This window comes from Cellulomonas sp. RIT-PI-Y (assembly GCF_025642745.1).
Lineage (GTDB): Bacteria > Actinomycetota > Actinomycetes > Actinomycetales > Cellulomonadaceae > Cellulomonas.
The window spans coordinates 168,979-218,515 of record NZ_JANZKP010000001.1 but is presented as its reverse complement, the minus strand read 5'-3'; the positions used below and the strand labels follow the sequence as shown (position 1 = coordinate 218,515).

The following is a 49,537-nucleotide window of genomic DNA, read 5'->3' as shown; positions in this document are numbered from 1 at the left end:
GTGACGGGAGGTCATCGGGGCGGGGCTCCTTGAGGGTGGGCGCAGGCAATCTGTCGCCCGCCGATGAACCGCCGGGACATGGCGGGCGAACACCCGCCGAACTTCGTCCCCCGGATCGTGACGGCGCGTCGGAGCCGGGTGAGGATCTGGCGCGTGCCCCGTCGACTCGTCCCCGTCGCCCTGACCACCGTGCTGCTGCTCGCGGGCTGCTCCGGCACCGACTGGTCCACCCCGCGGGAGGGGCCGCTGGCGGAGGGCGCGCTGTCCGACGGCTTCATCGCGCCCGGTGAGACACCGACCCCGGAGGCGACGGTGCTGCCCGAGGCCGGCAGCTGGGACGGCATCGCGCCGGCACCTGGCTACCGGGTGGTGCTGCTGACCCGCGGCGACGATGCCGCGACCACCACGGTGGCCGACGCGGTCGAGGACTGGGCGGAGGCCGAACAGGTCGACCTGAGGGTCCTGGAACCGGAGACCCCGGCGGACCTGATCCCGGAGCTCGCCGAGGCGGTGGGGATGGGAGCGGACCTGATCGTGTCGGTCGGCGACGACCTGGTGGACCCGCTCGCGGTGGTCAGCCCCAACCACCTGGACCAGGCGTTCCTGGTGGTCGGTGCGGAGATCGCCGAGCCCACCGCGAACGTCACGGCGGTCGACTGGACCGGCGCGGCGTTCCGCGGCGAGGGGCTCGGCACGGCCTCGGAGTACGACCTGGCGACCTTCACCCCGGAGCGTGCGGCCCGCGCGATCCGGGCCGGGGTGGGCGCGGTGCTGGGCGGCGTGACCGGGATCGTGGTCTGGATCGACTGAGCCCGCTCAGCGCCCCCGCGCCGTGAGGCTGAAGCTCGCGGGCAGCCGTTCCGGCCGGTCGCGCAGGCGGTGCTCGCCGGTCTGCGGGTCCAGCACCATCAGCCCGGGCAGGGCGTCCCACGGGACGCTGTCGTGCTCGGCCAGCGACGTCAGTTCCATCCCGGCGTCCAGCACCGCGGTGACGATCTCGCCGAGACCGTGGTTCCACTCCATCGACCGCGGCTGGGCGATCGTGCCCTCGCCCGCGTAGCTGTCCTCGTCCTCCCAGACCATCGGCGCCGACTGCTCGAAGTACGGCAGCTCCAGCGCCGGCGTCGAGCCGCCGGGCGCGGTGATCCCCGGCTGCTGCACCCGGTCCGGGTGCTCGCCGCCCACCGGCATCGCGAGGCAGGCCAGCAGCACCGGGTGCGCGTCGCGGATCACCAGCCGCCCGCCGGGCCGCAGCAGCCGGGCGACCGTCTCGGCCCAGCGCCGGATGCTGGGCAGCCAGCAGATCGCGCCGATGCCGGTGTAGACCAGGTCGAACCGGTGGTCCCCGAGCATGTCCGGCGCCGCGTAGACGTCCGACTCGACGTAGTCCACCTCGGCCCCGGCCCGGGACGCGATCGACCGGGCCTCGGCGAGCGAGGCGCCGGACAGGTCGACGCCGGTGACCCGTCCGCCCAGCCGGGCCAGGCTCAGGGTGTCGGTGCCCAGGTGGCACTGCAGGTGCACCACGTCGAGCCCGGTCAGGTCGCCGAGCAGCGGGCGGTCGAAGGCGACCACGTCGGACAGCCGGTCCGGGTCCGCCAGCAGCGGTTCGATGGCGTAGCCCCGGAGGTGGACCGGGACCCGGCTGTCCCAGTTGGTGCGGTTGACCTGCAGGTAGTCGTCGGAGGACATGGTCGCGACGGTACGGGGGCGGGTCGAGGAAAGCGGAGCGCTCTTCAGCGTGTCCGCGCCACCTCGCGCAGGAATCGCGCCGACCGCTCCCGCAGCCCCTCGATCCGCAACTCCGTCATCAGCGCCCGCTCCTCCTCGGAGGCGTTCCCCGCCTCGGTCCGGGTGGGCGTGCGCCGCACGTTCTGCGAGCAGAGGAAGTCGCTGCACAGCAGGGTGCCGATCGTGTCGCCCCGACGGCCGGGGGCACCGGCACGACGGGCGACGTAGAGGCCGACGTCCTCGGTGGCGACCACGTCCTCGCACCAGCCGCAGACGGCCTTGCGGCGCTTGCCGGTGCGCTCGGCGGCGCGGAGCAGGACGCCGACCAGCTCGCCGTCGACCTCCCCGACCACGTAGGAGGACAGCGGAGCCCGGCGGTCGCGCCAACCGAGGTAGTCCAGGCGGTCCCAGTCCAGGGAGCCGAGATCGGGCAGGGTGGCGTGGGCGGCCTCACGCCGGGAGGCGTTCACGAAGGAGGTGCGGATCTGCTGGTCGGACAGGGCATGCATGAGGAGTCCTAGCGATGGCGGTGTGCGGGGTCGACGGAGTCCCGCGTCGCCGTGGACCGGAGGGTTCAGGCGACGCCGGGGCGGTCGGGCGTGCAGCAGGCCATACGGGCCACCCCCACCATCGGTGCTCCTCGGTCTCTCGTGCTCGGACCGGACGACGGTACGCCGGCGATCGGCGGCTGGCGAGCGCTTTACGGCGTGGCGGTCGGCTCGGGGCTGGTCGGGGCGATCGAGATGGTGATCGTGACCTCGTCGTGGCTGACGAAGGTCGCGCTGGCCAGGCCGATGGCGGGCAGACCCAGAGCCAGGGCGAGCAGGACGGTGCCGAGGACCAGGCGCTCCCACCGGTCGACGGTCTCAGGTGAGGAGGAGGGCATCGTCGGCCGCCTCCCGTCGGGTCGGCTTGTCCGCACGCCGTGCGGAGCGCTCACGCAGCAGGGCCACGCCCTCCAGGGTGGCCAGGGCGGCGAGCGGCGGGCCGAGCAGGACCAGGCGGCCGATCGGCGACCCGGCCCAGTCCAGCACCCAGCCCCACATGGGGTGCACGTCCAGCACGATGCCGCGGACCTGGGACAGCGGCGTCGCATCCGGGTCCGGGTCCACGTTGGCGTCGCCCTTGGTGAAGATGTAGGGCCGCATGATCGGCTCGCCGGTGTCCGGGTCGACGGTCGGCACCATCCGGCCGGTGTCGGTGTCCTGCCGCATCACCGGCAGCGACTGCAGGGCGACGATCCGGTGCGTGACCAGCTGGTCCGAGCCGACCGGCCAGAAGGACGCCACCTGCCCCACCCGGAGCTCGGACGGGTCGCTGATCTGGCGCAGCACCACGGCGTCCCCGGCGTCGAACGCGCCCTCCGCGGAGCCGGACATCGATCCGGAGGTGACGATCATCAGCCGCTGGTCGTTCAGGGTGAACCACAGCGGCACGGCCACCGACACCGCGTAGGCCAGCCCGAAGACCACCACGACCGTCCACAGCACGGCGGTGACCGCACGGCGGGCGGGGCTGGGCGGCGCGGACCGGTGCCGCGGGGTGCTGGGTGCACGCCGGTCGTACGCGGGCTGCGTGGCGTGCACGCTGGCCCGGCGTCCGAAGGGGGCGGCTGCGGTCATCGGCTCACTGGTGCGGGTCGACCGGGTCCTGCTGGGCGAGGAAGGTCAGGGTGAGGTCGGCGCTGGAGTCCTGGTACTCGTTGCCGATGTCCGGCACGTTGACCCGGACGCACAGGTCCTCGTTGGCCCCGGCGATCAGGCCGCGGTCCTCGGTGGTCAGGTTCGTGGCGCTGCCGGACAGGCCGCTGTCGGCGGTGCCGATCGGGGTCAGACCGCTGACCCCGGCCTCGGTGCAGGACGCGGCCGGGGCGGCGAACAGTTCCAGGGTCAGCACCTGGGCCAGACCCTTGCCGTCCGCGCTGGTGGCCGAGTACTGCACGCCGTAGGTGAGGGCGAGCGACCCGGCGTTGGTGACCGTGACCGGGCTGTAGATCGAGTCGCCGGGGGCCAGGTTGCCGGGCGGCAGCACGAAGGCCACGTCCTCACCCGCCTCGATGTCCACCGTGCCGGTGACGATGCCGGTGCGGCCGGTGTCGTCGTTGTCGGTGAAGATCGCGGAGGTGACCAGGGTGGTCAGACCCAGCCCCGCCAGTCCGAGGATCGCGACGGTCCCCACCAGACGACGGCGTCGGGCGGGGTCCCGCCGGGGAACCGGCGGGGTGATCATGTCGCGGAGCAGGTCGTCGTCCATCGTTGGTCCTCACGGGTGAGCGGATGAGGGCTGTTCGGGTGTTATCGGGCGTCGTTCCGGGTGACTTGAGGGGAAGTGTCGGATTTATCTTCACCCAGTCGGGGCAGGTGGACCGGGCCGAGTCGATCCGCTGGTACGGCGGGGGAGTAGAGGTAGCCCTGCGCCTGGTCGACGGTCAGCCGGCGCAGCGCGTCCGCGGTGGTCTCGTCCTCGACGCCCTCGGCGACCACCTGCAGCCCGAAGGAGTGCGCCAGGTCGACCATCGCCTTGACCACGACCTCCGAGCCGCGCTTGCCGGTGGTGGCCAGGTCGGCGACGAACAGCCGGTCGATCTTCAGGCCGTGCACCGGCAGATCGCGGAGCTGGGAGATCGAGGTGTTCCCGATGCCGAAGTCGTCGATCGACACCCGGACGCCGATCTCGCCCAGGCGGTGCAGCACCGGGACGACCCGGGACGGATCGGAGACCAGCGCGGTCTCGGTGATCTCGACCTCCAGCAGCTCGACCGGGACCGCGTGCAGGGCGAGCAGGTCCTCGATCACCTCGACCACGTCCTGCGCGGTGACGTCGTGCGCGGACAGGTTCACCGCCACCGGCACGGGCACTCGGTCGCGGGACCAGTCCGCGAGCTGGGCGACGCAGGCCCGCAGCGCGTAGCGGGTGAGGTCGTGGATCAGGCCGGACTGCTCGGCCAGCGGGATGAACAGGTCGGGGGGCAGCATCCCGCGGGTGGGGTGCCGCCAGCGCATCAGCGCCTCCAGCCCGATGGTCCGGCCGGTGCCCAGGTCGATCTTGGGCTGGTAGTGCATCTGGAGCTCGTCGTCGACGCTCAGCGCCCGGTGCAGGTCGCCGAGCAGCACCAGGCGCGCCGGGGACGAGTCGTCCTCCTCCGGCGAGTAGACCGAGACGCCCAGCCGGTGGGTCTTGGCGGTGTACATCGCGACGTCGGCCATCCGCATCAGGGATCCGGCGTCCTCGGCGTGGTCGGGCAGGCAGGCCACGCCGATCGAGGTGTCGACGTGCAGCGCCAGGTCGCCCAGCTGGAACGGCGGCACGAACAGCTGCCGGACCCGGCGGGCCGCGGCGTCGGCGTCGGTCACCGAGCGGACGTCGGGCAGCAGGATGGCGAACTCGTCCCCGCCGAGCCGGGCCACCACGTCGTCCTGCCGCATGGCGTCGCGCAGCCGGAGGGCGACCTGCTGCAACAGCTCGTCGCCGCGGTCGTGGCCCAGAGAGTCGTTGATGTCCTTGAACCGGTCGATGTCCAGCAGGGCCAGGCCGACCGTGGTGCCGGCGCTGGCATGGTCGGCGATCGCGCGTTCCAGCCGGTCGCCGAGCATCCGGCGGTTCGGCAGGCCGGTCAGCGCGTCGATCAGGGCGAGCCGGGCGTTCTCCAGCGCGGAGGTGTGCAGCCGGATCGACGCGTTGCGCACCGTGCGGAACAGCAGCAGCCACAGCAGCACCAACCCGCCCGCCACCACCGCGGACACGGTGCGGATCGCGCTGGTGAGCGCGGCCTGGGTCTCGGAGTAGTCGAGCATCACCTCGGCGGCGCCGACCACGGTGCCGCCGTGGTCGATCGGCACGTAGACGTCCAGCTGGGTGCTTTCGGTGCCGCCGAACTGCTGTCCGCGCACCTCGGTCACCACCTGGGCGTCGGGCTCCTGCTGCCGGGTGGCCGCGTCCAGCCGGTCGCCGTCGGGGAAGCCGGTGGTGTCCTGCAGGGAGTCGAAGAGCAGGACGCCGTCGACGGTCCAGAGCCGCAGGCGGGTGAGGTTGTCGAACCCGGCGACCTGGGTGGAGATCCGGGTCGACGTCTGCGGGTCCAGGACGCCGACCGTGTAGGCGTCCTCGGGCACGTCGGAGGTGGCGTAGGACTCGATGCTCTGCGCCATCACGATGCCGTCCCGGCGGGCCTGCGCGCTCATCACGTTGGAGGTCACCCAGACCAGGGCGACGCCCAGCACGATCATGGCGAGCACGCTCACGACGGCGAAGTACCGGGTCAGTGACCAGCGGCGTCGGGCGGTAGCCAGCAGAACCTCGCGGAGGGGGCGGAGGGTGGTCGGCCGCGGGTGCGATCGACTCGGGGCGAGACTAGGGGTTTGTCCCGCTTCGGGCGAGGAACGAGGCATCCGGCGTTTCGGATGAATCGGGCGTCCGATCCCAGTTTTTCACCCGCGGCCGACGGGTGAAACCCCCGGGTTCGTCGAGCACAGGCTGCGCACAGCTGCGTAGCGTGACGGCGCCCGAGCCCCACTCACCCGAGGACGCACCGATGCACGAGCTCGCCGTCTGCTCCGTCGAGGTCGACGGAGTGCTCCGGCTGGACGGCTACGTCCGGGAGTTCGAGGACGGCGTGATGTGGATCGGGTCGGAGAACCTGGTCCGCGGCTTCACCGAGGGCGAGCGCGTGGTGCTCCGGGTGCTGGACGACCAGCGCGGGGAGTGCCTCTACGGCGGTGTGGTCGGCCGGGTGTCCGCGGACCTGCTGGGCTGCGCCGAGGTCGAGCTGCTGTCGATGCTGCAGAAGCGGGCGGTGGCCCGGGTGCCGGTGCGGGTGGAGTGCGAGGGCTGGGTCACGTTCCCCGAGGACCACGAGGTCACAGACGACGACGGGCCCGCCGACATCGACCCCGCGACGGGTGAACGGCGGCGCCTCTTCGTCGCGCTCGATGTCTCCGCCCATGGCATGCGTATGATGTCCATGGCCGAACTCCCGCTCGGGAGCACGGTCCGGTTCGTCTTCCCGGAGCTCTCCGAGGCGTTCTGGCTGCACGCAGAGGTAGTGCGTGCCCAACCTTCCCGCAGCGGCACCCACTACGGCTGCCAGTTCCGGGATGCCACCCCCAGAGAGCTCGACGAACTGTTCAGCTACGTCCTGCGCACGCAGGGCGCCCTGCGCCGCCAGCAGATGCTCAGCCGAGACTGAGCGAGTCCGGGCCGGCGCAGTCGAGCGCCGGCGCCCGCGGGCCCGACCCGCCGGAAAGGCGACATGACCTTCATCGACCTCGGCGTTCCCGCCGTGCTGGCACGCTCCCTCGCGGACGCCGGCATCACGGAGCCGTTCCCCATCCAGTCCGCCACCCTGCCGGACACCCTCGCGGGCTCCGACGTGCTCGGCCGTGGCCGCACCGGCTCCGGCAAGACCCTGGCCTTCAGTCTGCCGGTGGTGACCCGGCTCTCCGGCTCCGGCAAGCGGCGCACCGCGGGCCGCCCGCGCGCGCTGATCCTGGCGCCGACCCGCGAGCTGGCCACCCAGATCCACGCCACCGTCGCGCCGCTCGCCGACGCCCTCGGCCTGACCAGCACCACCGTGTTCGGCGGCGTCGGTCAGGGTCCCCAGGTCGCCGCGCTCAAGAAGGGCATCGACGTCCTGGTCGCCTGCCCGGGCCGTCTGGAGGACCTGATCAAGCAGGGGCTGTGCTCCCTGGACGCGATCGAGATCACCGTGCTGGACGAGGCCGACCACATGGCCGACCTCGGCTTCCTGCCGGTGGTGCGCCGCCTGCTGGACCGCACGCCGTCCGGTGGTCAGCGACTGCTGTTCTCCGCCACCCTGGACAACGGCATCGACGCGCTGGTGAAGCGTTACCTCCACCACCCGGTCACCCACTCGGTGGACCCGGCCGTCGCTCCGGTGTCGACCATGACCCACCACGTCTTCGCGCTGGCCGACGCCGACGCCAAGAAGCAGGTGCTGCGCGAGCTGGCCTCCGGCACCGGGCGCCGCCTGCTGTTCACCCGGACCAAGCACCAGGCCAAGAAGCTCGCCAAGCAGCTCACCGCCGACGGCATCCCCGCGGTGGACCTGCAGGGCAACCTCGGGCAGGGCGCCCGCGAGCGCAACCTGGCCGCCTTCACCTCCGGCGACGTCCGGGTGCTGGTCGCCACCGACATCGCCGCCCGTGGCATCCACGTCGACGACGTCGAGCTGGTCGTGCACGTCGACCCGCCCGCCGAGCACAAGGCCTACCTGCACCGCTCCGGCCGTACCGCGCGTGCGGGCTCCGGTGGCGTGGTCGTCACCCTCCAGCTGCCCGAGCAGGCCGGGGACGTCCGGGACCTGACCCGCAAGGCGAAGATCACCGTGACCCCGGAGCGGGTCGCCCCGGGCTCCGCCGTGGTGGCCTCCCTGGTCGGCGAGGTCGCGGCCTACGTCGCGCCCGCGCCGGTCGTCGCCCCCGTGCGGGGCACCTCCACCGGTCGGAACGCCACCGCCAAGCGGGCCGCCCGCTCCGGCGGCGGTGAGTCCGCGGCCGGCGGCGCGACCGGCGGTGGACGTCGTCGCCGCGGTCGTGGCGGCTCGGGTGGCGGTGCCGGACAGGGCGCGCAGGTATCGGGTGCCGGTCGGCCGGCGGTCTCCGGGACTGCTCGTCCCGCAGGCGGATCCGGGCGTTCCGCGTCCGGCGCCGGCCGTATCACCTCCGGTGCCGGCACCGGCCGGCCGTCGGGGTCCACCACGCCGCAGGCCGCCGCGGGCTCCGGCCAGCCGCGCCGCAACCGCAGCCGTCGTGCCGGCCGGCCCGCGGGCCCGGCGCAGTCCGGCCGCTGATCCGATCCCCGAACGGGCGTCCCGGGTGTCCCGGGGCGCCCGTTCGTCGTGCGCCCCGACCCGATCCGCAGCAGCATCGGAACACCCGGGCGGTGTCCGCGGTTGCAGGCGGTGCGCCCGGACCGGGTGCGAGAAGGAGGATCAGATGTCGACCTATCAGGTCACCAAGGACGAGTCCGAGTGGCGTGCTGTGCTGAACCCCGCCGAGTTCCAGGTGCTGCGCCTGGCCGGGACCGAGCGGCCGTGGACCGGTGAGCTGCTGGACGAGCACCGCGAGGGCGTCTACCGCTGTCGGGCGTGCGGCAACGAGCTGTTCCGTTCCGACACCAAGTTCGACTCGCACTGCGGCTGGCCGAGCTTCTTCAGCCCGCTGGCCGGGGACGCGGTGGAGCTGATCGAGGACCGCAGCCTGGGCATGGTCCGCACCGAGGTCCGCTGCGCGCACTGCGGCTCCCACCTGGGCCACGTGTTCGACGACGCACCGCAGACGCCGACCGGCGACCGGTTCTGCATGAACTCGGTGAGCCTGACCTTCGAGCCGACGGAGAACTAGCCCGGATCGGCGTTCAGGTGCGCGGCTCGGCTGCCGATATCCCTGGCATGGAACCGGCCCTCATCGTGCACAGGTGGCGCCGTTACGGCGCCGACCGGTTGTACGTGCGGGCCGGGACCGGTGCCCCGCTGGGCAGCATCGACCTGATGACCGGTGCGGTGGACCTGGCTCCCGGCGCCGAGTGGGCCGACGGCGCGGTGCGATCCGCCGCCCAGGCGTTCCTGCGCCGGGACCTGCCGGAGCTGGTGCTCCCGTTGTCCGAGGTGCTGGACGAGGGCGACGCGCCCCGCGGCCGACGAGCCGCCCCCGGTCCCGCGGACCATCGTGCGGGGGACGTCGCGGTCGGCCCGGCCCCGATGCCCGGCTTCGCCACCCTGACCGGTCCGGTGCTGCCGACCCCGCGCGGCCGGCACCGGGCCGACGGGGCGCTAGGCGACGGTCTGCGCGAGCGACTGGACCGGTTGGAGCTGTCCGGCTGGTCCGTGCTGCACGACGTGCCGCTGGGACGCCAGGGCACCGTGCTGGAGGACCTGGTGATCGGACCGGGCGGTGCGTTCGCGATCGCGGACGCCACCGGGATCACCGCCCGTGGCTTCGTGCTGGACGGGCGACGACTGTCCGCGGACGGTGCCGCGGTGGCCGAACTGCGCGAGGTGCGGCTCGCGGCCGCCCGGGCCGGTGCGCTGCTGCGTGCGGCGGTCGGCACCCCGGTCGCCGTGCGCGGGGTCCTGGTGGTCGGGGCGCCGGTGCACGAGCTGGCCTCGGCGGACGCCCTGGCGCTGGACCTGGCGGCCGTGCCGGAGTTCTTCGAGCGGTTGCCGCGGCGCTGGGATGCCGGGCGGGTGTCCGCGCTGACCCAGGTGGCGCGGCGAGCGACCACCTGGTCGCTGACCTGGACGCACTGAGCCCTCGGGGTCCGAGCGGTCGGGGTCAGACCGGCTCGTCGTCCCCCGCGAGGCGGTGGCCGGTGAGGTCGCGGTTCAACCGCGCCAGCTGGTCGGCGAGCACGCCGCGGTCGTCGTCGGACCAGTCGGCGAGCGCCTCGGACAAGTAGCCGCGGCGGGCACGCCGGGCCTGTGCCATCTGCGCCTCACCCGCCTCGGTCAGCCGGATCAGCTGCCCACGGGAGTCCTGCGGATCCGGCTCACGCACGATCAGCCCGAACTGCTCCAGCCGGGCCAGTTGGCGGGACATGGTGCCCCGCCCGATGCCGATCAGACGGGCCAGCTCCCCGGCGCGGATGCCGGGCGCCTGGGCGATCCGGACCAGCAGCGGGTAGGCGGAGGGCTCCAGGTCCGGGTGCACCTGGCGGGACAGGCGTTCGGCCTGGGAACGGGCGCGGCGCAGCAGCAGGCCGAGCTCGGCCTCGATCCGGGCCAGCGGGTCGAGTGCGTCCATGACCGCATTCTTCCGCATCACGGACACTGCCCCGCCCGGATCACCGGACGGGGCAGCGTCGAACCGAGAACCACGGGGTCAGGCGTCGACCGACTCCAGCTCCTCCACCACGGCGGCGCGCTGCTGCAGGCCGGACCGGGTGCCGAGCGGGACCTCCTTGAGGAAGATCACCGCGATCAGGGCCACCACGCCCAGCGGTGCGGCGACCAGGAACAGCTCGGCGATCGCGTCGCCGTAGGACGACTCGACGATCGTCTTGACCGGCTCCTGGAGCGTGGCGACGTCCGGGATCGAGCCGCTGCCACCGCCGAGTGCGCTCGGGTCGATGCCGATCGCGACCAGCCCGTCCATGATCAGCGTGGTGATCCGGGAGGACAGCACCGCGCCGAGTGCGCTGACGCCGATCGCTCCGCCCAGGGTCCGGAAGAAGGCCACGGTCGCGGTGCCGGAGCCGATCTCCTCCACCGCCAGGGTGTTCTGCACCGCCAGCACCAGGTTCTGCATCAGCATGCCGACGCCGGCGCCCAGGATGAACATGTAGGCGCAGACCAGGATCAGGCTGGTGTCGTAGTGGATCGTGCCCATCAGGGCCAGGCCGACGGTCAGGCCGACGGCACCGGCGATCATGAACTTCTTGTAGTGCCCGGTCGCGGTGATCCGGCGGCCGCTCAGGGTCGAGGACACGAACAGGCCGAGGATCATCGGAATGGTCAGCAGCCCGGACAGCGTCGGGGTCTTGCCCCGGGCGACCTGCATGTACTGGCTCAGGAACACCGAGGTGCCGAACATCGCGACACCGACGGCCACCGACGCGACCACCGACAGCACCAGGGTGCGGTTCTTGAACAGGTGCAGCGGGATGATCGGGTCGGCGACCTTGGACTCGACCCACACCGCCAGCGCCAGCAGCACTACCGCGCCGCCGACCATGGCCCCGGTCTGCCAGGAGATCCAGTCGAAGGAGTTGCCGGCGAAGGTGACCCAGAGCAGCAGCGAGGCGATGCCCGCACTGATGAGGATGGCGCCCCAGTAGTCGATCCGGACGACCTTGCGCACCATCGCGGGCAGCTTCAGCGTGATCTGCAGGACGATGATCGCCGCCACCGCGAACGGCAGCCCGACGAAGAAGTTGTACCGCCAGCCCAGGCTGTCGGTGATCACGCCGCCGAGCAGCGGGCCGCCGACCATGCCGATGCCCATGATGCCGCCCATCAGGCCCATGTACTTGCCGCGCTCACGGGGGCTGAGGATGTCGGACATCAGGATCGTCGCCAGGGCGGTCAGGCCACCGGCGCCGATGCCCTGGAACGCACGGGCGCCGATCAGGAAGCCGACGTTGTGCGCGAAGCCCGCGGCGGCGGAGGACACCACGGAGATGATCAGCGCGATCTGGATCAGCAGCTTGCGGTCCATCAGGTCCGCGAGCTTGCCCCAGATCGGGGTGGTGATGGTGGTGGTCAGCAGGGTGGCGGTGACCACCCAGGTGTAGGAGTGCTGCGAGCCGTTCAGGTCGCTGACGATCTTGGGCAGCGAGCTGGACACGACGCTCGTGGCCAGGACGGACACGAACATGCCCAGCAGGATGCCGGAGAGGGACTCCAGCACCTGACGGTGCGACATGGGCGCGGGGGAGGTCGCGGAGGGTTCCGCGACGGTGGACTCGGTCATGCTCTCGGCTTTCGGTTCGTGGTGGTGGACCCGGCGCCGTCGACGGGAATGGTGCGGCCGCCGACCGCGATGGTCGGCGGGAGCTTCAGGGGGCGACCAGGACCGGCTCGGCCCCGGGTCGTGCGCGGGGTGCCGGCTCGACCGGCGTCCGCTCGACCGCCGCCTGCTCGGTGCCGGCCTGCTCGGTGCCGGCGTGGTCGAGGGTGGCGTGCCCGATGGTCTCGGCCACGCGGTTGATGTGCGTGGCGGCGGCCTGGATCTCCGCCGGGGACCAGTCGCCGAACACCTCGGACAGCAGGGCGTCCAGGCGGACCCGGGTCTGCGCGGTGAACGTCAGGCCGGCGTCGCTGAGCCGGACGGTCCGCACCCGGTGGTCGGTGCCCGGTGCGCTCTGCCGGGTCCGCTCGGCATAGCCCGCGTCGACCAGTGCGCTGGTCTGGCGGCTGGCCACGGAGAGGTCGACCCTCAGGTGGGTGGCGATGTCGCCGATCGTCAGCTCGCCGCGCTTCTCCAGCAGCCACAGCAGGCCGAGCGCCGCGCGCGGGCAGTCCAGCTCCCGGGACATCCGCTCACCGATCTCGCGCTGGATGCGGGAGAGGCGGCTGATCGCGTCGATCAGCACACGGGACGGTTCGGAGATCACGGTCGCCTTCTTTCTTGGTTGCAGCAGGCAACTTAGTTCGTGTGGTTGCAGAAGGCAACTGTTCCGGGTGTGAGCTGCGCGACGTCCGTGCGCGGTGGCGGGTAGCGGGTGGCGTGCCGGGCGGTCTCCCGGCGCCGGGGGAGGAGCGAGCGTCAGCGCCCGGAGACGTCATCCTGCATGCCGCGCAGATCGGCCGCCGCCCACCGCCCGAACTCTCCGGCACGCGCGTGCGTCGCGAGTTCGGTACATCGGCGCCGAGTTCGGTACCCGAGCGACCGAGGTCGGTGCGGAGGTACCGAACTCGATCCCGGCGCGGTGGGTGCCCTCCGTCAAGGTCGGCCGAGGTCGGCACTTCCGCCCCGGCTCGGCACTTCCGGCCGAGGTCGGCAGTTCACCGCCGGTGATGTGGCGCGAAGTGCCGACCGCGGCGCGGGTGCGACGGTCTCAGTGCGGGGCGCCGACCTCGACGCGGGTGCCGACGACCTCGGCACTGGTGTGACGACCCGGGGTCAGCTGCGCCGGGGCCGGGTGCGCCGCGGACGGTGGTGGGAGGTGTGGCCGGCGGCGCGCCCGGCTCCGGGGGAGGTGCGGGTGTCAGCGCCCGGCGGCGTAGCCCTGCATGCCGCGCGGGTTGGCCGCCGCGTGCAGCAGGCCGTCGGCCCGGACGCCCGCCGCGCTGACCCGGCCGAGCGACCAGGGGCCGGCGTCCCGCACGACGTGGCCGCGTGCGCGCAGGCCGTCCAGCACCCTCGCACCCAGGCGGCTCTCCGCCTCGACGCCGAGGCGCTCGCTGACCCGGGGGTGGAAGGACGACGGCACATGGGTCGAGTGCCAGCCGGGGGCGTCGATCGCGGCCTGGAGGTCCGCGCCCCAGAGCAGGTGGTGCAGCAGGAACGGGATCGTCCACTGGTCCTGCTGGTCGCCGCCGGGGGTGCCGAACGCGAAACCGGTGCCGTCGGGGCGGAGCGCCAGTGCGGGGCTGAGCGTGGTCCGCGGTCGGCGACCGGGCGCCAGTGAGGCGGGCAGGCCGGACTCCAGCCAGAACATCTGCGCCCGGGTCGGCAGGCCGAAGCCGAGTCCGGGCACCACCGGCGAGGACTGCAACCAGCCACCGGACGGGGTCGCGGACACCCGGTTCCCCCAGCGGTCGACCACGTCGACGTGGCAGGTGTCGCCCCGGGTCTCACCGGTGGACTCGATGCGGAGGGCGTCCGGTCCGGAGGGGCCACGGGTCGGCTCGCCCCCGCCGGCCGCACCGGCCGCGCCCTGGTACCGCCCGGGCCAGAGACCGTCGACCTCCTCGCCGAACACGCTCGCCAGCCGGGGCGTGCGTCCCCCGGGGGCGCCCGGTCGCAGACCGTCCGCCGCGGACTCGCCGACGAGTGTCGCGCGGGCGGCGGCGTAGGCCGGGTCGAGCAGGTCGTCGATCGGCGTGCCGTCGTCGCCGTACCAGGCCTCGCGGTCCGCGAACGCGAGCTTGGCCACCTCGATCGCGGTGTGCACCAGCTCCACCGACCCGGGCTCGGCCTCGGCGACGCCGAGCGCCTCCAGCATCTGGAGCTGTTGCAGCAGCACCGGTCCCTGGCCCCAGGCCGCGGTCTTGTGCACCCGGACCCCGGCGAAGTCGACCGCGACGGTCGGCTCCTCGATGGGCCGCCAGGCGGCGAGGTCGTCGGCGGTCAGCAGGCCGGTGTGGTCGTCGCCGGAGGAGTCCCGGACCGGCGTGCGCAGAAAGTCGTCCATCGCCTCGGCGACGAACCCGGCGTAGAACGTGCGGTGGGCGGCCTCGATCTGGGTCAGGCGGTCGGCACCGGCGGACTCGGCCTCGGACAGTACCCGGCGGAAGGTCGCGGCCAGCTCGGGGTTGCGGAACCGTGCACCGGCCTCGGGCAGCTCGCCGTGCGGGAGGTAGACCGCGGCGGAGGTCGTCCAGTGGTCGGTGAACAGCTCCCGGACGGTGGCGATGGTGCGCACCGCGGCCGGGACCAGGGGATAGCCGTGCTCGGCGTAGCCGATCGCGGGGGAGAGCACGTCGGCCAGCGGCAGCGTGCCGTAGCGGGCCAGCAGGTCGAGCCAGGCGCCGAACGCGCCGGGGACCACGGCCGCCAGATGTCCGGTGCCGGGGATCTCGGCCAGGCCCAGACCCGTATACGCGGCGATGGTCGCCGCGGCGGGGGCGGTGCCCTGCCCGCAGAGCACGAAGGTGTGCGCGTCCGCCGCGCGGTGCCCGATGATCGGGGCGTCGCCGCCGGGGCCGTTCAGGTGAGGCTCGACCACCTGGAGCGTGAAGCCGGCCGCCACGGCCGCGTCGAAGGCATTGCCGCCCTGTTCCAGGATCCGCATGCCGACCGCGCTGGCGAGCCAGTGGGTGGAGCCGACCATGCCGTGGGTGCCGACGAGTTCCGGGCGCGTGGTGAACACCCGGCCACCGTACGTGACCTCACTCGGCGACCGCGGGCCGTTCCTCGGACTCCCGGTTCAGCCGCGAGTTCCGGTACGAGTAGCTCGCGTAGATCACGATCCCGAGCACCAGCCACGCCGCGAACCGCAGCCAGGTGGTGACGGTCAGATTGCTCATCAGCCATAGGCAGGCCACCCCGGCGATGATCGGCAGCACCGGCGACCACGGCACCCGGAACCCGCGCGGCAGGTCCGGCCGGGATCTGCGCAGCAGCGGCACCCCGAAGCTGACCAGCACGAAGGCCGACAGCGTGCCGATGTTGATCATCTCCTCCAGCAGCTCCACCTTGGCCAGGCCGGCGATGAGCGCGACCGCGATGCCGCACAGGATCTGCAACCGGGCCGGGGTGTGGAACCGCGGCGAGGTGCGGGAGACCCCGCGCGGCAGCAGGCCGTCCCGGCTCATCGAGAACACGATCCGGGTCAGGCCCAGCAGCAGCACCATGATCACCGAGGTCAGCCCGACCAGGATGCCGATCGAGATCACCTTGCCGGCCCAGTCCGCGCCGACCAGGACGAAGGCCGTGGTCAACGACGGGTCACCGGACTCGGCGAGCGCGGTGTACGGCACCATGCCGGTGACGACCACCGTGACCAGGACGTAGAGCACGGTGACGATCGCCAGTCCGCCGAGGATGCCGCGCGGCAGCGCCTTCTGCGGGTTCTTGGTCTCCTCCGCGGTGGTCGCCACCACGTCGAACCCGATGAAGGCGAAGAACACCAGCGCCGCGCCGGACAGGATCCCGACGATGCCGTAGGTGGTGGGTTCGAGTCCGGACACGAAGGCGAACAACGACTGGTGCAGCCCCGAGTCCGAGTCGGCGGGCTGGGCCGGGGGGATGAACGGGCTGTAGTTCTCCGCCTTGACGTAGAAGAAGCCCGCGACGATCACGAACAGGGTGATGCCGACCTTCAGGATGGTGAAGATGCTGTTCACCCGGGTGCTGAGCTTCGTGCCCACCGCCAGCAGCGTGGTGAACACGCCGACCACCAGCACCGGTCCCCACTCCAGGTCGACCGGGCCCAGATGCAGGGTGGTCGGGATGTCGACCCCGAACAGCCCGAAGGCGTCCGAGAGGTACACGCCCCAGAACTTCGCGATCACCGCCGCGGCGAGCAGCATCTCCAGGATCAGGTCCCAGCCGATGATCCACGCGACGCCCTCGCCCATGGTCGCGTAGGAGAAGGTGTACGCCGACCCGGCCACCGGCAGCGTGGACGCGAACTCGGCGTAACACATGATCGCCAGCGCGCAGACGACGGAGGCGATGATGAAGGACAGGATCACGCCCGGACCGGCGTAGTTCGCCGCCGCGGTCGCGCCCACCGAGAAGATGCCCGCGCCGACCGCGACCGCGACACCCAGCACGGCCAGGTCCCAGGCGGTGAGGTCCCGGCGGAGCGAGCGCTCCGGGTCCTCCGCGGTGGCGAGCGAGTCCTCGACGGACTTCCGGCGCAGGATGCTGCGGTTGATGGCCACGTCGGGCCCCCTTTGGTCGGCGACGGTGACCGAGCATTCCGCTCACCGGGGCGCACCGCATCCCGGTTCCGGTATCTGGTCTCAGACGCCGCCGGGGAATCCGAGCTGGCGCCACGCCTCGTAGAGCGCGATCGAGGCCGAGTTGGTGAGGTTCAACGACCGGCGGCCGGGCTGCATCGGGATCCGCAGCTGCCCCGACACCCGCGGGTGCGCCAGCACCTCCGGCGGCAGACCGGTCGGCTCCGGCCCGAACAGCAGCGCGTCGCCGTCGCGGTACTCGACGCCGGTGTAGCCCTGGTCGGTGTGGGTGGTGAAGGCGAACACCCGGCCGGGCAGGGCGGCCATCGCGTGCTCCAGGTCGGGGTGCACCACGGTGTTCGCCAGGTCGTGGTAGTCCAGACCCGCCCGCTTCAGCCGGGGCTCGTCCATCACGAAGCCGAGCGGCTCCACCAGGTGCAGGGTGGCGCCGGTGGCGGCGGCCAGCCGGATGGCGTTCCCGGTGTTGCCGGGGATGCGGGGCTCGAAGAAGACGACGTGCAGCACGCAGGGGAGTCTGCCACCGGTGCCGGTTGATGGAATCATCGATCCCCACACCCCGAGTGGAAGGTCGACGATGCCCGTTCTCCCCCCGTACCGCGCCGCAGACGAGCGGTACGAGTCGATGTCCTACCGCCGTGCCGGGCGTTCCGGCCTGGACCTGCCCGCCCTGTCCCTGGGCCTGTGGCACAACTTCGGCGACGTGAACCCGATCGAGACCCAGCGCGCGGTGCTCCGCCGCGCCTTCGACCTGGGCATCACGCACTTCGACCTGGCGAACAACTACGGCCCGCCCTACGGCTCCGCGGAGGCGAATTTCGGTCGTCATCTGGCGCAGGACCTGGCGCCGTACCGCGACGAGCTGGTCATCTCCTCCAAGGCCGGCTACGACATGTGGCCCGGCCCGTACGGCGACGGCGGCTCGCGGAAGTACCTGCTCGCCTCACTGGACCAGTCCCTGGCCCGCACCGGGCTGGACTACGTCGACATCTTCTACTCGCACCGCCCCGACCCCAGCGTGCCGCTGGAGGAGACGATGGGCGCGCTGCACACCGCGGTGACCAGCGGCAAGGCGCTGTACGCGGGCATCTCCAACTACAGCCCGTCCGCCACCCGCGAGGCCGCGCGGATCCTGGCCGAGCTGGGCACCCCGCTGCTGATCCACCAGCCGTCGTACTCGATGTTCAACCGGCACGTGGAGCAGGTCGCCGAGGGTGAGACGGAGCCGCTGCTGGACACGGTGGGCGACCTGGGTGTCGGGATGATCGTGTTCTCCCCGCTGGCGCAGGGTCTGCTGACCGGGCGCTACCTCACCGGTGACGTGCCCTCGGGGTCCCGCGCGGCCCAGGGCAAGTTCCTCCGGGCCGAGGCGATCGACGAGACCTATCTGGAGCGGGCGCGCGGGCTGAACGCCATCGCCGAGTCCCGGGGCCAGACCCTGGCCCAGCTGGCGCTCACCTGGGTGCTGCGCGACCAGCGCGTGACCTCGGCGATCATCGGGGCGTCCTCGGTGGCGCAGCTGGAGGACAACGTCCAGGCGCTGACCACCGCCCCGCTCACCGACGAGGAGATCGCCGCGATCGAGCCGCTGGCCGTCGACGGCACCGGTCGCTGGCGGTGACGCGCTCACCCGGGGGGACGCACCGCGCGCCCCTGGTGCTGCTGCACGGACTCACCGACTCGGCCGCCTGCTGGCCGAGCGTGGTCGCGGAGTTCGGCACCACCCGGCGGGTGATCGCGCTGGACGCCCGCGGCCACGGCGGTGCCCCGCTGCCGGACGAGCCGTTCACGATCTCCGCGCTCGCTGCCGACGCGGCCCGGGCGCTGCGCGAGGTCGGCCCGGCGATCGTGCTCGGCCACTCGATGGGCGGGGCGACCGCCGGTGCGCTCGCGTCGCAGGAGCCGGAGCTGGTCGCCGCGCTGATCCTGGAGGACCCGGCGTGGCAGGGCGGCGGCGTCGACGGTGGCGCCCCGCCGTGGCTCGGCGACACGGTGCGGCGGTTGGCCGGGCGCCCGCGGACCGAGCTGGCCGCGATCGCGGAGGTCGACTGCGCCGGGTGGCCCACGGCCGAGGTGGACGGCTGGATCGACGCCAAACGTGGGCTCGACCCGCGGATCGCCGAGGTGCCGCAGCAGTGGCAGGAGCGGGACTGGGTCGCGGCGACGGCAGAGGTCACCGTGCCGGTCACGCTGATCACCGGCGAGAACGCGCGTGGGTCGATCGTGACGCCCGCACAGGTCGAGGTGGCGCGCGCCGGGCTGGGGGAGCGGCTGACCCACGTCCCGGTGCCGGGCACGGGGCACAACATCCGGCGGGAGGCCCCTGCGGCCTTCCTGGCGGCCGTGCGGGACGCCGTCCGGCGGAACGACGAGGGCTGACCGTGCCGGGACTGCATCATGTGGAACTGTGGGTCGACCAGGTCGGGCCGGAATGGGCGTGGCTGCTCGGGCGGGCCGGGTTCGTCCTGGCGGACGAGTGGCCCGGCGGGCAGTCCTGGGCGGCCGGTGGCGCGTATCTCACCCTCACCCGGTCGCCGAACCTCGCCGATCCGGCGCACGACCGGCGCCGGGCCAGGCTGAACCACGTGGCCCTGACCGGGGGATCGCGTGCGGAGGTGGACGCCCTGATGCGTGACGCGCCGGACCACGGGTGGAGCCCGTTGTACCAGGACCGCTACCCGCACGCCGGTGGTCCGGCGCACTACGCGGGCTGGGTCGAGAACGCGGCCAGGTTCAAGGTCGAGCTGGTCGCCGACTGACGGCTCAGCCCAGGAACCAGCTGTCCTCCACCCGGCGCACCTCGACCGCTCCGCCCTGCACCAGCGCGGGGTTGAGCCGGGCGAGCTCCCGGGCCCGGTCGTCGTCCTCGGCCCGGATCACGGCGATCCCGATCAGCTCGTGCTCGCCCGGCCGGAACGGCCCCGGGGTGTCACCGCCGGCACGCAGGGTGACGGCCGTGCCGGCGGGCAGCAGCGGCAGTGCGGCGACCATCGCGCCGGAGCTGGTCATCTGCTCGGCGTGCCGGTCGTGGGCGGCGCGCATCTCGGTCGCGTCGGCGGAATGGGCCCAGGCCCCGTCGACCGGGGTGTGGATCAGCACGGCGTACAGCGGCACGGTGGCCTCCCTGGCTCCGGTCCTGCGGTGTCCGGTCCGCGCCGCCGCGCGGAGTCAGGCGCCATCCTCCACCGGTTCGCGCCCGGCCACCACGGCCAGCACGTCCTCGCCGTAGCGGTCGAGCTTGCTGGCGCCGACCCCGCTGATCGTGCCGAGGGTGGCGGGGTCCTCCGGCCGGGCCGCGGCGATCGCGCGCAGGGTGGCGTCGTGGAACACCACGTAGGCGGGCAGGCCGTTCGCCTTCGCGGTCCGGGCGCGCCAGGCCCGCAGCCGCTCGAACAGCTCGGTGTCGGCGTCGTCCAGTGGCGCCGCGTCGGCGGTGGACCGGCGTGAGCGGGCGGCACCGGCGGTCGACCGGCTGACCCGGGTGTCCTTGCGCAGCGGGACCTGGCGCTCGCCCTGCAGGACGGCGGCGCTCTCCGGGGTCAGCCGCAGCGTGCCGTAACCGTCGGTGTCGACGCCGATCAGGCCCTGGGCGAGCAGCTGCCGGACCACCCCGCGCCACTCGCCGTCGGCCAGATCGGCGCCCACCCCGAAGGTGCTCAGCGCGGTGTGGCCGAGCTGGTCGATCCGTGGGGTCTGCTTGCCGCGCAGGATGTCGATCAGGTGACCGGCGCCGTAGTGCCGACGGTGCTCGCGCTCCAGCCGGACGATGGTGGACAGCAGCTTCTGCGCGGGGACGGTGCCGTCCCAGGTGGTGGGTGGGGCGAGGCAGGTGTCGCAGTTCCCGCACGGCTCGGACTGCTGCCCGAAGTACGCGAGCAGCTGCTGCCGGCGGCAGGTCACCGTCTCGCACAGCGCGAGCATGGCGTCCAGGTGCTGGCCGAGCCGGCGACGGTGCTGCTCGTCGCCCTCGGAGCCGTCGATCATCTTGCGCTGCTGGACCACGTCCGCCAGGCCGTAGGCCAGCCAGGCGGTGGACGGCAGCCCGTCGCGTCCGGCCCGCCCGGTCTCCTGGTAGTACCCCTCCACCGACTTGGGCAGGTCGAGGTGCGCGACGAACCGGACGTCCGGCTTGTCGATCCCCATGCCGAACGCGATGGTCGCGACCATCACCAGGCCGTCCTCGCGCAGGAACCGGCTCTGGTTGCGGGCGCGGACCTGCCGGTCGAGGCCGGCGTGGTACGGCAGCGCGGGGATGCCCTGACCGGACAGGAAGTCGGCGGTCTGCTCCACCGACGCGCGCGACAGGCAGTAGACGATGCCGGAGTCCCCGGCGTGCTCGGTGCGCAGCAGGTCGAGCAGCTGGGTGCGCGGGTTGTCCTTCGGGACGATCCGGTACTGGATGTTCGGCCGGTCGAAGCTCGCGACGAAGTGCCGGGCCTCGGTCAGCTCCAGCCGCTCGGCGATCTCGGTGCGGGTGGCGGCGGTCGCGGTGGCGGTCAGCGCGATCCGCGGCACGTCCGGCCAGCGCTCGTGCAGCACGGACAGGCCCAGGTAGTCCGGCCGGAAGTCGTGCCCCCACTGGGAGACGCAGTGCGCCTCGTCGATGGCGAAGACGCTGATCGCGGCCCGGCCCAGCAGGTCGAGGGTCTCCGGGACCCGCAGGCGTTCGGGGGCCAGGTAGAGCAGGTCGAGCTCACCGGACAGCAGCGCCTGCTCGACCGCCCGTCGCTGGGCGAAGTCCTGGGTGGAGTTGAGGAACCCGGCGCGGACCCCGAGCGCGGACAGCGCGTCCACCTGGTCCTGCATCAGCGCGATCAGCGGTGAGACCACCACGCCGGTGCCGGGTCTGACCAGCGCGGGGACCTGGTAGCACAGCGACTTGCCGCCGCCCGTCGGCATCAGGACCAGGGCGTCCCCGCCGTCGACCACCGTGTCGACGATCGCCGACTGCTCGCCGCGGAAGTCGTCGTAGCCCCAGACCTCGCGCAGCACCTCGATCGGCGACCGCCCGGTGTGCGACCCCGCGGCGGCGCCGGGCGCGGCCGGTGCGCTCACGGGGGTGCCGCCCGGGTCGTGCCGGACCGTCGGCTCCGGGGCGCCGTCGTACTCCGGGTCATACGGCGGCTCCTCCGGGACCTCGTCCGCGAACGGCCATTCCTCTTCCGCTGCCACCCGTCCACCCTAGGTGCGTCCGCCCACCACGCGGACGGATGGTCCCCAGGCCGGCCGGTCCATTCGGCAGGTGGACGACGGGGTGATCCCCGTCACCGGGGGCCTTCGGGTGGTTGGCCCCGGTCGGGCGGAGGGCTACCCTCGGCGGTGGACCGATCGGTCCCGACCCGGCACGACGCGAGGAGGTGGCGCGATGAGTGACTCCGCAAGTAGTCCGCATCCGTCGACGCCCGTCGTGCCGTCCGCGCTGATCTGACAGCGCGGGACCGTCCGGCGCGGCGTCGCCGGAGAGCTCCGGCACCACCTCGGTGGTGCGTACACCCGTACACCGCCCCGTCGGTCCCCTGATCACCCCTGTACCCGGGCAGCGCCACGTCGTCGACGACCGTGCTGCCCGGGTGTCGGCGTGCGCACGTGGCCGGCGGGCACCCCGGTCAGGAGACGCGTCATGACGCCCACCACCACCCTCACCAGCCTCGACCTGCACGACGTGCTGTCGGTGGCGACCCCCCGCTCGGTCGAGATCTGGCTCGACACCGTCACCGATCGCCGGACCCGCGCTGACCAGCTCGCGGAGCTCTCCGACGCCCAGGTCCGCGCCCTGATCCGGCTGCTGCGCCCGGACACCGCACGGGAGCTGTTCGGCAGCCTCGACCCGCACACGGTCGCCGAGGTGCTGATCGTCCTGCCGCCGACCGTCGCCGCCGGGCTGGTGGACTCCATGGAGCCGGACACCGCCGCCGAGGTGCTGCGCGCGGTGGACGACGACGAGCGGGCGCACGTGCTGTCCGCGATGGCGATCGCCCGGTCCGCGGTGATCCGTGGCCTGCTCGCCTGGCCGGAGGACTCGGCCGCCGCGCAGATGAACCCCGAGGTCGTCACGGTGCTGCCGACCCAGAGCGTCCGGGAGGCGGTCGACGCGATCCAGGGCCAGTCACCGGCCGAGGGCACCACCGAGGTCTACGTGACCACTCCGGACGACGCCGGACTGCCGATCCTGCGCGGCGTGGTCAGCTTCCGGGACCTGGTGCTCGCCCCTGCCGACGGGGTGGTGGCCGACCTGATGCGGGACGACCCGGTCTGCGTCGAGGCCACCGCCGACCAGGAGCGGGCGGCCCGGCTGCTCGGCGAGCACCGGCTGTCCGCGCTGCCGGTGGTGGACGACGGCCGGCTGATCGGGGTGCTCAGCCCGGACGACATCGCCGACATCATGCAGGAGGAGACCACCGAGGACGCGGCCCGCCAGGGCGGCAGCGAGCCGCTGGAGGTGCCGTACCTGCGCGCCAGCCCGTGGCTGCTGTGGCGCAAGCGGGTGGTGTGGATGCTCGCGCTCTTCCTGGCCGAGATGTACACCGGCTCGGTGCTGCGCGCCTTCGAGGACGAGCTGGCGACCGTGGTCGCGCTGACCTTCTTCGTGCCGCTGCTGATCGGCACCGGCGGCAACGCCGGCACGCAGATCACCACCACCCTGATCCGGGCGATGGCCACCGGGGAGGTCCGGCTGCGGGACGTCGGCCGGGTGCTCCGCAAGGAGCTGACCACCGGCACGATGATCGCGGTCACCATGGCGGCGATGGCGCTGATCCGGGCCTGGACGCTCGGGGTCGGCGTCGAGGTCGGAGTCACGGTGGCGGTGTCCGCGGCGGCGATCGTGCTGTGGGCGTCGCTGATCGCGTCCGTCCTGCCCCTGGTGCTGCGCAAGATCGGCATCGACCCGGCAGTGGTCTCGGGGCCGATGATCGCCACCATCGTGGACGGCACCGGGCTGATGATCTACTTCACGGTCGCCCGGCTGTTCATCTCCGCGCTGTCCTGAACCCTGTGGCACCTAGGCTGACCGGGTGCAGGAGAACACGGCCCCGGTGGAGAGCGTCGACCGCGCGCTGCGCACCCTCGACCTGGTCGCCTCGGCCGGACCGGCGGGCGCGGCGCTCGCCGACCTCGCCGCCGCGCTCGGCCTGCACAAGACGACGGTGCACCGCTCGCTGGCCGCGCTCCGGCACCGTGGGTTCGTCGACCAGGACCCGGTGACCGGGCGGTACCAGCTCGGCGGTGCCGCGGTGGCGCTCGCGGACCGGTTCTTCGCGGAGGACGACCTGCCCGCGCGACTGCGCCCCGCTCTGCTCGAGGTCTGCGCGTTCACCGACGAGCTGGTGCACCTGGGGGTGCTCAGCGGTACGCAGGTGGTCTACCTGGACAAGGTCGAGCCCGAGCGGGCGGTCCGGGTCTGGTCCGCGGTGGGCCGGCGCAACTGGGCCGCGACCACCGCCCTCGGCCGGGCCATGCTCGCGTTCCGGGACCTGCCGCGCTCGACCGCCGACGACTACGCGGCCGCCGCGGATCTCTCCCCGGAGCTCCTGCACGCCGAGCTGGCCGCGGCGCGCGAGCGCGGGTGGGCGCAGGAGACCCAGGAGAACGAGCCCGGCATCGCGTGCGTGGCCGTGCCGTTGCTGCGTGGTCCGGGCCGGCCGGTCGCCGCCCTGAGCGTGACCGCGCCCGCGGAGCGGATGCCGACCGCCCGGATGGCCGAGGTGCACGCCCGCCTGACCGAGCTCCTGCCCGCACTCCTCCCCCCGGGCATCTCCCTGCCCCGCTGATCCGCGGAACCCGCCCGGCCACCGCGCTCGCCCGGGCCCTGCGCTTGCCCGGCCCGTGCGCTTGCTCGGCCCGTGCACTTGCCCGGGCCTTGCCTCGCCGAGTGCGGAGAAGTCGTCGCCCGAATCGCCCGAAAAGCCACAAGTTCGTCGCACTCGGCCGTGAGCGGCTGCGCGAAAGGGGTGCCCCGGGGGTCGTGAGCGGTCGGCACTCGGCCGTGGGCGGGTCGCGGAGGGGCGGACTCGGCGATCGCGGGGCCGGAACCCGGCAGACCGCGGGGCCGGAGCCCGGCGGGCCGCGGCCGTGATGTGTCATGCTGTCGTTGCACAGAACAGTACGCGCGTTGCGCACAGTGAAACGGAACTCAGATGGCCGACAATGTCCTGACCCAGTTGTCCTCCTCCCGCCTGGTGCCCGTGGTCGTGCTCGACGACGCCGCGGATGCGCACGGCCTGGCGTCCGCGCTGGTCGACGGCGGGCTGCCGGTGGCGGAGGTGACCTTTCGGACGGATGCCGCCGCGGACTCGATCCGGGTGATGGCCGATCGCGGTGACCTGCTGGTCGGCGCGGGCACCGTGATCACCCCGGCCCAGGTCGACCAGGCGGTGGCCGCCGGTGCGCGCTACCTGGTGTCGCCGGGGACCTCGCGGGCCGTGGTCGAGCGGGCACGGGAGCACGGCATCCCGGTGCTGCCCGGTGCGGTCACCGCCACCGAGGTCCAGGCCGCGCTGGAGCTCGGCCTGGACACGGTGAAGTTCTTCCCGGCCGGCAGCTCCGGTGGGGCGGCCGCGATCGCCGCACTGGCCGCGCCGTTCACCGGCGTCCGGTTCGTGCCCACCGGCGGGGTCGGACCGGCGAACCTGCACGAGTACCTGGCGCTGCCGTCGGTCGCCGCCGTCGGCGGGTCGTGGATGGTGCCGCGCGACCGGGTGCGCGCCGGGGACGTCGACGGGGTGCGGGCGCTGGTCGCCGACGCCGTCGCCCTCGCCGCACGACTGCGGCCCTGACCGCTCGGCCCGACCCGCCCGCTCACCCCACACCCCAGGAGACCTCCGCCATGACCACCCTCCCGCTCCGCCCCGCCGCCGACTGCCGCTACGACGCGGTCGCCCTCGGGGAGGTGATGCTGCGTCTGGACCCCGGTGAGGGCCGGGTGCGCACCGCCCGGGCCTTCCGGGCCTCCGAGGGGGGTGGCGAGTACAACGTCGCCCGCGGACTGCGCCGGGCGTTCGGGCTGCGGACCGCGGTGGTGACCGCCCTGGTCGACAACGAGGTCGGACGTCTGGTCGAGGACCTGATCCTGGGCGGCGGCGTCGACACCGCGCACCTGCACTGGGTGCCCTCGGACGGCGTCGGCCGCAGCGTGCGCAACGGGCTCAACTTCACCGAGCGGGGCTTCGGAGTGCGCGGCGCGGTCGGCGTCTCGGACCGGGGGCACACCGCGGCGTCCCAGCTGGCCCCGGACGACGTGGACTGGGACGACCTGTTCGGTCAGCAGGGCGCGCGCTGGTTGCACACCGGAGGCATCTTCGCGGCGTTGAGCGAGACCTCCGCGGAGACCACGCTGGCCGCGGTCCAGGCCGCCCGCCGGCACGGCACGCTGGTGTCCTACGACCTGAACTACCGCCCGAGCCTGTGGAAGTCGATCGGCGGCCAGGCGAAGGCGCAGGAGGTGAACCGCGCGATCGCGCCCTACGTGGACGTGATGATCGGCAACGAGGAGGACTTCACCGCCTCCCTCGGGTTCGAGGTCGAGGGCGTGGACGCCGACCTCGCCGAGCTGGACGTGGACGGCTTCGCCCGGATGATCGACCAGGTGGCGGCCGAGTACCCGAACTTCCGGGTGATCGCGACGACGCTGCGCACCGTCCGGTCGGCGACGGTGAACGACTGGGGTGCGCTGGCCTGGTCGGCGGACTCCGGTCTGGTGCGGGCGACGCACCGCGAGCGGCTGGAGATCCTGGACCGGGTCGGCGGCGGGGACTCCTTCGCCTCCGGTCTGGTCGCCGCGTTGCTGGACGGCGAGCCGCTGTCGACCGCGGTGGAGTGGGGCGCGGCGCACGGCGCGCTGGCGATGACCACCCCGGGTGACACGTCGATGGCGAACCGTGCCGAGGTGCTCAAGCTGGCCGGTGGCGGCGGCGCCCGCGTCGACCGCTGACCAGAGACGAGAAGAGGGGCCCGGTCGACCGGGCCCCTCTTCTCATGCGTGGATCACTTCACGTCGTCGTCGACCCAGTCGAAGGTCTTGGTGACGGCCTTCTTCCAGAGCCGGTACTGCCGGTCGCGCTCGGAGGAGTCGATCGCCGACTCCCAGCGCTTGTCCTCGGCCCAGTTGTCGATGACGTCCTGCTCGCCGTTCCAGAAGCCGACCGCGATACCGGCGGCGTAGGCGGCACCCAGCGCGGTGGTCTCAGCGACCTTCGGCTTGATCACCGGGACGTCGAGGATGTCCGCCTGGAACTGCATCAGCAGGTTGTTGGCGGTCATGCCGCCGTCCACCTTGAGCTCGGTGAGCGCCACACCGGAGTCGGCGTTCATCGCGTCCATCACCTCGCGGGTCTGGAAGGCGGTGGCCTCCAGCGCGGCGCGGGCGATGTGGTTGCGATTCACGAACCGGGTCAGGCCGACCAGGGCGCCGCGGGCGTCGGAGCGCCAGTACGGGGCGAACAGGCCGGAGAACGCCGGCACGAAGTACGCGCCGCCGTTGTCGTCGACCTTGTTGGCCAGGTACTCGATGTCCGGGGCGTCCATGAACATGCCCAGGTTGTCGCGCAGCCACTGCACCAGCGATCCGGTGACCGCGATCGAGCCCTCCAGCGCGTACACCTGCGGGGCGTCGCCGATCTTGTAGGCGACGGTGGTGAGCAGGCCGTTCTTGGAGGCCACCGGCTCGGTGCCGGTGTTCAGCAGCATGAAGTTGCCGGTGCCGTAGGTGTTCTTGGCGTTGCCGACCTCGAAGCAGGCCTGGCCGAAGGTCGCGGCCTGCTGGTCGCCCAGGATGCCCGCGATCGGCACGCCCGGGACCAGACCGCCCTTGCGGCCCTCGCCGTAGACCTCGGAGGAGGAGCGGATCTCCGGCAGCATGGACAGCGGGATGCCCATCTCCGCCGCGATCTCCTCGTTCCAGGTGAGGTCGTCGACGTTCATCAGCAGGGTGCGCGAGGCGTTGGTGACGTCGGTGACGTGGATGCCGCCCTCGACCCCGCCGGTCATGTTCCACAGCACCCAGGAGTCGGTGTTGCCGAAGGCCAGCTCGCCGCGCTCGGCCTTCTCCCGCGCACCCTCGACGTTGTCCAGGATCCAGCGGATCTTCGGGCCGGAGAAGTAGGTCGCCAGCGGCAGGCCGGTGCGCTCCTTGTAGCGTTCGGCGCCGCCGCCGAGCGCGGCCAGGTCGTCGCAGATCTTCTGGGTGCGGGTGTCCTGCCAGACGATCGCGTTGTAGACCGGCTGACCGGTGGTGCGGTCCCAGACCACCGCGGTCTCGCGCTGGTTGGTGATGCCGATCGCGGCCAGGTCGGTGTAGGTCTTGTTGGCGCGGGTGAGCGCCAGGCCGACGACCTCGCGGACGTTGGTCCAGATCTCGTTCGGGTCGTGCTCGACCCAGCCGGCCCGCGGGAAGATCTGCTGGTGCTCGGTCTGGCCGACCGACACGATCTGGCCGCTGTGGTCGAAGATGATCGCCCGGGACGAGGTGGTGCCCTGGTCGATGGCCATGACGAACGTGGAGGACATGTCACTTCCTTTGTCTGGAGGTGCGGAGCGGGGTCCGCGGCGCTGCAGGGGGATCACGCGGGTCGGGCGACGTCGTCGCGGCCCGACCCGCGTGCGAGGTGCGGAGGGTCAGGCGACCCAGCCCAGGCCGGCGGCCAGCAGACCGCCGAGGATGCCGCCGACTGCCGGGCCGAGCACCGGCACCCAGGCGTACGACCAGTCGGAGGAGCCCTTGCCCTTGATCGGCAGCAGGGCGTGCGCGATACGCGGCCCGAGGTCACGGGCAGGGTTGATGGCGTAGCCGGTCGGGCCACCGAGGCTGGCGCCGATGCCGACCACGACCAGCGCCACGCCGAGCGGGCCGATCTGGGCCGGGGTGTTGCCGCTGACGACCACCCAGAACACCAGCACGAAGGTCGCGATGACCTCGGTGACGAAGTTCCAGCCGTAGGAGCGCAGCTCCGGACCGGTGGAGAACACGCCGAGCTTCACGGCGGGATCGGCGTCCTCGTCGAAGTGCTTCTTGTAGGCGAGGTACGCCAGCGCGGCACCGAGCGCAGCACCGGCCATCTGGGCCGTGATGTAGAGGAAACCGTTGGCGGCGGACACCTCGACGCCCGGGGCGAACTCGTCCTTCCCGGCCGCCCAGATGCCCAGCGTGACCGCGGGGTTCAGGTGCGCGCCGGACTTGAACGCCACGTACACACCGGCGAAGACCGCGAGGCCCCAGCCGAAGTTGATCATCAGGGTGCCGCCGGCGAAGCCCTTGGTCTTGGGCAGGATGACATTCGCCACCACGCCGGCACCGAGCAGCAGCAGCACGGCGGTGCCGAGGAATTCGGACAGGAAGACCTGTCCCATCGAGATGGACTCCACAGTCGACCTCTTTCTGGACGTCGTTGTCTACAGGGGATCCGGTCCGCCGGGAAGGCTCTCCCGACGGACCGGGGTCGAACACTCAGATCATGTACCGGCCGGGCCCGAGGCGGCACGGGTCTCGGGGGAGGAACCCGGCTTGGTCCCGCCCTCGACCCGGTCGCCGCCCTGGAGCGGGACCATCGGGGCGAGGTCATCCGCCTGCAACCGGGCCACCTCGGCCGCGGCGTCGTCCGGCTGCTGGGCAGCGGCGAACTCCGCCTCGGCACGGGACCGGTAGGCGGCGATCTCCTTCTCGCGGGTGGCGGCGTCCCAGCCGAGTCGCGGACCGATCAGGTCGGCGATCTCCTCCAGCGCGCCCACACCCTTGTCCGCCTGCTCGTAGTTCAGGCGGGTGCGGTGCATCAGCACGTCGTCCAGGTGCAGCACGCCCTCGTGGGTGGCGGCGTAGACGACCTCGGCCCCGATGTACGCGGGGGCGTTCTCCAGCGGCTCGGCCAGCTCCGGCTCGGCCTCGATCAGGTCGATCAGCTCGTGGACCAGCGACCCGTAGCGGTGCAGCAGGTGGTCCATCCGGCCGCGGTCCCAGCCGTAGCGCTTGGCGGTGTCGCGGGACTGCCGCTGCACGACCTCCAGGCCCTCGGCGCCGACCAGCGGCACCCGGTCCGTGATCGACGGCAGCGTGGTCGCGCGGGAGCCGATCGCGAAGTCGACCGCGTCCTTGGCCATCACCCGGTAGGTGGTGAGCTTGCCGCCCGCGATCACGGTCAGGCCCGGGGTCGGCGAGGCGACCGTGTGCTCGCGGGAGACCTTGGCGGAGGAGGTGCCCTCCTTGGTGCCCGGCTGCAGCAGCGGCCGCAGGCCGGCCCAGGTGCCGATGACGTCCTCGCGGGTCAGCGGCCGGGCCAGCACCGCGTTGGCGTGGTCGATCACGTAGTCGATGTCCGCGCTGGTGGCGACGGGGTGGGTGAGCTCCTGCTCCCACGGGGTGTCCGTGGTGCCGATCACCCAATAGCGGGACCACGGGATCACGAACAGCACCGACTTCTCGGTCTGCAGGATCAGGCCGGTGTTCCCGGCGATCCGGTCCCGGGGCACGACGATGTGGATGCCCTTGGACGCCAGCACCCGCAGGCCGCCCTCGGTCCCGGCCAGGCCCTCGGTCTTCTCGGTCCAGACGCCGGTGGCGTTGATGACGTGCCGGGCCCGGACGGTGAACTGCTCACCGGTCTCCAGGTCCACCAGCTCGGCACCCGTGACCGCGCCGCCGGGGGTGGTGGTGAGGCGGACGACCTGGGTGCGGGAGGCCGCGTGCGCGCCGTAGCTCACCGCGGTGCGCACCAGGGTGGACACCAGCCGGGCGTCGTCGACGGCGGCGTCCCAGTACCGGACCGCACCGACCGCGGCGTCGTGGCGCAGGTCGGGGAACAGCTTCTCCATGCCCTGGCGGGTCAGGTGCCGGTGGATCGGCATCGCCCGCTCGCGGCCGGACACGCTCGCCAGGGTGTCGTACAGCGCGACACCGGCGCCGACGTAGGCACGCTCCCAGACCCGGTGCTCCAGCGGGTAGAGGAAGGACACCGGCTTCACCAGGTGCGGAGCCAGGGTGTTGATCAGCAGATCGCGCTCGGTCAGCGCCTCGCGGACCAGGTGGAAGTCGAGCATCTGCAGGTAGCGCAGGCCACCGTGCACCAGCTTGCTCGAGCGGCTCGACGTGCCCGACGCCCAGTCCTGCGCGTCGATGACCGCGGTGGACAGGCCACGGGTGACCGCGTCCAGCGCGATGCCGGCACCGGTGACACCGCCGCCGATCACCAGCACGTCGAGTTCGGGACCCCCCTCCGAGGTGGAACGCAGGGTCGCCAGGGCGTCCTCGCGCAGCTGGGGGGTCAGTGCTGCCGTCCTCATGGGTGTCTCTCTCCGATGCGTCGCCGTCGGCCGCTCGTCCCGGTCGTGCGCGGCTGCTCGCACGGCTGGGACTTCGGTCCTGCCTGGGGCTATCGTCAGGGTCCGCGAACAGACGCGCAACTGCTGTGCACGAACGTGCAGTCACCAAGGAGGGTGAATGGCCGACCGGGACCAGGACGTGCTGCGCGCGGCGTCGATGTACTACCTCCAGGACGTGAAGATGGAGGTCATCGCCCGGCACCTGGGCACCTCGCGCTCCACGGTGTCGCGACTGCTCAAGCAGGCGCGGGAGAGCGGCCTGGTCGAGATCACGCTCCGGCCGTCGACCACCCGCGGCCCCGGTCTGGGACGGTCGATCTCCGCCGCCTTCGGCATCGAGACCTACGTGGTGCCGGTCCCGGACACCGCCGAGGAGATCGAACGCCTCGACCAGGTCGCGAGGACCGCGGCCCGGCTGCTGTCCAGCTGGTTCGACTCGGACATGATCCTGGGCGTCGCCTGGGGCACCACGCTGGCCGCGATCAGCCGCCGGCTGCAGCCCAAGGCCACCCGCGGGTCGGTGGTGGTGCAGCTCAACGGGGCGGCGAACACCCGCACCTCCGGCATCGAGTACGCCAGCGACCTGATCGCGTCCTTCGGCGCGGCCTACGGGGCCGCGGTGCACCACTTCCCGGTCCCGGCGTTCTTCGACTACCCGGAGAGCAAGCAGTCGATGTGGCGGGAGCGGTCGGTCCGCCGGGTGCTGGACGAGCAGGCCCGGGCGGACATCGCGCTGTTCTCGGTGGGCTCGGTCACCGGGTCGCTGCCCTCGCACGTGTACTCGGCCGGGTATCTGGACTCCAGTGACGTCGACCTGCTGCACGACCAGGGCGTGGTCGGGGACGTGTGCACCGTCTTCCTGCGTGCGGACGGCTCCTGGCAGGACGTCCCGTTGAACGCCCGGGCCACCGGTCCGACGCCCGAGCAGCTGCGGCGGATCCCGCGCCGGCTGTGCGCGGTCGCGGGGGACACCAAGGCGGTGCCGCTGCTCGCGGCCCTGCGTGCGGGGACGGTCACGGACCTGGTCGTCGACGAGCGCACCGCGGCCCGGCTGCTGGACCTGGTCTGATCCCGGCGCGGCGCCGGAGTCTCGCTGTCCGGGACGCGCGACGTGCGGGAGGCGCGGCCGGTCGTAGGTTGGGTCCGTGACCTCGCGCGATGACACCCCGATCCGGATCCGCCCCGCCCTGCCCGCGGACGTGCGACGGATCGGCGCGCTGGTCCAGCCCTACGCGGACGAGCGCATCCTGCTGGCCAAGGAGTGGGTCGGCTACTACGAGGCCGTGCAGGAGTTCCTGGTGGCCGAGGCGCCGGACGGCACCCTGATCGGCTGCGGCGCGCTGCACGTCATGTGGGAGGACCTGGCCGAGATCCGCACGCTCGCGGTCGCCGGCGACTGGCGCAAGCGCGGGGTCGGCCATCTGCTGCTGGACGCGCTGACCGAGCGGGCGCGCGGCCTCGGTCTGCGCCGGCTGTTCTGCCTGACCTTCGAGGTCGACTTCTTCGCGGGACACGGCTGGTCGCCGATCGACGGCACCCCGGTCGACCAGCAGGTGTACGCCGAGCTGCTGCGCTCGCAGGACGACGGCGTGGCCGAGTTCCTGGACCTGGCGCGCGTGAAGCCGAACACCCTGGGCAACACCCGGATGCTGGTCGAGCTGGACCGCGGGTGACGGCGGACGCCGCGCCGAGCACGGAGGAGGTCGGGCGCCGGGCGGAACGGCTGAAGGAGCGCGTCTACGTCACGTTCGCGGCGCTCGCCGTGGTGATCGCCCTGCGCGATCACCTGGAGAGCCCCGGCGCCGCGACCAGGACGCTGGCCATCACGGTGGGTGGGACGCTGCTGGCCGTCCTGGTGGCGGATCTGGTGTCGCACGTGGTGGTGCATCAGGCGCTGCCGGACCGGGACGAGCTCCGGCACATGCTGTCGGTGACCCGCAGCGGGCTGCTCCCGGTGGTCCTCCCGCTGCTGTACCTCGCGATGGCGACGGCGGGCATCTGGTCGGTGGGTGCCGCGCTGCGGGCCTCGACGATCGCGCTGGTCGTGACGCTGGTGGTCATCGGCTGGGCGGCCGCGCGCCGACTGCGGCTGACCCTGGTCCAGCGACTGGTGGTGCTGGGGGCCGAGGGGGTGCTCGGCGTGGGGGTGGTGCTGCTGGAGCTCGCCGCGCACCGCTGACCCGGGTGTCAGCTCGGCAACCGGTACGCCGGCTCCTCGTCCGACCCCACCTGTTCCACCAGGCCGTCCGCGAGCAGTGACGCGAGGCACCGCTCACGCTGCACGTCGTCCGACCACACGGCCGCGATCGCGAAGGCCGGTGCGGGTTCCAGGGCCTCGCGGAGCAGCGCCATGATCCGGCCGCGCACCTGACGGTCGGTTCCCGCCCAGGCCTGGGTCCGGCGGCGGCCGGCGTGCGCGTCGGCCGGGAACCCGGCGGCACGCCAGGCGCACAGGCCGCGGACCGGGCAGGCCTCACAGCGCGGTGACCGGGCGGTGCACACCAGTGCGCCCAGCTCCATCGAGGCCGCCGCCCAGCGTGCGGCCGCCGCGTCGTCGCCGGGCACGAAGGCCCCGGCCAGGCGGCGCTCGGCGGCGGTCAGGGCGGGCGCAGGCAAGGCGATCCCCTCGGCGACCCGGGCCAGCACCCGGCGGACGTTGGTGTCGAGCACGGTGGAACGCAGTCCGTGGGCGAAGGCCCGGACCGCGGCGGCGGTGTACTCGCCGATCCCGGGCAGGGCGCGCAGCTCGGTGTCGTCGGTGGGCAGCTCGCCGCCGTGCCGCTCGACGACGGCCCGGGCGCAGTCGCGCAGGCGCAGCGCCCGGCGGGGGTAGCCGAGCCGGTCCCAGGCGCGCAGCACGTCCGCGGGGGCGGCCGCCGCCAGGTCGGCGGGGGTGGGCCAGCGGGTCATCCAGGCGCGCCAGGCCGGTTCCACCCGGACCACCGGGGTCTGCTGCAGCATGACCTCGCTGACCAGGACGCCGTAGGGGGTGCGGTCCTCCGCTCGCCAGGGCAGGTCGCGGGCGTGGCCGACGAACCAGTCGACGGTGAGATCGCGGATCTCCGCGATCTCCTCGGCGGGGACCGGCTCGAGGTCGGGGCTGGCGGCGGCAGGCACGGGGGACATCCTCACATCCGGCGTGCCGCACCCGGCGCGGCCCGGCGTGCTGGCTACGGTGTTCGGCAGGCGGACGGGGAGGAGTCGACCATGAGCGTGCTGCGCCCGACCGGGCCGGAACCGGCGGCTGTCTACTGGCGACGGCGAGCGGTGGTGCTGCTCGCACTGGTCGTGGTCGTCGTCCTGGTGGTCGTGATCGTGCGGGCCCTCACCGGCGGTGGTCCCGCCGAGCCCGCCGCGGACCCGGCACCGAGCGAGAGCACGCAGACCGAGGAACCGGACGCGGGGGCGGTCGCCTGCGACCCGGCGAACCTGACCATCCAGCTCAGCGCGGACGCGACGACCTATCCGGAGGGCGCGGCGCCGCTGTTCACCGCGACCATGACCAACTCCGGGACCACCCCGTGCCTGCTGGACGCCGGGGACGCGCAGCGGCAGATCGTGGTCACCTCCGGCACCGACCGGATCTGGGCCAGCACCGACTGCGGCGGGGGTGAGGCGCTGCAGCTGCTGCTCGGTGCGGGGCAGGCCGACCAGCGACAGACGCAGTGGGACCGTACCCGATCGGACGAGGCCTGCTCCACCGGGCTGCCCGCGCCGGGCGCCGGGACCTACCAGGCGGTGCTCACCCTGGACGGCGTGAGCACCGACCCGGTGGTCTTCACGCTCGGCTGATCAGGGCGTGACCACGATCTTGCCGCGGGTGTGGCCCCCGGCGAGCTCGTCGTAGGCCTCCGCGGCGCGCTCCAGCGGGTAGCTCGCGGACAACTCGATCCGCAGGTCGCCGTCGGCCGCGAGCTGCGCGAGCTCGGCCAGGTCGTCGGAGTCGGGGCGGACCCACACGTAGTCACCGCCGAACTCGGTGCGGGCGCGCGGGTCGGCGATCGACACGACGGCCCCGCCCGGGCGGCGCAGCTGATCGGTGGCGTCCATCGCCGGTCCGCCGACGTAGTCCAGGATCACGTCCACGCCCTCGGGCGCCAGGGCACGGACCGCGGCGACCAGCCCGTCGCCGTAGTTCACCGGCTCGGCCCCCAGTGCCCGCAGGTAGTCGTGGTTGCGCTCGGAGGCGGTGCCGATCACGTGAGCGCCGGCCCGCACGGCCAGCTGGACGGCGATCGACCCGACGCCACCGGCCGCGGCGTGCACCAGGACGGTGTCGCCGCTGGTCACGCCGGAGCGGCGCAGGCTCTGCAGCGCCGTCAGACCGGCGAGCGGCAGCGCGGCGGCCCGGTCGAAGTCGAGTCCGGCGGGCTTGCGGGCGGCGGTGCGCACCGGGACCTGCACGTACTCGGCCAGGGTGCCGTCCTGGACGGTGTCCTTGCGGGCGTAGGCCAGGATCTCGTCGCCCTCGGCGAACTCCGGCGTGTCCAGTCCGGCCTTCACCACCACGCCGGCGACGTCCCAGGCCGGGATCGCCGGGAAGCGGGTGTCGATGATCCCCTGGAGGTACCCCTCACGGACCTTGTAGTCGACCGGGTTGATCCCGGCGGCCACCACCTTCACCAGCACGGAGTCCGGGCCGACGTGCGGCTCGGGCTGTTCGGTGACCTGCATGACCTCGGCGCCGCCGAAGCGGTCGTAGCTGACTGCCTTCATGCTTCGCGCAACCAGGGGCGGCGCGCGGGCATTCCGTCAGACGTAGCGCTCCAGGATGCTGGACTCGGCCAGCCGGGACAGCCCCTCGCGCACGGCGCGGGCCCGCTGTTCGCCGACGCCGTCCACCGCCATCAGATCGTCGATGCTCGCCGCGAGCAGCTTCTGCAGGCCGTTGAAGTGGCCGACCAGGCGGTCCACGATCGCGGCGGGCAGCCGGGGCACCTTGGACAGCAGACGGTAGCCGCGCGGGGCGACCGCGGAGTCCAGCACCTCGACCGCGCTGGGGAGGCCGAGCACCCGGGCCATCGCGGAGAGGTCGAGCAGCTCGGTCGAGTCCAGGGCGGCGAGCGCGGTCTGCACCTGCTCCTGGGTCCGGCGCGCGGTGTCGACGTAGTCGCGGACCACCAGGTCGGCGTCCGACCCGACCCCGCCGGTGAGCTCGTCCAGCTGGAGGGACAGCAGCCGGCCGTCGGTGCCGAGCTCGACCACGTAGCCCGCGATCTCCTCCGAGATCCGGCGGACCATCTCCAGCCGCTGCACCACGACGCAGACGTCGCGCACGGTGACCAGGTCCTCGATCTCCAGTGCGGACAGGGTGCCGGCGACCTCGTCCAGGCGGGACTTGTAGCGCTCCAGGGTGGCCAGCGCCTGGTTGGCGCGGGCCAGGATGGCGTCGGCGTCCTCCAGCACGTGCCGCTGGCCCTCGACGTAGAGCGCGATGATCCGCATCGACGCGGACACCGAGATCACCGGCAGGCCGGTCTGCTTGGCGACCCGCTCCGCGGTGCGGTGCCGGGTCCCGGACTCGGAGGTGCTGATCGAGGCGTCCGGCAGCAGCTGCACGGCCGCGCGCAGGATCCGGCCCCGGTCGGGGTCCATCACGATCGCGCCGTCCATCTTGGCCAGCTCGCGCAGCCGGGTGGCGGAGAACTCGACGTCCAGCTCGAACCCGCCGGAACAGATGCTCTCCACGGTGGCGTCGTGGCCGAGGACGATCAGCGCGCCGGTGCGGCCGCGCAGGATGCGCTCCAGGCCGTCGCGCAGTTCGGTGCCGGGGGCGACGGCGGCCAGGGTGGAGCGGAGCAGATCGTCCGCCGGGAAGGTGGGCACGCCGCGATCCTACGGGTCGGGCCGGTTCCGCGGTGGGTGAGCCGCCCGGCGTGTGGGCGGTCGCGGTTAGCGTGGCCGCGTGAGCACCAGCACCTCTCGTTCCTCCCGCGCGGCCCGGACGCCCCGGGCCGGTTACCGCTGCTCGGAGTGCGGCTGGACCACCAGCAAGTGGGTGGGCCGGTGCGGCGAGTGCCAGACCTGGGGCAGCGTGACCGAGGACGGCGGTGCGGGGGGTGCCGCGCCGCGGACCGTGGCGAGCACTCCGCCACGGGGTGCCGCCCGGCCGATCGCGCAGATCGACGTCGAGACCAGCCGTTCGCGCCCGACCGGGGTGGACGAGCTGGACCGCGTGCTCGGCGGTGGCCTGGTGCCCGGCGCGGTGGTGCTGCTCGCGGGGGAGCCCGGGGTGGGCAAGTCGACCCTGCTGCTCGACGTGGCCAGCCGGGTCGCGGAGTCCGAGGGGCGCACCGTGCTCTACGTGACCGGCGAGGAGTCGGCCGGTCAGGTCCGGCTGCGGGCGGAGCGGATCGGTGCGCTGGCCGATCGGCTGCTGCTGACCGCGGAGACCGACCTGTCCACCATCCTGGGGCACATCGAGCAGTCCGGGCCGGACCTGCTGGTCCTCGACTCGGTGCAGACCGTCGCCTCCGCGGAGGTCGAGGGGTCGCCGGGCGGGGTGGCCCAGGTCCGGGAGGTCGCGGGGTCGCTGATCGCCGCCGCCAAGCAGCGCAACCTGTCGGTGGTGCTGGTCGGCCACGTGACCAAGGACGGCTCGGTGGCGGGCCCGCGCACCCTGGAGCACCTGGTGGACGTGGTCTGCCAGTTCGAGGGTGACCGGCACTCCCGGCTCCGCCTGCTGCGGGCGACCAAGAACCGGTTCGGCCCGACGGACGAGGTCGGCTGCTTCGACCTGAACGAGAGCGGGATCGTCGGGCTGGCGGACCCCTCCGGGCTGTTCGTGTCCAACGAGCGCCATCACGTGCCGGGCACCTGCGTCACGGTCACGCTCGAGGGGCGGCGGCCGCTGGCCACCGAGGTCCAGTCGCTGGTGGCCCCGAGCATGCTGTCCAACCCGCGACGGACCACCAGCGGCGTCGACGGGTCGCGACTGGCGATGGTGCTGGCCGTGCTGCAGCGGCGGGCCGGGCTCAAGGTCGCCGACCAGGACGTGTACGTGTCCAGCGTCGGCGGTGCGCGGGTGGTCGAGCCCGCCGCGGACCTCGCGCTGGCGCTGGCGACGGTGAGCTCCCGGGAGAACGTGCCGCTGCCGCCGCGGCTGGTCGCGATCGGCGAGGTCGGGCTGGCGGGGGAGATCCGGCCGGTGACCGGGACGGTGCGCCGGCTGTCCGAGGCGGCCCGGCTGGGCTTCACCCACGCGGTGGTCCCGGCGGGATCGATCGAGCCGGGTCAGGCGCCCGCCGGCATGACGGTGGCGCAGGCGGCGGACCTGATGGAGGCCGTCCGGGCGACCCGCACTGGTGGCTGACTGAACAACTGTTTAGTCTGCTGTACATGCGTTCAGCAGACGACCTCACCGCCCGGGCCCGGATCCGGGACGCCGCAATGCTGTGCTTCGCCCGGGACGGGTTCGGCGTCGGCGTACGGGCGATCGCCGAGGACGCGGGGGTCAGCCCGGCGCTGGTGATCCACCACTTCGGCTCCAAGGACGGGCTGCGGGCGGCCTGCGACGACGAGGCGCTGGCCCGGATCCGGCACCGCAAGGAGCAGTCGCTGACCGTCGACACCCCGAGCGAGGTGATGGCCGAGCTCGGTGACCTCACCCGGTACGGCCCGGTCTTCGGCTACGTGGTGCGCAGCCTGGCGGTCGGGGGCGCCCTGGCCGGCCGGTTCGTCGACCACATGGTCGAGGCCACCCGGGAGTACCTGGCCGCCGGCGAACGGGCCGGCACCGTGCGTCCGTCCCGCGACCCCGAGCTGCGTGCCCGGTACGCGGTCGCCCAGAGTGTCGGTCTGCTGCAGCTGACCCTGATCGAGGCCGAGGCGGGACGTGCGCCCTCGCCGACGCTGGAGCCGGTCGCGGCCTTCGCGGAGCTGGCCCGGTGGGCCGTGCTGCCCGCCCTGGAGCTCTACACCGAGGCGATGCTCACCGACACCGGGATGCTCGACGCCTACCTCGCCCAGCAGGAGGACCGATGACCAGCAGCATCGTGATGTCCGGCGTGGTCAAGCGGTTCGGACGGCGCACCGCGCTGGACGGCCTCGACCTGGAGGTCGCGACCGGGGAGGTGCACGGGTTCCTCGGACCGAACGGTGCGGGGAAGTCGACCAGCATCCGGGTGCTGCTCGGACAGATCCGTGCGGACGCCGGACGGACCGAGCTGCTGGGCGGCGATCCGTGGCGGGACGCGGTCGCGCTGCACCGGCGACTGGCCTACGTGCCGGGCGAGGTCGCGTTGTGGCCCAGCCTGACCGGCGGCGAGGCGATCGACCTGCTCGGACGACTGCGCGGCGGGGTCGACCCCGTCCGGCGACGGGAGCTGACCGAACTCTTCGAGCTGGACCCGACCGTGCGGATGCGCGCCTACTCCAAGGGCAACCGGCAGAAGGTCGCCCTGGTCGCCGCCCTGGCCGCCGACACCGAGCTGCTGCTGCTCGACGAGCCGACCAGCGGCCTCGACCCGCTGATGGAGGCCGTGTTCACCGAGTGCATCCGTCAGGTCGCCGCGCAGGGCCGGACCGTGCTGCTGTCCAGTCACATCCTGGCCGAGGTGGAGGCGCTCTGTGACCGGGTGACGATCGTCCGCGGCGGTCGGCAGGTCCGCTCCGGCACCCTGGACGAGCTCCGGGGCCGCACCCGCACCTCCGTCCGCCTGCAGGTGGCGGACGACGACGCGGCGACCGCCCTGGTCGGCGAGCTCGACGCGACCGACGGGGTGCACGACGTCGACCGGGACGGCGCCCGGGTCCGGTTCCAGGTCGACGGCGACCGGCTGCCCGACCTGCTGGAGTCGCTCGGCCGGCACCGGGTCCACGCGCTGACCGCCCACCCGCCGACGCTGGAGGACCTGTTCCTGCGCGAGTACGGCGGCGTGCGATGACCGGCGCCTGGCAGCTGGCGCGGGCCGGGCTGCGGGCCGAGCGGGTGCGCCTCGCGGTCTGGGCGCTCGCGGTCTGGCTGATCACGGCCGGTTCGGTGAGTTCGGAGTCGCAGGTCTTCGGGACCGCTGCGGCCCGGGCCGCCCGGGCCGAGCTGATCCGGTCGCCCGCTGCCACCGCCCTGGCCGGACCGGGCTACGGCCTGGACGACTATACCCTCGGCGCGATGGTGGCCAATGAGCTGCTCGGCTGGGTGGCACTGCCGGTCGCCCTGATGTCCGCGTTCCTGGCCGTGCGGCAGTTGCGCGGGGCCGAGGAGTCCGGATCGATGGAGTTGGTCCGGGCCGCCCCGGTCGGACGCGCCGCACCGGTGCCCGCGGCGCTGACCGTGGTGCTGATCGCGGACGTGGTGATCGGCGCAGGGCTGGTGGTGGTGCTGATCGCCGGGGGCTTGCCGCTGCCCGGTGCACTGGCCTTCGGCGCCGGAGCGGCCGGGGTCGGACTGGTGTTCGGCGCGCTGGGGGCGGGCGCCGCACAGCTCACCGCCCGGGCCAGGACCGCCTCCGCGTCGGCCGCGGCGCTGGTCGGCGTCGGCTACCTGCTCCGCGCAGTCGGCGACGTGCGCGCCCCGGAGTCCGGCAGCGTGCTCAGCTGGCTCAGCCCGTTCGGGTGGGCGCAGGCCGCGCGGGCCTGGGTCGGCGAACGGTGGTGGCCGCTGCTGCTGCTCCCGGCGGCCGCGCTGTGCTGCGCCGGGATCGCCGGCCGGGTCGCCGCCCGGCGTGACCTCGGGTCCGCCCTGGTGCCGGATCGACCCGGGCGCTCCACCGCCTCACCCCGGCTGCGCGGGCTGTTCGCCGTGACGGTGCGTCGACAGGGCGGGTCGGTGCTGGCCTGGACGCTCGGCGCGGCCGCCCTGTGTGCGCTGGTCGGGGTGCTCGCCCGGCAGGTGCTCGACTTCGTGGCCGAGCAGCCGGACCTGGCGCGGATCCTGTCCGCCGGCGGCAGCGGTCCGGCGACCGACCCGGTCTTCGCCCGGTACCTCGTGCTGGCCACCTGCCTGGCGGCCGCGGCCGGGGTCTCGGGCACCGCGGCGTTGCACGGCGAGGAGCTGATCGGCCGGGCCGGACACGTCCTCGCCGGACCGGTGGCCCGGGTGCGGTGGCTGCTGCCTCAGCTCGCGGTGCCCGTGCTCGGCTCCGCGCTGGTGCTCGTCACCGGCGGGCTCTCGATGGGGCTGGCCGCCGCGGGCACCCTCGACGACCCCGGCCAGATCCCGCACCTGACCGCGGCGGCGCTGGTGAACCTGCCGGTGGTGTGGTTGCTCACCGGTCTGACCGCTCTGCTCGTGGGCGCGGCACCCCGGTGGCTCGCCGTCGGGTGGGCCTACCTCGGATACGTGGCGCTCACCGGTCTGCTGGCCGGCCTGCTGCCCGACGGCGCGGACGCGCTGTCCGTGCTGCGCCTGATGCCCTCGTTGCCCGGTGACCCGATGGCCTGGACCCCGGTCCTGGTGTGCGGAGCGGCCGCGGTGGCGCTGGTCGGCGGTGGGGTGTGGGGTCTGCGGCGGCGCGATCTGGTGGCCTGAGCAGGGCACCCGGACGACACGACGACGCCCCGATAACCCGGAAGGGTGAAGGCGCGACGACTAGGCTGCCCGGGATCATGCGGGGAGACACCAATGACTGAGCGCGACACCCGGTCGGACCAGACCGTCGACACCGACGGGCAGCGGTCCGCCGACCCCGCGACTCCGGCCGCGACCCCGCCGCCCGCGGTGCCGTCCGCCTTCGGCAGTGCGCCGGCGGGATGGCAGCCCGGTACGTCCACCACGATGTCGGACGCCTCCGCCCCGGCCGAACCCGCGCCGGTGACCGGCACGCATCCGCTGCCCGTGGTGCCGAGTCGGCGCTCGCTGCGCGGCAAGCCGCCGGTGAGCACGGCGGCGATCCCGGTGGTGCCGAAGCCCGTCGCCGGTGCGCCGGCGTCGACACCGGCCGCGCCGCCGACCCCCACGACCCGACCAGTGGCACCCTCGAACGCGCCCGCCCCGTCCGCCGTCGGCGCCGACGCTCCGACCGCAGCCGTAGCTCCGACCGCATCCGATGCTCCGACCGCAGCCGCGCCCGCGACCCGGCTCTCCGGCTCCGTCCTGCCGCGTCGCACGGCCGGAAGCCGTGCCACCGTCGCCGATGCCGCTCCGGCGGCCACCGGCTCCTCCGTCGATGCCGCTCCGGTCGCCACCGGGTCCTCCGCCGTGCCGCCCGCCGTCAGCTTCGATCAGACCGTCGCCGGGCCGGACCCCTCGTCGGCCGTCCCGGCACCGCCCACGCCGACCCCGCAGCCCGCCTGGCACCCGATCACCGGTGCGACGCAGGTCGTCGCGGCCGCGGACGCGCCCTGGAAGCCGGTCACCGGTGCCCAGCCGGTGGTGCCGGCCGCCGCACCGCGCGCGATCGCGACGCCGTCGACGCCGGCCGGGCAGCCCGATCCCACCCGGCCGCAGCTCGTGCCGACCGGGCACGCCTCGGCTCCCGAACCGCCCGCGTCCGGGGCAGTCGACCACTCGGAGGAACCCGTGTCCGACACCCGTCGCAGCCGTCGCGGCCTGTGGATCACCCTGATCGTCGTCGGTGTCCTGGTGCTGGGAGGTGCCGGTGCGGCCGCCTGGTACCTGATGAACCGGGATCAGCCGGCCGCCGAGCAGCAGGTGGTCCAGGCGCCGTCGCCGACCAGTGCGCTGACGGCGATCGACCGGACCGCCACCACCGCCTTCGCCGCGGACCTGCCCGCCACCGTGCTGCAGTACGCCCTGACCGCCACGGCGGACGACGCGGAGTGGACCGGTGCCGGGGCGCTGGAGTCGTACCTCGACACCTACGCCGACGAGGCCGGTGACCAGCTGACGGTGCACTCCGGCCAGTGGGCGACCGCCGAGGAGGCCACCGCGCAGCAGGCCGCGCTCGCGACCGCCGTGACCGGTGAGGTGCTGAGCACCGGACCGGTCACGGTGGCCGGGACGGACACCGGCGTCGTGACGGTCGTCGACCGGGGCGACGGCACCGGCACCGCGGTGTGGAACAACGGCACCGCGGTGTTCGTGCTGACCGCCCCGGTCGCCGACGTGAGCAACGCTTTCGCCGCCTACCCGGTCTGATCGCGGGCTCAGTCGCCGCTGAGGTCGTACACGGTCGTCCCGTCGACGTCCTGGGCGGTGTAGTTCTCCTCCACCCAGGACGTGATCTCCCCGGCGGCGTCGGAACCGCTCGACGACTGGCCGATCGAGTCGCCCGCGATGAAGTAGTGGATCCGGCCGTCGGCGACCAGCGCCTGGAACTCCGCCAGCGTGGGCGAGGGGTCCGAGCCGTTGAAGCCACCGATCGGCATCACCGACTCCTCGATCGCGAGCTGGTACGACGCGGCATTCTGGGACCCGACGGTGGCGGCGGCCCAGGTGTACTCGTCCGCGTCGGTGAGCAGCAGCTCGGCGACCTCGTCGCTGACCTCGGTCCCGCCGAGCAGCCCGCCCATGCCGCCCGTGCCGCCCTGTCCGCCGGTCGAACCACCGGTGGCACCACCCGGCACCGACGGCATTCCGGTGCCGTTGCCGCCGGTCGTTCCGTTCGAGGAGGTGGAGCCGCCCGGTCCGCCGGTGCCGCCGCCGTTCTGACCGCCGCCGTTCTGGGCGCCGGTCCCGCCCGGTGACCCGGCACCCGGAGCGCCGCCGCCGTTCCCGCCCGGGCCGCCGCCGGTGCCGCCGGGAGCGCCGCCCGGGCCGCCCGACCCGGTGCTGACGCTCGGCCCCGCGGTGACGATCGAGCCGGTGTGGCCGGTGGAGACGGTCTGCAGCGTGTAGGCGGTCGGGCCCGCGAGCCCGGCCAGCAGGGCCAGACCGGCCCCGGTGCGCAGCAGGAGGCGGCCCCGGTGCGCCGGACGGAGGAGACGGCCGGCGAGCAGGGCACCCGCGGCGAGCACGCTCGTCACCAGCACCACCCAGCGCAGCCAGCCGAACCAGTCGGCGCTGCGGCCCAGCAGCACCCACGCCCATCCGCCGGTGCCGACGGTCACCGCTGCCACCAGCGGAACCGCCCAGCTCAACCGCCGATGCCGCCAGAGCTCGGCCGCGCCGATGCCGACCAGCGCCGCCACGGCGGGAGCGAGAGCCACCGTGTAGTAGGCGTGGAAGATCCCGGCCATGAAGGAGAAGGTCACCGCGGTGACCACCAGCCAGCCGAGCCAGATGACGACCATCGCCCGGCCGCTGTCGGTCCGGGGCAGACGGCGGAGCAGCCACAGCACGGCGACCGCGACCACCAGGGCAGCGGGCAGCAACCAGGCGATCTGCCCGCCGACCTCCCCGCCGAACAACCGGCCGAGGCCGGTGGAGCCCCACCCGCCTCCGCCGCCGCCGACCGAACCGGTCTCATCGCCGGTGATCCGGCCCAGGCCGTTGTAGCCGAAGGTCAGCTCCAGGAAGGAATTGTCCTGGGACCCGCCGATGTACGGCCGCCAGGACTCGGGCACCAGCTCGACCAGGGCGACCCACCATCCGCCCGCGATCACCATCGCCAGCACGGCGAGCAGGCCGTCGCGGATCCGGCGGCCGATCGTGACCGGCGCAGCCCACAGGAACGCGAGGGCGATGCCGGGCAGGACCAGGAACGCCTGCAACTGCTTGGTCAGGAACGCCAGTCCGACCAGCGCTCCGGCCAGCACCATCCACCGGGTGGTGCGTGGGCCCTCGATCGCCCGCAGCGCGGCGGCCACCGACAGGGTGAGCAGCAGCACGAGCAGGGCGTCCGGGTTGTTGAACCGGAACATCAGCGCCGCGACCGGGGTCAGGGCGAGCACCGTCCCGGCGATCAGGGCGGCCCCCGCGGAGAACCGGCGGCGGACCGAGCTGTAGAGCACGCCGACCGTCGCCACGCCCATCAGCGCCTGCGGGACCAGGATCGACCAGGACGACAGCCCGAAGATCCGGACCGACAGCGCCATCACCCACAGCGACGCGGGCGGCTTGTCCACCGTGATCGAGGCGGCGGCGTCCGACGCGCCGTACAGGAAGGCGCGCCACGAGGTGGACCCCGCCTGGACGGCCGCCGAGTAGAAGGAGTTCGCCCAGCCGGAGGACGACAGGTCCCACAGGTACAGACCCGCGGTGACCGCCAGGAGGGCGACGACGGCGCCCTTCTCCCACCCGGGCCGCTGTCGCCAGCGCGGGGAGAGGTGGCCGGTGCGCGCGGCGTGCGGCACGCGCGCCGCGGCGGGCGCCGGGTCGCTGATCGTCGGGACCGGGTCCGGTCCGGTGGTCGGACGGTGGGTGATGCTCATCGGTGCTCCCCGGGGACGGAGGTCGTGGTGGTCCGGGCGGCGTCGGCGCGGTACGGGGCGGGCGGCCGTCCCGGTCGATCCGGTCGCGACGCGGCGGGGACGGTGGGCGTGGTGGGGGTCGCGGTCGCGCGGGACGAGCTCCCGCGGAACACCCAGGCGCGCAGCAGCAGGAAGCGCAGCACGGTGGCACCCAGATTGGCCGCGACCAGGACGGACAGCTCGACCGCGCGGGAGGCGCCCGGCGCGGTCTGGTGCAGCACCGCCAACGAGCCCGCGGTGAGCGACCAGGCGACGCCGAAGACCAGCAGCCCCTGGCCGTGCTGCCGGGCGAGCCGGTCCGGACCGCGCAGGCCGAAGGTGAGCCGCCGGTTCGCCGCGGTGTTGGCCACCGCGGTGACCAGCAGGGCGGTGACGTTGGCCAGCTGAGCGCCGAACGGGCCCGCGAGCACCAGGTACAGCAGCACGTAGGCGAGCGTGCTCGCCACGCCGATCAGCGCGAACCGGAGCAGCTGGTGCAGCAACGGACGTCCCGGTGGTGCGGAGCTCCGCGAGGGCCGGGGCAGATGCTCCGCGACCTCGGCCAGGGGCAGCCGTCCGGCGAGCAGATCGCGGCCGATCCGGATCGTGCCGCGCAGGTCGGCCAGGGCGGTGGCCACGATGTCGACCCGGGAGTCCGGGTCGTCCACCCAGTCCACCGGCACCTCGTGGATCCGGAGCCCGGCCTTCTCGGCCAGCACCAGCAGCTCGGTGTCGAAGAACCAGCCGGTGTCGGCGACCAGGGGCAGCAGCTCGTGCGCGGCGTCGGAGCGGATCGCCTTGAACCCGCACTGGGCGTCGGAGAACCGTGCGGCCAGGGCGCCGCGCAGCATCAGGTTGTACCCGCGGGAGATCACCTCCCGCTTGGGACCTCGTACCACGCGGGAGCCCCGGGCCAGCCGGGTGCCGATCGCCAGGTGGGAGTGCCCGGAGATCAGCGGGGCGACCAACGGGAGGAGAGCGGCCAGGTCGGTGGACAGGTCGACGTCCATGTAGGCGAGCACCTGCGCATCCGACCCGAGCCAGGCGGTGTGCAGCGCGCGCCCTCGGCCTTTCGCGTCGAGATGGAGCACCCGGACCCCGGGCAGCTCGGCCGCGAGGCGCCGTGCCACGGCGAGGGTGCCGTCGGTGGACGCGTTGTCGGCGACCGTGAGCCGCGCGGGGTAGGGGAACCGGGAATCGAGGAAGGCGCGCACGGTCCGGACCGCGTGCTCCAGCCCCCGCGCCTCGTTGTAGACCGGGATCACCAGGTCCAGCACCGGGGGTGTGACGGGTGAGGTGTCCATGCGATCGAGCGTCGGCCGGTGATCTCCGACCGACGTGAGCAGGGACTGGGCACCGCCTGTGAGGGAAGAGGAGCGCGGACCGACGGGTTGTGCCGGAGTGACCCGATCGCACCGACCGGGCACCAGACGACCCGACGATCGAGGGACGCCGACCCACGGGGCCCGGCGTCGAGGAGGATCATGACCCGCATCGGCACCACCGACCTGGACGTCCTGCCGCTCAACCTGGGCGGCAACGTCTTCGGCTGGACCGCGGACCGGGACCAGTCGTTCGCCGTGCTGGACGCGTTCGCGGCGGCGGGCGGCAGCTTCATCGACACCGCCGACGTCTACTCGCAGTGGGTGGAGGGCAACTCCGGCGGTGAGTCGGAGACGATCATCGGCGAGTGGGTCGCCGCACGCGGCAACCGCGACGACGTCGTGATCGCGACCAAGGTCGGCCAGGCCGCCGCGCAGCCGGGGACCTCCCGTGCCGCGGTGCAGGCCGCGATCGACGGCTCGCTGCGCCGGCTCGGCACCGACCACGTCGACCTGTACTACGCGCACATCGACGACCAGGACACCCCGCTGGAGGAGACGGTCGCCGCGCTCGGCGAGGTCGTCGCCCAGGGCAAGGCCCGCTACGTCGCCGCGTCGAACTTCACCGCCGACCGGCTGGCCAAGGCCCTGGCGATCGCGGACGAGCTCGGGGTGGCCCGGTTCGTGGCGCTCCAGCCGCACTACAACCTGGTGCACCGGGACGAGTACGAGGGCCCCCTGCAGGACCTCGCGGTCGCGGAGGACCTGGCGGTGCTGCCGTACTGGTCGCTGGCCAGCGGGTTCCTCACCGGCAAGTACCGGGACGGCGCCACCGTCGACTCCCAGCGCGCGGGCGGTGCGGGCCGGTACCTGGACGACCGGGGCCGGAACGTGCTGTCCGCGCTGGACCGGGTCGCCGCCGAGACCGGTGCGTCGGTCACCACCGTCGCGCTGGCCTGGTTGCGGGCCCAGCCCGGGATCGCCGCCCCGATCGCCAGCGCGCGCACGACCGAGCAGCTGCCCGACCTGATCGCGGCCGCGACCCTGGAGCTCAGCGGCGCCCAGGTCCAGGCGCTGACGGACGCCTCCGCCTGAGCGGAGCCGTCGGGTCGGGGTCCGGACGGCAGGGGGACCCGTCCGGACCCCGACCGCTCCTCCGGTCGCCCCGGTCTCAGGCCACCGGGTCCGCGCGCGGCAGCCGGACCGTGAACGTGGTCGCACCCGGGGTGCCGTCCGCGACGATCGTGCCGCCGTGCGCCGTGACGACCGCGCGCACGATGGCCAGGCCCAGCCCGGTCGAGCCGGCGGCGCGGTTGCGGGACTCGTCGCCCCGGGCGAAGCGCAGGAACAGGCGGGACAGCAGCGGCTCGGGGATGCCCGGCCCGTCGTCGCGCACCCGCAGCACGACCTCGGAGCCCTCCTCGCGCACGGACACCACCACCCGGGTGCCGGCGGGGGTGTGCACCCGGGCGTTGGACAGCAGGTTGAGCAGCACCTGACGCAGCCGGTGCTCGTCGCCGATCACCGGTGCGGGCGGCTCGTCGTCCTCCTCGCCCAGGTCCAGCCGCCAGTCGTGGTCCGGCCCGGCGACGTGCGCGTCGGCGACCGCGTCCACGGCGAGCCCGGCCAGGTCGACCTCCTGCAGGTCCAGATCGCGGCCGGCGTCCAGGCGGGCCAGCAGCAGCATGTCCTCGACCAGGGTCGTCATCCGCCGCGCCTCCGACTCCACCCGGCCCATGGCGCGCAGCGCGTCCTCCGGCAGGTCCTCGGGCAGGCGCTGCACCAGCTCGGCGTAGCCCCGGATCGAGGCGAGCGGAGTGCGCAGCTCGTGCGAGGCGTCGGCGACGAACCGGCGGACCTGGGTCTCCGACTCGTGCCGGGCCGTCAGAGCGGACTCCACGTGCCCGAGCATCTGGTTGAGGGCGGAGCCGACCTGGCCCACCTCGGTGCCCGGGTCGGTGTCCTGCTCCGGCACCCGCTCGGCGATCTCCACCTCGCCGCGGGCCAGGGGCATCTGGGCGACCCGGGTCGCGGTGGCCGCCACCCGGTCCAACGGGCGCAGCTCGCGCCGGACCAGCACGGTGGCCAGCCAGGCGCCGACCAGCAGGCCGATCGCCGCGACCGCGATCTCCACCGCCAGGAACTTGTCGACCGTCGAGGTGGCACCGGACAGCGGCAGGGCGGTGATCGACAGATCACCGTCGTCGTTCGTGGTGGACACCACGCGGTAGCTGCCGAGCTCCGGCAGCTCCACGGTGACCATCGCGCCGCTGGGGGTCAGGCCGAGCAGCACGTCGAGCTGCTCGTCGGTGAGCTGCTGGCTCACGCCGTCGTCGTCGAGGTAGCCGGACAGTGTCTGGCCGTTCAGCTGGTAGACGTTCACGGTGCCGACGTCCTGGCCGGGCAGGCCGAGCGCGGGCGGCACGTCGGTGCCGGTGGTCGGCGGGGTGGGCTCGGTCCCGGACGAGTCACCGGCGGTCGGTGCGTCCGTGGGCATCCCGTCCCGGAACCGCTCCGGCGCCTGCTCCGCGCGCTGGCTGGCGGACTCCAGCCGCTGGTCGATCTGCCCGATCAGCGAGCTGCGCAGTGCCAGGGTGGACACCACGCCCATGACCGCCGCCACCGAGGCCAGCAGCACCAGCACCACGGCGACCAGACGGCGGCGCAGCGTCCAGCGGGTGCGCGGGCGGGCGGCGGCGACGCTCACGCGGCGGGCTTGAGCACGTAGCCCACGCCGCGCAGGGTGTGCAGCATCGGCTCGCGGCCCTTGTCGATCTTGCGACGCAGGTAGGACACGTACAGCTCGACGATGTTCGCCTGCCCGCCGAAGTCGTACTGCCAGACCCGGTCCAGGATCTGCGCCTTGGACAGCACCCGCTTGGGGTTGCGCATGAAGTAGCGCAGC

46 protein-coding genes (1 of these 46 cut by a window edge) are annotated in these 49,537 nt (G+C 73.4%); 22 read left to right on the top strand and 24 right to left on the bottom strand.

All coding sequences use genetic code 11. The features are described from left to right. Window positions 1-153 precede the first annotated feature (153 nt). The gene (locus OGL89_RS01025; protein WP_263117956.1) at window positions 154-810 is read left to right on the top strand and encodes a hypothetical protein; all 657 of its coding nucleotides are present in this window, start codon (window positions 154-156) and stop codon (window positions 808-810) included. Window positions 811-816: 6 nt separating this feature from the next. Here OGL89_RS01025 and OGL89_RS01020 read toward each other — a convergent pair whose 3' ends face one another. The 6 genes from OGL89_RS01020 to OGL89_RS00995 all read right to left on the bottom strand — a co-directional run bounded on the left by OGL89_RS01020 (window position 817) and on the right by OGL89_RS00995 (window position 5,972). Next, window positions 817-1,692, bottom strand: coding sequence for a class I SAM-dependent methyltransferase (locus OGL89_RS01020; RefSeq protein WP_263117955.1), 876 nt, complete (start codon window positions 1,690-1,692; stop codon window positions 817-819). Window positions 1,693-1,736: 44 nt separating this feature from the next. Next, complete coding sequence (locus tag OGL89_RS01015; RefSeq protein WP_263117954.1) at window positions 1,737-2,240, bottom strand: FBP domain-containing protein; 504 nt, start codon at window positions 2,238-2,240, stop codon at window positions 1,737-1,739. A 191-nt stretch (window positions 2,241-2,431) separates the two neighbouring features. After that, window positions 2,432-2,617 carry a hypothetical protein gene (locus OGL89_RS01010; protein WP_263117952.1) on the bottom strand — a complete coding sequence of 62 codons (186 nt, stop codon included), beginning with the start codon at window positions 2,615-2,617 and terminating at the stop codon, window positions 2,432-2,434. Then, window positions 2,598-3,353, bottom strand: a complete 756-nt coding sequence (locus OGL89_RS01005; RefSeq protein WP_263117951.1) for a signal peptidase I — start codon at window positions 3,351-3,353, stop codon at window positions 2,598-2,600. The genes OGL89_RS01010 and OGL89_RS01005 overlap by 20 nt, the downstream gene beginning before the upstream one ends. A gap of 4 nt (window positions 3,354-3,357) precedes the next feature. Beyond that, window positions 3,358-3,984, bottom strand: a complete 627-nt coding sequence (locus tag OGL89_RS01000) for a TasA family protein (protein ID WP_263117950.1) — start codon at window positions 3,982-3,984, stop codon at window positions 3,358-3,360. 41 nt (window positions 3,985-4,025) lie between these two features. After that, window positions 4,026-5,972 (bottom strand): EAL domain-containing protein, encoded by a 1,947-nt coding sequence (locus tag OGL89_RS00995; protein WP_263117949.1) that lies wholly within the window; start codon window positions 5,970-5,972, stop codon window positions 4,026-4,028. Window positions 5,973-6,262: 290 nt separating this feature from the next. On the opposite strand from OGL89_RS00995, the gene OGL89_RS00990 reads away from it, so the two are divergent. From OGL89_RS00990 to OGL89_RS00975, 4 genes are all read left to right on the top strand, one after another. Continuing rightward, a complete protein-coding gene (locus OGL89_RS00990; RefSeq protein ID WP_263117948.1) occupies window positions 6,263-6,916 on the top strand; it encodes a PilZ domain-containing protein in 654 nt (217 codons plus the stop codon). A gap of 63 nt (window positions 6,917-6,979) precedes the next feature. Further along, window positions 6,980-8,539, top strand: a complete 1,560-nt coding sequence (locus OGL89_RS00985) for a DEAD/DEAH box helicase (RefSeq protein WP_263117947.1) — start codon at window positions 6,980-6,982, stop codon at window positions 8,537-8,539. 145 nt (window positions 8,540-8,684) lie between these two features. Further along, complete coding sequence (gene msrB, locus OGL89_RS00980) at window positions 8,685-9,092, top strand: peptide-methionine (R)-S-oxide reductase MsrB (RefSeq protein WP_263117946.1); 408 nt, start codon at window positions 8,685-8,687, stop codon at window positions 9,090-9,092. 47 nt (window positions 9,093-9,139) lie between these two features. After that, on the top strand, window positions 9,140-9,997 hold the full coding sequence (locus tag OGL89_RS00975) for an NERD domain-containing protein (protein ID WP_263117945.1): 858 nt from the start codon (window positions 9,140-9,142) through the stop codon (window positions 9,995-9,997). A 25-nt stretch (window positions 9,998-10,022) separates the two neighbouring features. On the opposite strand, the gene OGL89_RS00970 is transcribed toward OGL89_RS00975, so the two are convergent. The 6 genes from OGL89_RS00970 to OGL89_RS00945 form a co-directional block, all read right to left on the bottom strand. Further along, the gene (locus OGL89_RS00970) at window positions 10,023-10,490 is read right to left on the bottom strand and encodes a MarR family transcriptional regulator (protein ID WP_263117944.1); all 468 of its coding nucleotides are present in this window, start codon (window positions 10,488-10,490) and stop codon (window positions 10,023-10,025) included. Window positions 10,491-10,568: 78 nt separating this feature from the next. Then, window positions 10,569-12,158, bottom strand: a complete 1,590-nt coding sequence (locus tag OGL89_RS00965) for an MFS transporter (protein ID WP_263117943.1) — start codon at window positions 12,156-12,158, stop codon at window positions 10,569-10,571. Window positions 12,159-12,243: 85 nt separating this feature from the next. After that, window positions 12,244-12,801 carry a MarR family winged helix-turn-helix transcriptional regulator gene (locus tag OGL89_RS00960; RefSeq protein WP_263117942.1) on the bottom strand — a complete coding sequence of 186 codons (558 nt, stop codon included), beginning with the start codon at window positions 12,799-12,801 and terminating at the stop codon, window positions 12,244-12,246. A gap of 594 nt (window positions 12,802-13,395) precedes the next feature. After that, window positions 13,396-15,183 carry a gamma-glutamyltransferase gene (locus OGL89_RS00955; protein ID WP_263117968.1) on the bottom strand — a complete coding sequence of 596 codons (1,788 nt, stop codon included), beginning with the start codon at window positions 15,181-15,183 and terminating at the stop codon, window positions 13,396-13,398. A 58-nt stretch (window positions 15,184-15,241) separates the two neighbouring features. Then, window positions 15,242-16,741 carry an amino acid permease gene (locus OGL89_RS00950; RefSeq protein WP_263117941.1) on the bottom strand — a complete coding sequence of 500 codons (1,500 nt, stop codon included), beginning with the start codon at window positions 16,739-16,741 and terminating at the stop codon, window positions 15,242-15,244. A gap of 81 nt (window positions 16,742-16,822) precedes the next feature. Further along, window positions 16,823-17,284: a tRNA (cytidine(34)-2'-O)-methyltransferase gene (locus OGL89_RS00945; protein ID WP_263117940.1), complete on the bottom strand. Its 462-nt coding sequence runs from the start codon at window positions 17,282-17,284 to the stop codon at window positions 16,823-16,825. Window positions 17,285-17,354: 70 nt separating this feature from the next. On the opposite strand from OGL89_RS00945, the gene mgrA reads away from it, so the two are divergent. Genes mgrA through OGL89_RS00930 form a run of 3 tightly spaced genes read left to right on the top strand, consistent with a single transcriptional unit; the run spans window position 17,355 to window position 19,536 of the window. Beyond that, window positions 17,355-18,398, top strand: a complete 1,044-nt coding sequence (gene mgrA, locus OGL89_RS00940) for an L-glyceraldehyde 3-phosphate reductase (RefSeq protein WP_263117939.1) — start codon at window positions 17,355-17,357, stop codon at window positions 18,396-18,398. Next, window positions 18,395-19,156 carry an alpha/beta hydrolase gene (locus tag OGL89_RS00935; protein ID WP_263117938.1) on the top strand — a complete coding sequence of 254 codons (762 nt, stop codon included), beginning with the start codon at window positions 18,395-18,397 and terminating at the stop codon, window positions 19,154-19,156. Before mgrA ends, OGL89_RS00935 begins: the two co-directional genes overlap by 4 nt. A gap of 2 nt (window positions 19,157-19,158) precedes the next feature. Further along, window positions 19,159-19,536: a glyoxalase gene (locus OGL89_RS00930; protein ID WP_263117937.1), complete on the top strand. Its 378-nt coding sequence runs from the start codon at window positions 19,159-19,161 to the stop codon at window positions 19,534-19,536. A gap of 4 nt (window positions 19,537-19,540) precedes the next feature. Here OGL89_RS00930 and OGL89_RS00925 read toward each other — a convergent pair whose 3' ends face one another. Together OGL89_RS00925 and recQ are read right to left on the bottom strand one after the other, a co-directional pair. Next, on the bottom strand, window positions 19,541-19,891 hold the full coding sequence (locus OGL89_RS00925; protein ID WP_263117935.1) for a YciI family protein: 351 nt from the start codon (window positions 19,889-19,891) through the stop codon (window positions 19,541-19,543). Window positions 19,892-19,945: 54 nt separating this feature from the next. After that, window positions 19,946-21,832 carry a DNA helicase RecQ gene (gene recQ / locus OGL89_RS00920; RefSeq protein WP_263117967.1) on the bottom strand — a complete coding sequence of 629 codons (1,887 nt, stop codon included), beginning with the start codon at window positions 21,830-21,832 and terminating at the stop codon, window positions 19,946-19,948. Between the two features lie 565 nt (window positions 21,833-22,397). Here recQ and mgtE point away from each other — a divergent pair. The 4 genes from mgtE to OGL89_RS00900 all read left to right on the top strand — a co-directional run bounded on the left by mgtE (window position 22,398) and on the right by OGL89_RS00900 (window position 26,705). After that, window positions 22,398-23,765, top strand: coding sequence for a magnesium transporter (gene mgtE, locus OGL89_RS00915; protein ID WP_263117934.1), 1,368 nt, complete (start codon window positions 22,398-22,400; stop codon window positions 23,763-23,765). A gap of 25 nt (window positions 23,766-23,790) precedes the next feature. Then, window positions 23,791-24,546 carry an IclR family transcriptional regulator gene (locus OGL89_RS17075; RefSeq protein ID WP_263117924.1) on the top strand — a complete coding sequence of 252 codons (756 nt, stop codon included), beginning with the start codon at window positions 23,791-23,793 and terminating at the stop codon, window positions 24,544-24,546. Between the two features lie 366 nt (window positions 24,547-24,912). Further along, window positions 24,913-25,551, top strand: a complete 639-nt coding sequence (gene eda, locus OGL89_RS00905) for a bifunctional 4-hydroxy-2-oxoglutarate aldolase/2-dehydro-3-deoxy-phosphogluconate aldolase (protein WP_263117923.1) — start codon at window positions 24,913-24,915, stop codon at window positions 25,549-25,551. A 50-nt stretch (window positions 25,552-25,601) separates the two neighbouring features. Then, complete coding sequence (locus OGL89_RS00900; RefSeq protein ID WP_263117922.1) at window positions 25,602-26,705, top strand: sugar kinase; 1,104 nt, start codon at window positions 25,602-25,604, stop codon at window positions 26,703-26,705. Window positions 26,706-26,758: 53 nt separating this feature from the next. Here the strand turns inward: OGL89_RS00900 and glpK are convergent, their stop codons facing one another. From glpK to OGL89_RS00885, 3 genes are all read right to left on the bottom strand, one after another. Next, window positions 26,759-28,279 carry a glycerol kinase GlpK gene (gene glpK / locus OGL89_RS00895; RefSeq protein ID WP_263117921.1) on the bottom strand — a complete coding sequence of 507 codons (1,521 nt, stop codon included), beginning with the start codon at window positions 28,277-28,279 and terminating at the stop codon, window positions 26,759-26,761. A gap of 108 nt (window positions 28,280-28,387) precedes the next feature. Further along, window positions 28,388-29,119 (bottom strand): MIP/aquaporin family protein, encoded by a 732-nt coding sequence (locus OGL89_RS00890; RefSeq protein WP_263117966.1) that lies wholly within the window; start codon window positions 29,117-29,119, stop codon window positions 28,388-28,390. Window positions 29,120-29,221: 102 nt separating this feature from the next. Continuing rightward, a complete protein-coding gene (locus OGL89_RS00885) occupies window positions 29,222-31,042 on the bottom strand; it encodes a glycerol-3-phosphate dehydrogenase/oxidase (RefSeq protein ID WP_263117920.1) in 1,821 nt (606 codons plus the stop codon). Window positions 31,043-31,199: 157 nt separating this feature from the next. Between OGL89_RS00885 and OGL89_RS00880 the strand changes: the two genes are divergently transcribed. The 3 genes from OGL89_RS00880 to OGL89_RS00870 all read left to right on the top strand — a co-directional run bounded on the left by OGL89_RS00880 (window position 31,200) and on the right by OGL89_RS00870 (window position 33,260). Further along, window positions 31,200-32,150, top strand: a complete 951-nt coding sequence (locus OGL89_RS00880; protein WP_263117918.1) for a sugar-binding domain-containing protein — start codon at window positions 31,200-31,202, stop codon at window positions 32,148-32,150. 76 nt (window positions 32,151-32,226) lie between these two features. After that, on the top strand, window positions 32,227-32,754 hold the full coding sequence (locus OGL89_RS00875; protein ID WP_263117917.1) for an amino-acid N-acetyltransferase: 528 nt from the start codon (window positions 32,227-32,229) through the stop codon (window positions 32,752-32,754). After that, complete coding sequence (locus OGL89_RS00870) at window positions 32,751-33,260, top strand: hypothetical protein (RefSeq protein WP_263117916.1); 510 nt, start codon at window positions 32,751-32,753, stop codon at window positions 33,258-33,260. Before OGL89_RS00875 ends, OGL89_RS00870 begins: the two co-directional genes overlap by 4 nt. Before the next feature lie 8 nt (window positions 33,261-33,268). Here the strand turns inward: OGL89_RS00870 and OGL89_RS00865 are convergent, their stop codons facing one another. Next, window positions 33,269-34,141, bottom strand: a complete 873-nt coding sequence (locus OGL89_RS00865) for an A/G-specific adenine glycosylase (RefSeq protein WP_263117965.1) — start codon at window positions 34,139-34,141, stop codon at window positions 33,269-33,271. A gap of 147 nt (window positions 34,142-34,288) precedes the next feature. Between OGL89_RS00865 and OGL89_RS00860 the strand changes: the two genes are divergently transcribed. Next, complete coding sequence (locus tag OGL89_RS00860; protein ID WP_263117915.1) at window positions 34,289-34,873, top strand: hypothetical protein; 585 nt, start codon at window positions 34,289-34,291, stop codon at window positions 34,871-34,873. On the opposite strand, the gene OGL89_RS00855 is transcribed toward OGL89_RS00860, so the two are convergent. Both OGL89_RS00855 and disA read right to left on the bottom strand, forming a co-directional pair. After that, window positions 34,874-35,797, bottom strand: coding sequence for an NADP-dependent oxidoreductase (locus tag OGL89_RS00855; RefSeq protein ID WP_263117914.1), 924 nt, complete (start codon window positions 35,795-35,797; stop codon window positions 34,874-34,876). 36 nt (window positions 35,798-35,833) lie between these two features. Further along, window positions 35,834-36,907 carry a DNA integrity scanning diadenylate cyclase DisA gene (disA, locus tag OGL89_RS00850; RefSeq protein ID WP_263117913.1) on the bottom strand — a complete coding sequence of 358 codons (1,074 nt, stop codon included), beginning with the start codon at window positions 36,905-36,907 and terminating at the stop codon, window positions 35,834-35,836. Window positions 36,908-36,986: 79 nt separating this feature from the next. On the opposite strand from disA, the gene radA reads away from it, so the two are divergent. The 5 genes from radA to OGL89_RS00825 all read left to right on the top strand — a co-directional run bounded on the left by radA (window position 36,987) and on the right by OGL89_RS00825 (window position 43,118). Then, window positions 36,987-38,393 (top strand): DNA repair protein RadA, encoded by a 1,407-nt coding sequence (gene radA / locus OGL89_RS00845; protein WP_263117912.1) that lies wholly within the window; start codon window positions 36,987-36,989, stop codon window positions 38,391-38,393. Between the two features lie 26 nt (window positions 38,394-38,419). After that, window positions 38,420-39,064 carry a TetR family transcriptional regulator gene (locus OGL89_RS00840; RefSeq protein ID WP_263117911.1) on the top strand — a complete coding sequence of 215 codons (645 nt, stop codon included), beginning with the start codon at window positions 38,420-38,422 and terminating at the stop codon, window positions 39,062-39,064. After that, window positions 39,061-39,966, top strand: a complete 906-nt coding sequence (locus OGL89_RS00835; protein ID WP_263117910.1) for an ABC transporter ATP-binding protein — start codon at window positions 39,061-39,063, stop codon at window positions 39,964-39,966. Before OGL89_RS00840 ends, OGL89_RS00835 begins: the two co-directional genes overlap by 4 nt. Next, a complete protein-coding gene (locus OGL89_RS00830) occupies window positions 39,963-41,549 on the top strand; it encodes an anibiotic ABC transporter (protein ID WP_263117909.1) in 1,587 nt (528 codons plus the stop codon). Before OGL89_RS00835 ends, OGL89_RS00830 begins: the two co-directional genes overlap by 4 nt. A 93-nt stretch (window positions 41,550-41,642) precedes the next feature. After that, window positions 41,643-43,118: a hypothetical protein gene (locus tag OGL89_RS00825; RefSeq protein WP_263117908.1), complete on the top strand. Its 1,476-nt coding sequence runs from the start codon at window positions 41,643-41,645 to the stop codon at window positions 43,116-43,118. Window positions 43,119-43,126: 8 nt separating this feature from the next. Here the strand turns inward: OGL89_RS00825 and OGL89_RS00820 are convergent, their stop codons facing one another. Continuing rightward, a complete protein-coding gene (locus tag OGL89_RS00820; RefSeq protein WP_263117907.1) occupies window positions 43,127-45,292 on the bottom strand; it encodes a glycosyltransferase family 39 protein in 2,166 nt (721 codons plus the stop codon). Further along, window positions 45,289-46,614 carry a bifunctional glycosyltransferase family 2/GtrA family protein gene (locus OGL89_RS00815; protein WP_263117906.1) on the bottom strand — a complete coding sequence of 442 codons (1,326 nt, stop codon included), beginning with the start codon at window positions 46,612-46,614 and terminating at the stop codon, window positions 45,289-45,291. Before OGL89_RS00815 ends, OGL89_RS00820 begins: the two co-directional genes overlap by 4 nt. Before the next feature lie 180 nt (window positions 46,615-46,794). Between OGL89_RS00815 and OGL89_RS00810 the strand changes: the two genes are divergently transcribed. Next, a complete protein-coding gene (locus OGL89_RS00810; protein ID WP_263117905.1) occupies window positions 46,795-47,727 on the top strand; it encodes an aldo/keto reductase in 933 nt (310 codons plus the stop codon). 76 nt (window positions 47,728-47,803) lie between these two features. Here the strand turns inward: OGL89_RS00810 and OGL89_RS00805 are convergent, their stop codons facing one another. Then, window positions 47,804-49,339, bottom strand: a complete 1,536-nt coding sequence (locus tag OGL89_RS00805) for a HAMP domain-containing sensor histidine kinase (RefSeq protein ID WP_263117904.1) — start codon at window positions 49,337-49,339, stop codon at window positions 47,804-47,806. Further along, window positions 49,336-49,537: the 3' portion of a response regulator transcription factor gene (locus OGL89_RS00800; RefSeq protein WP_276581769.1), read on the bottom strand. It continues 533 nt past the right edge of the window; the window shows 202 of its 735 coding nt (coding positions 534-735); its start codon lies off the right edge, out of view; it ends in the stop codon at window positions 49,336-49,338. The genes OGL89_RS00805 and OGL89_RS00800 overlap by 4 nt, the downstream gene beginning before the upstream one ends.

What these genes read in the sequence shown, in the direction of transcription:
- OGL89_RS00955 (WP_263117968.1), bottom strand. Translation starts at nt 15,183, where the DNA reads ATGGTCGGCTCCACCCACTGGCTCGCCAGCGCGGTCGGCATGCGGATC.
- OGL89_RS00990 (WP_263117948.1), top strand. Translation starts at nt 6,263, where the DNA reads ATGCACGAGCTCGCCGTCTGCTCCGTCGAGGTCGACGGAGTGCTCCGG.
- OGL89_RS01015 (WP_263117954.1), bottom strand. Translation starts at nt 2,240, where the DNA reads ATGCATGCCCTGTCCGACCAGCAGATCCGCACCTCCTTCGTGAACGCC.
- glpK (WP_263117921.1), bottom strand. Translation starts at nt 28,279, where the DNA reads ATGTCCTCCACGTTCGTCATGGCCATCGACCAGGGCACCACCTCGTCC.
- OGL89_RS01005 (WP_263117951.1), bottom strand. Translation starts at nt 3,353, where the DNA reads ATGACCGCAGCCGCCCCCTTCGGACGCCGGGCCAGCGTGCACGCCACG.
- OGL89_RS00820 (WP_263117907.1), bottom strand. Translation starts at nt 45,292, where the DNA reads ATGAGCATCACCCACCGTCCGACCACCGGACCGGACCCGGTCCCGACG.
- OGL89_RS00975 (WP_263117945.1), top strand. Translation starts at nt 9,140, where the DNA reads ATGGAACCGGCCCTCATCGTGCACAGGTGGCGCCGTTACGGCGCCGAC.
- OGL89_RS00970 (WP_263117944.1), bottom strand. Translation starts at nt 10,490, where the DNA reads ATGGACGCACTCGACCCGCTGGCCCGGATCGAGGCCGAGCTCGGCCTG.
- msrB (WP_263117946.1), top strand. Translation starts at nt 8,685, where the DNA reads ATGTCGACCTATCAGGTCACCAAGGACGAGTCCGAGTGGCGTGCTGTG.
- OGL89_RS00900 (WP_263117922.1), top strand. Translation starts at nt 25,602, where the DNA reads ATGACCACCCTCCCGCTCCGCCCCGCCGCCGACTGCCGCTACGACGCG.
- OGL89_RS00965 (WP_263117943.1), bottom strand. Translation starts at nt 12,158, where the DNA reads ATGACCGAGTCCACCGTCGCGGAACCCTCCGCGACCTCCCCCGCGCCC.
- OGL89_RS00860 (WP_263117915.1), top strand. Translation starts at nt 34,289, where the DNA reads ATGAGCGTGCTGCGCCCGACCGGGCCGGAACCGGCGGCTGTCTACTGG.
- OGL89_RS00810 (WP_263117905.1), top strand. Translation starts at nt 46,795, where the DNA reads ATGACCCGCATCGGCACCACCGACCTGGACGTCCTGCCGCTCAACCTG.
- OGL89_RS00885 (WP_263117920.1), bottom strand. Translation starts at nt 31,042, where the DNA reads ATGAGGACGGCAGCACTGACCCCCCAGCTGCGCGAGGACGCCCTGGCG.
- OGL89_RS00890 (WP_263117966.1), bottom strand. Translation starts at nt 29,119, where the DNA reads ATGGGACAGGTCTTCCTGTCCGAATTCCTCGGCACCGCCGTGCTGCTG.
- OGL89_RS01010 (WP_263117952.1), bottom strand. Translation starts at nt 2,617, where the DNA reads ATGCCCTCCTCCTCACCTGAGACCGTCGACCGGTGGGAGCGCCTGGTC.
- mgtE (WP_263117934.1), top strand. Translation starts at nt 22,398, where the DNA reads ATGACGCCCACCACCACCCTCACCAGCCTCGACCTGCACGACGTGCTG.
- OGL89_RS00985 (WP_263117947.1), top strand. Translation starts at nt 6,980, where the DNA reads ATGACCTTCATCGACCTCGGCGTTCCCGCCGTGCTGGCACGCTCCCTC.
- OGL89_RS00825 (WP_263117908.1), top strand. Translation starts at nt 41,643, where the DNA reads ATGACTGAGCGCGACACCCGGTCGGACCAGACCGTCGACACCGACGGG.
- OGL89_RS00880 (WP_263117918.1), top strand. Translation starts at nt 31,200, where the DNA reads ATGGCCGACCGGGACCAGGACGTGCTGCGCGCGGCGTCGATGTACTAC.
- OGL89_RS00815 (WP_263117906.1), bottom strand. Translation starts at nt 46,614, where the DNA reads ATGGACACCTCACCCGTCACACCCCCGGTGCTGGACCTGGTGATCCCG.
- mgrA (WP_263117939.1), top strand. Translation starts at nt 17,355, where the DNA reads ATGCCCGTTCTCCCCCCGTACCGCGCCGCAGACGAGCGGTACGAGTCG.
- OGL89_RS00855 (WP_263117914.1), bottom strand. Translation starts at nt 35,797, where the DNA reads ATGAAGGCAGTCAGCTACGACCGCTTCGGCGGCGCCGAGGTCATGCAG.
- OGL89_RS00830 (WP_263117909.1), top strand. Translation starts at nt 39,963, where the DNA reads ATGACCGGCGCCTGGCAGCTGGCGCGGGCCGGGCTGCGGGCCGAGCGG.
- OGL89_RS00840 (WP_263117911.1), top strand. Translation starts at nt 38,420, where the DNA reads ATGCGTTCAGCAGACGACCTCACCGCCCGGGCCCGGATCCGGGACGCC.
- OGL89_RS01020 (WP_263117955.1), bottom strand. Translation starts at nt 1,692, where the DNA reads ATGTCCTCCGACGACTACCTGCAGGTCAACCGCACCAACTGGGACAGC.
- OGL89_RS00835 (WP_263117910.1), top strand. Translation starts at nt 39,061, where the DNA reads ATGACCAGCAGCATCGTGATGTCCGGCGTGGTCAAGCGGTTCGGACGG.
- eda (WP_263117923.1), top strand. Translation starts at nt 24,913, where the DNA reads ATGGCCGACAATGTCCTGACCCAGTTGTCCTCCTCCCGCCTGGTGCCC.
- OGL89_RS01000 (WP_263117950.1), bottom strand. Translation starts at nt 3,984, where the DNA reads ATGGACGACGACCTGCTCCGCGACATGATCACCCCGCCGGTTCCCCGG.